Origin of the sequence: Pseudomonas multiresinivorans (assembly GCF_012971725.1) — a bacterium.
GTDB lineage: Bacteria > Pseudomonadota > Gammaproteobacteria > Pseudomonadales > Pseudomonadaceae > Pseudomonas > Pseudomonas multiresinivorans.
The window spans coordinates 5272269-5329939 of the sequence record NZ_CP048833.1; the positions used below are offsets into that span (position 1 = coordinate 5272269).

45 protein-coding genes (2 of these 45 cut by a window edge) are annotated in these 57671 nt (G+C 65.6%); 17 read left to right on the top strand and 28 right to left on the bottom strand.

The window, feature by feature from the left end:
* From ssuB to G4G71_RS24220, 9 genes are all read right to left on the bottom strand, one after another.
* Positions 1 to 114, bottom strand: the 5' portion of a protein-coding gene (gene ssuB, locus G4G71_RS24180; protein WP_054908222.1) for an aliphatic sulfonates ABC transporter ATP-binding protein. 699 nt of this gene lie to the left of the window's left edge; only the first 114 of its 813 coding nucleotides appear in the window; its start codon is at positions 112 to 114; its stop codon lies off the left edge, out of view.
* Entirely contained in the window at positions 111 to 899 is a 789-nt protein-coding gene (gene ssuC / locus G4G71_RS24185) for an aliphatic sulfonate ABC transporter permease SsuC (RefSeq protein WP_054908221.1), read from the bottom strand. The genes ssuB and ssuC overlap by 4 nt, the downstream gene beginning before the upstream one ends.
* Before the next feature lie 101 nt (positions 900 to 1000).
* On the bottom strand, positions 1001 to 2149 hold the full coding sequence (gene ssuD / locus G4G71_RS24190) for an FMNH2-dependent alkanesulfonate monooxygenase (RefSeq protein WP_169940772.1): 1149 nt from the start codon (positions 2147 to 2149) through the stop codon (positions 1001 to 1003).
* A 154-nt stretch (positions 2150 to 2303) separates the two neighbouring features.
* Positions 2304 to 3269 (bottom strand): sulfonate ABC transporter substrate-binding protein, encoded by a 966-nt coding sequence (locus G4G71_RS24195; protein WP_169940774.1) that lies wholly within the window; start codon positions 3267 to 3269, stop codon positions 2304 to 2306.
* Between the two features lie 135 nt (positions 3270 to 3404).
* Positions 3405 to 3998, bottom strand: a complete 594-nt coding sequence (ssuE, locus tag G4G71_RS24200) for an NADPH-dependent FMN reductase (protein ID WP_169940776.1) — start codon at positions 3996 to 3998, stop codon at positions 3405 to 3407.
* A 332-nt stretch (positions 3999 to 4330) separates the two neighbouring features.
* The gene (locus G4G71_RS24205) at positions 4331 to 5083 is read right to left on the bottom strand and encodes an ABC transporter ATP-binding protein (RefSeq protein ID WP_169940778.1); all 753 of its coding nucleotides are present in this window, start codon (positions 5081 to 5083) and stop codon (positions 4331 to 4333) included.
* Entirely contained in the window at positions 5083 to 5904 is an 822-nt protein-coding gene (locus tag G4G71_RS24210) for an ABC transporter permease (RefSeq protein ID WP_169942779.1), read from the bottom strand. The genes G4G71_RS24205 and G4G71_RS24210 overlap by 1 nt, the downstream gene beginning before the upstream one ends.
* 18 nt (positions 5905 to 5922) lie before the next feature.
* Positions 5923 to 6939: an aliphatic sulfonate ABC transporter substrate-binding protein gene (locus G4G71_RS24215; RefSeq protein ID WP_169940780.1), complete on the bottom strand. Its 1017-nt coding sequence runs from the start codon at positions 6937 to 6939 to the stop codon at positions 5923 to 5925.
* A 182-nt stretch (positions 6940 to 7121) separates the two neighbouring features.
* Positions 7122 to 7760, bottom strand: coding sequence for a peroxiredoxin (locus G4G71_RS24220; RefSeq protein WP_024764389.1), 639 nt, complete (start codon positions 7758 to 7760; stop codon positions 7122 to 7124).
* Between the two features lie 294 nt (positions 7761 to 8054).
* Between G4G71_RS24220 and G4G71_RS24225 the strand changes: the two genes are divergently transcribed.
* Entirely contained in the window at positions 8055 to 8264 is a 210-nt protein-coding gene (locus G4G71_RS24225) for a DUF6316 family protein (RefSeq protein WP_169940782.1), read from the top strand.
* An 86-nt stretch (positions 8265 to 8350) separates the two neighbouring features.
* Here G4G71_RS24225 and G4G71_RS24230 read toward each other — a convergent pair whose 3' ends face one another.
* On the bottom strand, positions 8351 to 9913 hold the full coding sequence (locus G4G71_RS24230) for a sigma-54-dependent phenylalanine hydroxylase transcriptional regulator PhhR (RefSeq protein WP_038803408.1): 1563 nt from the start codon (positions 9911 to 9913) through the stop codon (positions 8351 to 8353).
* Between the two features lie 271 nt (positions 9914 to 10184).
* Here G4G71_RS24230 and phhA point away from each other — a divergent pair, with 271 nt between their 5' ends.
* The 3 genes from phhA to G4G71_RS24245 all read left to right on the top strand — a co-directional run bounded on the left by phhA (position 10185) and on the right by G4G71_RS24245 (position 12628).
* On the top strand, positions 10185 to 10973 hold the full coding sequence (gene phhA, locus G4G71_RS24235) for a phenylalanine 4-monooxygenase (RefSeq protein WP_169940784.1): 789 nt from the start codon (positions 10185 to 10187) through the stop codon (positions 10971 to 10973).
* A gap of 105 nt (positions 10974 to 11078) precedes the next feature.
* A complete protein-coding gene (locus G4G71_RS24240; protein WP_024764391.1) occupies positions 11079 to 11435 on the top strand; it encodes a 4a-hydroxytetrahydrobiopterin dehydratase in 357 nt (118 codons plus the stop codon).
* Positions 11432 to 12628 (top strand): amino acid aminotransferase, encoded by a 1197-nt coding sequence (locus G4G71_RS24245; protein ID WP_169940786.1) that lies wholly within the window; start codon positions 11432 to 11434, stop codon positions 12626 to 12628. The genes G4G71_RS24240 and G4G71_RS24245 overlap by 4 nt, the downstream gene beginning before the upstream one ends.
* Positions 12629 to 12800: 172 nt before the next feature.
* Here the strand turns inward: G4G71_RS24245 and G4G71_RS24250 are convergent, their stop codons facing one another.
* The 7 genes from G4G71_RS24250 to G4G71_RS24280 form a co-directional block, all read right to left on the bottom strand.
* Complete coding sequence (locus G4G71_RS24250) at positions 12801 to 13823, bottom strand: transporter (RefSeq protein ID WP_169940788.1); 1023 nt, start codon at positions 13821 to 13823, stop codon at positions 12801 to 12803.
* 154 nt (positions 13824 to 13977) lie between these two features.
* The gene (locus G4G71_RS24255; protein WP_169940790.1) at positions 13978 to 15108 is read right to left on the bottom strand and encodes a TIGR03364 family FAD-dependent oxidoreductase; all 1131 of its coding nucleotides are present in this window, start codon (positions 15106 to 15108) and stop codon (positions 13978 to 13980) included.
* A gap of 254 nt (positions 15109 to 15362) precedes the next feature.
* The gene (locus G4G71_RS24260; RefSeq protein WP_169940792.1) at positions 15363 to 16388 is read right to left on the bottom strand and encodes a putative 2-aminoethylphosphonate ABC transporter substrate-binding protein; all 1026 of its coding nucleotides are present in this window, start codon (positions 16386 to 16388) and stop codon (positions 15363 to 15365) included.
* A 94-nt stretch (positions 16389 to 16482) separates the two neighbouring features.
* A complete protein-coding gene (locus tag G4G71_RS24265) occupies positions 16483 to 18198 on the bottom strand; it encodes a putative 2-aminoethylphosphonate ABC transporter permease subunit (RefSeq protein ID WP_169940794.1) in 1716 nt (571 codons plus the stop codon).
* Position 18199: 1 nt separating this feature from the next.
* Positions 18200 to 19255 (bottom strand): putative 2-aminoethylphosphonate ABC transporter ATP-binding protein, encoded by a 1056-nt coding sequence (locus G4G71_RS24270; RefSeq protein ID WP_169940796.1) that lies wholly within the window; start codon positions 19253 to 19255, stop codon positions 18200 to 18202.
* Positions 19256 to 19571: 316 nt separating this feature from the next.
* Positions 19572 to 20756: a thiolase family protein gene (locus tag G4G71_RS24275; protein WP_169940798.1), complete on the bottom strand. Its 1185-nt coding sequence runs from the start codon at positions 20754 to 20756 to the stop codon at positions 19572 to 19574.
* 178 nt (positions 20757 to 20934) lie between these two features.
* Positions 20935 to 29766 (bottom strand): retention module-containing protein, encoded by an 8832-nt coding sequence (locus G4G71_RS24280; protein ID WP_169940800.1) that lies wholly within the window; start codon positions 29764 to 29766, stop codon positions 20935 to 20937.
* A 548-nt stretch (positions 29767 to 30314) separates the two neighbouring features.
* Between G4G71_RS24280 and G4G71_RS24285 the strand changes: the two genes are divergently transcribed.
* The 3 genes from G4G71_RS24285 to G4G71_RS24295 all read left to right on the top strand — a co-directional run bounded on the left by G4G71_RS24285 (position 30315) and on the right by G4G71_RS24295 (position 35302).
* Positions 30315 to 31604: a TolC family outer membrane protein gene (locus tag G4G71_RS24285; RefSeq protein WP_401039087.1), complete on the top strand. Its 1290-nt coding sequence runs from the start codon at positions 30315 to 30317 to the stop codon at positions 31602 to 31604.
* A 177-nt stretch (positions 31605 to 31781) separates the two neighbouring features.
* Positions 31782 to 33944, top strand: a complete 2163-nt coding sequence (locus G4G71_RS24290; RefSeq protein WP_169942781.1) for a type I secretion system permease/ATPase — start codon at positions 31782 to 31784, stop codon at positions 33942 to 33944.
* On the top strand, positions 33944 to 35302 hold the full coding sequence (locus G4G71_RS24295; protein ID WP_401039084.1) for an HlyD family type I secretion periplasmic adaptor subunit: 1359 nt from the start codon (positions 33944 to 33946) through the stop codon (positions 35300 to 35302). The genes G4G71_RS24290 and G4G71_RS24295 overlap by 1 nt, the downstream gene beginning before the upstream one ends.
* Before the next feature lie 205 nt (positions 35303 to 35507).
* On the opposite strand, the gene soxR is transcribed toward G4G71_RS24295, so the two are convergent.
* Positions 35508 to 35972, bottom strand: a complete 465-nt coding sequence (gene soxR, locus G4G71_RS24300) for a redox-sensitive transcriptional activator SoxR (protein ID WP_169940806.1) — start codon at positions 35970 to 35972, stop codon at positions 35508 to 35510.
* 74 nt (positions 35973 to 36046) lie between these two features.
* Between soxR and G4G71_RS24305 the strand changes: the two genes are divergently transcribed.
* Entirely contained in the window at positions 36047 to 36403 is a 357-nt protein-coding gene (locus G4G71_RS24305; protein WP_054908203.1) for a hypothetical protein, read from the top strand.
* A 103-nt stretch (positions 36404 to 36506) separates the two neighbouring features.
* Here G4G71_RS24305 and G4G71_RS24310 read toward each other — a convergent pair whose 3' ends face one another.
* The 4 genes from G4G71_RS24310 to G4G71_RS24325 all read right to left on the bottom strand — a co-directional run bounded on the left by G4G71_RS24310 (position 36507) and on the right by G4G71_RS24325 (position 40524).
* A complete protein-coding gene (locus G4G71_RS24310; RefSeq protein WP_169940807.1) occupies positions 36507 to 36944 on the bottom strand; it encodes an acetyltransferase in 438 nt (145 codons plus the stop codon).
* Between the two features lie 178 nt (positions 36945 to 37122).
* Positions 37123 to 38733, bottom strand: coding sequence for an ABC-F family ATP-binding cassette domain-containing protein (locus G4G71_RS24315; protein WP_169940809.1), 1611 nt, complete (start codon positions 38731 to 38733; stop codon positions 37123 to 37125).
* 301 nt (positions 38734 to 39034) lie between these two features.
* Complete coding sequence (locus G4G71_RS24320; RefSeq protein WP_169940811.1) at positions 39035 to 39631, bottom strand: tRNA-uridine aminocarboxypropyltransferase; 597 nt, start codon at positions 39629 to 39631, stop codon at positions 39035 to 39037.
* On the bottom strand, positions 39628 to 40524 hold the full coding sequence (locus G4G71_RS24325) for a LysR family transcriptional regulator (protein WP_169940813.1): 897 nt from the start codon (positions 40522 to 40524) through the stop codon (positions 39628 to 39630). The genes G4G71_RS24320 and G4G71_RS24325 overlap by 4 nt, the downstream gene beginning before the upstream one ends.
* Positions 40525 to 40811: 287 nt before the next feature.
* On the opposite strand from G4G71_RS24325, the gene speB reads away from it, so the two are divergent.
* The 6 genes from speB to G4G71_RS24355 all read left to right on the top strand — a co-directional run bounded on the left by speB (position 40812) and on the right by G4G71_RS24355 (position 48118).
* Entirely contained in the window at positions 40812 to 41771 is a 960-nt protein-coding gene (gene speB / locus G4G71_RS24330) for an agmatinase (protein ID WP_169940816.1), read from the top strand.
* Positions 41772 to 41787: 16 nt separating this feature from the next.
* Entirely contained in the window at positions 41788 to 42198 is a 411-nt protein-coding gene (locus G4G71_RS24335; RefSeq protein WP_045212325.1) for a YybH family protein, read from the top strand.
* Positions 42199 to 42223: 25 nt separating this feature from the next.
* Positions 42224 to 43738 (top strand): purine-cytosine permease family protein, encoded by a 1515-nt coding sequence (locus G4G71_RS24340; protein WP_169940818.1) that lies wholly within the window; start codon positions 42224 to 42226, stop codon positions 43736 to 43738.
* Between the two features lie 131 nt (positions 43739 to 43869).
* Positions 43870 to 45249, top strand: a complete 1380-nt coding sequence (locus tag G4G71_RS24345) for a sodium:solute symporter family protein (protein WP_169940820.1) — start codon at positions 43870 to 43872, stop codon at positions 45247 to 45249.
* 101 nt (positions 45250 to 45350) lie between these two features.
* Positions 45351 to 46952 carry a 5-guanidino-2-oxopentanoate decarboxylase gene (locus tag G4G71_RS24350; RefSeq protein WP_169940822.1) on the top strand — a complete coding sequence of 534 codons (1602 nt, stop codon included), beginning with the start codon at positions 45351 to 45353 and terminating at the stop codon, positions 46950 to 46952.
* Between the two features lie 440 nt (positions 46953 to 47392).
* Positions 47393 to 48118: an MBL fold metallo-hydrolase gene (locus tag G4G71_RS24355; protein ID WP_169940824.1), complete on the top strand. Its 726-nt coding sequence runs from the start codon at positions 47393 to 47395 to the stop codon at positions 48116 to 48118.
* A gap of 57 nt (positions 48119 to 48175) precedes the next feature.
* On the opposite strand, the gene G4G71_RS30075 is transcribed toward G4G71_RS24355, so the two are convergent.
* The 4 genes from G4G71_RS30075 to G4G71_RS24370 form a co-directional block, all read right to left on the bottom strand.
* On the bottom strand, positions 48176 to 48310 hold the full coding sequence (locus tag G4G71_RS30075; protein WP_275892378.1) for a PA1414 family protein: 135 nt from the start codon (positions 48308 to 48310) through the stop codon (positions 48176 to 48178).
* 174 nt (positions 48311 to 48484) lie between these two features.
* A complete protein-coding gene (locus G4G71_RS24360) occupies positions 48485 to 49423 on the bottom strand; it encodes a DMT family transporter (protein ID WP_169940826.1) in 939 nt (312 codons plus the stop codon).
* Positions 49424 to 49607: 184 nt separating this feature from the next.
* Positions 49608 to 50705: an extracellular solute-binding protein gene (locus G4G71_RS24365; protein WP_169940828.1), complete on the bottom strand. Its 1098-nt coding sequence runs from the start codon at positions 50703 to 50705 to the stop codon at positions 49608 to 49610.
* Positions 50706 to 50808: 103 nt separating this feature from the next.
* The gene (locus tag G4G71_RS24370) at positions 50809 to 51849 is read right to left on the bottom strand and encodes a histone deacetylase family protein (RefSeq protein ID WP_169940830.1); all 1041 of its coding nucleotides are present in this window, start codon (positions 51847 to 51849) and stop codon (positions 50809 to 50811) included.
* A 253-nt stretch (positions 51850 to 52102) separates the two neighbouring features.
* On the opposite strand from G4G71_RS24370, the gene G4G71_RS24375 reads away from it, so the two are divergent.
* The 3 genes from G4G71_RS24375 to G4G71_RS24385 all read left to right on the top strand — a co-directional run bounded on the left by G4G71_RS24375 (position 52103) and on the right by G4G71_RS24385 (position 56541).
* Entirely contained in the window at positions 52103 to 54577 is a 2475-nt protein-coding gene (locus G4G71_RS24375; RefSeq protein WP_169940832.1) for a DUF3772 domain-containing protein, read from the top strand.
* Between the two features lie 217 nt (positions 54578 to 54794).
* On the top strand, positions 54795 to 55841 hold the full coding sequence (locus tag G4G71_RS24380) for a class I SAM-dependent methyltransferase (protein WP_169940834.1): 1047 nt from the start codon (positions 54795 to 54797) through the stop codon (positions 55839 to 55841).
* A 133-nt stretch (positions 55842 to 55974) separates the two neighbouring features.
* Entirely contained in the window at positions 55975 to 56541 is a 567-nt protein-coding gene (locus G4G71_RS24385) for a hypothetical protein (RefSeq protein WP_169940836.1), read from the top strand.
* 75 nt (positions 56542 to 56616) lie between these two features.
* On the opposite strand, the gene G4G71_RS24390 is transcribed toward G4G71_RS24385, so the two are convergent.
* Together G4G71_RS24390 and G4G71_RS24395 are read right to left on the bottom strand one after the other, a co-directional pair.
* Complete coding sequence (locus G4G71_RS24390; protein ID WP_169940837.1) at positions 56617 to 56832, bottom strand: DUF3079 domain-containing protein; 216 nt, start codon at positions 56830 to 56832, stop codon at positions 56617 to 56619.
* Positions 56833 to 56939: 107 nt separating this feature from the next.
* Positions 56940 to 57671, bottom strand: partial view of an AraC family transcriptional regulator gene (locus G4G71_RS24395; protein ID WP_054908189.1) — the 3' portion only. 288 nt of this gene lie beyond the right edge of the window; the window shows 732 of its 1020 coding nt (coding positions 289-1020); the start codon falls outside the window, past its right edge; it ends in the stop codon at positions 56940 to 56942.

Consider the following 57671-nt stretch of genomic DNA (forward strand, 5'->3'; position numbering starts at 1 on the left):
CCGCAGGTCGATGCCCTTGAGCACTTCGCGCTCGCCGAAGCGCTTGCGCACATTTTCCAGCGCCAGCGGGATGCCTTTCTTGAGTTGTTGCGGCAACTGATTCACTGCGTTCATGCCGCACCTCCCTTCACCTGATAAGCCGGGTGCCAGCGCAACCAGACGCGTTCCAGACCACGGGCAGCGAGGTCAGCCAGCTTGCCGAGCACGGCATAGAGCAGGATGGCCAGGACCACTACGTCGGTCTGCAGGAACTCGCGGGCGTTCATCGCCAGGTAGCCGATGCCGGAGTTGGCGGAAATGGTCTCGGCGACGATCAGGGTCAGCCACATGAAGCCCAGGGCGAAGCGCACACCGACCAGGATCGAGGGCAGCGCGCCGGGCAGGATCACCTGGCGGAACAGCGCGAAGCCGGACAGCCCGTAGCTGCGCGACATTTCCAGCAGGCCCGGGTCGATGTTGCGGATGCCGTGGTAGGTGTTGAGGTAGATCGGGAACAGCGTGCCGAGGGCGACCAGGAAGATCTTCGCCGACTCGTCGATGCCGAACCACAGGATTACCAGCGGGATCAGCGCCAGGTGCGGCACGTTGCGGATCATCTGGACCGAGCTGTCGAGGAAGCGCTCGCCCCATTTCGACAGGCCGGTGATCAGCCCCAGCACCAGGCCGATGCTGCCGCCGATGACGAAGCCGACGGCAGCGCGCCAGGTGCTGATCGCCAGGTGTTGCCACAGTTCGCCACTGACCACCAGGTGGTAGCCGGCCTCGGCCACCGCGCTGGGTGCCGGCAGGATGCGGCTGGACAGCCAGCCGAATTCCACCGCCAGTTGCCAGATCACCACCAGGCCTACCGGCAGGGCCCAGGGCGCGAGGCGCTGGGCAAGATTGTTGGAAACACTCATCTCTTCTCTCCGGATTCTTCGGTCGCTACGTAGGGCGCATAACGCACCAGCGTTATCCGCCACGGCGGATGAAGCGTTCCGCTTCATTCGCCCTACGGGTGTCAGCTCGCCGATGCCGCCTTGGGCAGGATGTCGTTGGCGACCATCTCGCCGAACGGGCTGACGTAGCCGCGCTCCTGCGATTGTTGCGGCCGGGCCAGGTCCAGGTGCGGGAAGAGCAGTTCGGCGACCCGGTACGACTCTTCCAGGTGCGGGTAGCCGGAGAAGATGAAGGTGTCGATCCCCAGGTCTGCATATTCCTTCACGCGGGCCGCCACGGTCGGGCCATCGCCAACCAGTGCGGTGCCGGCGCCACCGCGGACCAGGCCGACGCCGGCCCAGAGGTTGGGGCTGACTTCCAGCTTGTCCTTGTTGCCGCCGTGCAGGGCGGCCATGCGTTGCTGGCCGACGGAATCGAAGCGCGCCAGGGACGCCTGGGCACGGTCGATGGTGTCCTGATCCAGGTGGGAGATCAGGCGGTCGGCGGCCTGCCAGGCTTCCTCGTTAGTCTCGCGGACGATCACGTGCAGGCGGATGCCGAAGCGCACGCTGCGGCCCTGCTTGGCAGCCTTCTCGCGGACCTGGGCGATCTTCTCGGCGACGGCGGCCGGCGGCTCGCCCCAGGTCAGGTACAGCTCGACCTGCTCAGCGGCGAGGTCTTGCGCGGCGTCGGAGGAACCACCGAAGTACAGCGGCGGACGCGGTTGCTGGATCGGCGGGTAGAGCAGCTTGGCGCCCTTCACCTGCAGGTGCTTGCCGTCGTAGTCGACGGTTTCGCCTTCCAGCACGCGGCGCCAGATGCGGGTGAATTCAACCGAGGCTTCGTAGCGCTCGGCGTGGCTCAGGTGCAGGCCGTCGCCGGCCAGCTCGTCCGGGTCCCCGCCGGTCACCAGGTTGAACAGCGCGCGCCCACCGGAGAGCCGGTCGAGGGTTGCGGCCTGGCGGGCGGCCACGGTCGGGGAAATGATGCCCGGACGCAGGGCGACCAGGAACTTCAGGCGCTGGGTCACCGGGATCAGCGAGGCGGCAACCAGCCAGGAGTCCTCGCAGGAGCGGCCGGTGGGGATCAGCACGCCACCGAAACCAAGGCGGTCGGCGGCCTGGGCGACCTGTTGCAGATAACCATGGTCCACGGCACGGGCGCCTTCGGCGGTGCCCAGGTAGTGGCCGTCGCCGTGGGTCGGCAGGAACCAGAAGATGTTGAGACTCATCGCTGTAACTCCAGATAAGCGCGCCGGCGTGGCGTAGCCGCGCGATGATGGGATGGGTGTGCGTCGTGCAGTTGTCGTAGGAGCGGACTCCGTCCGCGATGGGTCAGCATCGCGCCGGAGGACATCGCGGACAAAGTCCGCTCCTACGCCAGGGTCATTGGGCGGTAGCGACCTTGGCAGGCGCCGTCCACACCACGTCCTTGATGCTCAGCTTCTTGGGGATCAGCTTCAGCTGGGTGAAGGTGTCGGCGATCTTCTGCTGCGCGGCGGTCACGTCCGGGGTGATCGGCTGGGCACCGTAGCCCTGGCGTTTCACCGCGGTGAAGGTGATGTCCGCCGGCAGGCCGAGCAGCGGCGCGACCTGGTCGGTCACCTGCTGCGGGTTCTGCTGCGACCACTCACCCACCGAACGCACCTCGTCGATCAGGGTGGTGATCACCTGCGGGTGGTTGTTCGCGTAGGGGCGGGTCGCCAGGTAGAACTGGTGGTTATCCACAAGGCCGGTGCCATCCACCAGGGTGCGGGCGGAGAGCTGTTTCTCGGCGGCGGCCTGGTACGGGTCCCAGATCACCCAGGCATCGACGCTGCCACGCTCGAAGGCGGCGCGGGCGTCGGCCGGCGGCAGGTAGACGGGCTGGATGTCGGTGTATTTCAGGCCGGCCTTTTCCAGGGCGCGCACCAGCAGGTAGTGCACGTTGGAGCCTTTGTTCAGGGCGACTTTCTTGCCCTTCAGCTCGGCGACGGATTTGATCGGCGAATCCTTGGGCAGCAGGATCGCTTCGCTGGTCGGCGCCGGCGGTTCGTGGGCCACGTAGACCAGATCGGCGCCAGCGGCCTGGGCGAATACCGGCGGGGTTTCGCCGGTGACGCCGAAGTCGATGCTGCCGACGTTCAGGCCTTCGAGCAGCTGCGGGCCGCCGGGGAATTCGGTCCATTGCACCTTAACGCCCTGCTCGGCCAGGCGCTTCTCCAGCGTGCCACGGGCCTTGAGCAGCACCAGGGTGCCGTATTTCTGATAGCCGATACGCAGGGTGCCGGGTTGTTCGTCCGCCTGGACGTTGTAGGACAGGGCCGCAATCAGCAGGGCCGCCAGTCCACTACGCAAAGTGAGAGTCCGCATGGGAGTGATCCTTCGTCGAGTGTGATTGCCGGACCTGCGGTCCCGTTGACGGGACGGTGAGGGCCTTTTCTTGTGGGTGACGCAGTTGCCGCCTGCCGGGTTGGGGCTTGGCGCTCTCCTGCGTGGAGTTGTCTGTCAGATGCTCCAACGGGCGTTGATCAGCCGTTCGTTGAGCAGGTTCGGGTCGATGGGTTTCGGCCGGCGCGCAAGGGCGCCATGGAACTGCTCCAGGGATTCCAGCAGTCGGTGTTCGAGGGTCGATTCCAGGCGCGCCGGGGTATTGCCCTCGGGGTATTGCACCTGGCTCTCTTCGGCGAACACGCCATGCAGGGTTTCCTGTGCCTTCAGCGCAGCGAGGACCGGCTTGAGCGCGTAGTCCACCGCCAGCATGTGGGCGTTGCTGCCGCCAGTAGCCAGGGGCAGCACCACCTTGTGCGCCAGCGCCCGCTCCGGCAGCAGGTCGAGAATGACCTTCAGCGCACCGGCGATGGATGCCTTGTACACCGGGGTGGAGATCACCAGGCCGTCGGCGCGCAGGACCTGCTCGATCAGCTCGACCACCCGCGGGCTGTCGAAGCGCGCATGCAGCAGGTCTTCCGCGGGAAAGTCGTGCACGGAGTAGGAGCGCACCTCGGCGCCGTGGGCGTGCAGCCAGTTCCGTGCGACGTCCAGGAGGACGCCGGAGCGGGAACGCTGGCTGGGGCTGCCGGCAAGGGTGACTACATACATCTGCACGCTTCCTTATAACGATCAGAGCGATACAAATGCCGCCCTGCTAACCAATGTGCATAGACCTTAACAGGCAACCTCATATTCCAATAAATGTTATTTTTTTATTTGGTTATGCGATTTTATTTTAAAAGTACGAACAACTGTCTTCTCCTGGATAGTTCTGCGTCTGCATTTCCCCCTCACCCCAACCCTCTCCCTTAGGGAGAGGGAGCAGGCCATGCCGGCTGATGCTGTGGTTTCATCCTGCACCGAACGGTCCCCTCTCCCTCTGGGAGAGGGCTAGGGTGAGGGCCGATCCGAGCACAGCAGCATTCCGTAGGGGCGGAACGTCAGATGACGTGGGACTGGTGCAGCTCGGTCAGCGCTTCGCCGCGCAGGAAGGCCAGTTCTACGGCGCGACGATCCCGAGGGCGCGGCAGCGGCACGGGAAATTCGCGGCGCAGGCGGCTGGGCGTGCCGCCCAGCAGCAGGACGCGGTCGCTGAGGTAGAAGGCTTCGTCGAGGTCGTGGGTGACCAGCAGGATGCTGATGTCGTACTCCAGCGCCAGTTGCTGGATCAGGTCCTGCAGGCGGATGCGGGTGAAGGCGTCCACCGCGCTGAAGGGTTCGTCCAGCAGCAACACCTGCGGGCGGCCATATAGGCCACGGGCGATGGCCGCACGCTGGGCCATGCCGCCGGAGAGTTGTTTGGGCAGCAGGTCGCCCTTGCCTTCCAGGCCCACGTCGCGCAGCAGGTGCGCGATACGGGTGTCGTCGGCCAGCCAGCCGTCGGCGAAACCGATGTTCTGCGCCACGCTCAGCCAGGGCAGCAGGCGCGGCTCCTGGAACACCACGCCGACGCCACCGCCGCCGCGACCGGTGTCGCCGTCCGGACCGAAACCCAGCAGCGGGTTGCGCTCCAGCGAGCCGGCGAACTCGTCGTCCAGTCCGGCGGCGATGCGCAGCAGGGTACTTTTTCCACAGCCGCTGGGGCCGAGCAGGCTGACCACTTCGCCCGGCGCCAGGCTCAGGCTGACGTCGTCCAGCACCCGCACGCCGGAGAAGCTCTTGCGGATATCACGCAGTTCCAGCAAGGCGCTCATCAGCTCTCTCCATTGCCCAGGAAGGTATCGCGCCAGGCCAGCGCACGCTGCTCCAGCGCCTTGAGCAGGCTGTCGCTGAGCTTACCGAGCACCGCCAGCACCAGGATGGCGGCGATGACGATGTCCGGCCGCGAGGTTTCCCGGCCGTCGCTGAGCAGGTAGCCAAGGCCACGGGTGGCGGCGATCAGCTCGGCGGCAACGAGGAACATCCAGCTCAGGCTCAGCGCGCCGCGCAGGCCGGTGAACAGGCTCGGCAGCGCCGCCGGCAGCAGAATCCGCCGCACCAGGGCAAACGGCGGCAGGTGATACAAGCGGCCCAGTTCGACCCACTTGCGGTCGACGTTACGCACGCCGGCTGCCAGCGAGAGATACACGGGGAAGAAGGCGCCGAGGGCGATCAAGACGATTTTCGGCGTCTCGTCGATGCCCAGCCAGAGCAGCAGGAGCGGCACCCAGGCGAGGCTGGGAATGGCCCGCAGCGCCTGGAAAGTCGGTTCGAGATAAGCCTCGGCACGCTGGCTGAGGCCGACCCAGGTGCCGATCAGGATGGCCAACGCCGCGCCGATGGAGAAGCCGGCAGCCACCCGCGCGAGGCTGGCCGCCATGTGTTTCCACAGCTCGCCCTGGGCCAGTTGCCAGAGCGTCAGCGCGACACTGCTGGGCGCGGGCATCTGGTGCTCGGGCAGCCAACCGACGCGTACCACCAGCTCCAGCACCGCGCACAGCAGCAGCGGCAGCAGCCAGGCGCGCCAGCTCAGGCGTGGCCAGCGCAGCTTTGGCAGGCGGCGCTGGCGAGCGAGGCGCAGGCTCTGGGTCGGCAGGCTCTGGGGTGGCATGGATTACTGCTCCGCCTTGGCGACAGCGCCAGCCTTGCCGATCACCTCGCCGGCCAGTTGCGGAGCAATCAGTTGATCCACCACGGCGGTGACATCAGTACCCGGACGAACCAGTTGCTCATCGACCAGAATCGGCGCGGCGGCTTTCAACGCGGCGACCTGCTCGGCACCCGGCAACGGCTTGCTGAAATCGGTACGCGAGAGCTGCAGCCTGGCCACTTCCAGCGGCAGCTTGGCCTCCTCGGCGAGCAGTTTCGCGGTCTCCTCCGGATGGGCGATCGCCCACTGACGCGCCTTTTCGTAGGCGGCGATAACCTGCTTGATCAGCTCCGGCTGCTCCTGCTCGAATTTCTCGGTGACGCTGAGCACGCCGTAGCTGTTGAAGTCGACATTGCGGTACAGCAGCCGCGAGCCGGCCTGCAGTTCGCTGGCGGCCATGTGCGGGTCCAGCCCCGCCCAGGCATCCACCCTGCCCTGCTCCAGCGCGGCGCGGCCGTCCGGGTGCTGCAGGTGGACGATTTCCACGTCGCTCTTGTCCAACCCGGCCTTTTGCAGGCTGCGCAGGAGGAACAGATAGGGATCGGTGCCCTTGGTCGCGGCGATCTTCTTGCCCTTGAGGTCAGCGACGGACTTGAGCGGCGAATCCTTGGGCACCACCAGCGCAGTCCACTCCGGGCGGCTGGCGATGTAGACGGTCTTCAGCGGCGCGCCGTTGGCGCGGCTGAGTACGGCGGCCAGCCCCGCGGTGGAGGCGAAGTCGGTACTGCCGGCGTTGAGGTATTCCAGGGAACGGTTGCTGCCCTGGCTGAATACCCAGCGCACTTCGGTGCCCTGCGGCTTGAGGGACTTCTCCAGCCAGCCGAAGTGCTTGAGCACCAGGCTGGTGGGCGCGTAGTAGGCGTAGTCCAGGCGCACCTCCTTCGGTGCGTCGGCGGCTTGGGCGGGGCTGTTGTAGGCGCCGATCGGCAGGCTCGCGAGAAGAGCGACGGCCAGGCTGCGGCGCCAGGTGGAATGACCCATGGTCGTTCTCCTTGGCGTGGGCTGGTGTCTTCTTCCCGTCTGGCGGGCAAGTCAGATCGTTGGTGGCGGAGCGAATAAAAAAGCGCGGCGTGGTCCGCGCGTGAAAGATAAAAAAGGGGCCGGCAGACCGGCCCGATTTCCCGCTCGAGGCGTGAGTGATTCCCCGGATGGGGAGCGGAGAATCACTTGTTCGGCTGAGGCGTCAGGCGCAGGTACGGTTTGATCGCACGGTAGCCCTTGGGGAAACGCTGCTTGATCTCTTCCTCGTCCTTGAGCGAGGGCACGATCACCACGTCGTCGCCGTCCTGCCAGTTGCCCGGCGTTGCGACCTTGTGGTTGTCAGTGAGCTGCAGCGAGTCGATGACGCGCAGGATCTCGTTGAAGTTGCGCCCTGTGCTCGCCGGGTAGGTGATGGTCAGGCGCACCTTCTTGTTCGGATCGATGACGAACAGCGAACGCACGGTCAGGGTGTCGTTGGCGTTCGGGTGGATCAGGTCGTACAGCTCGGAGACCTTGCGGTCCGCGTCGGCGATGATCGGGAAGTTGACCACGGTGTTCTGGGTCTCGTTGATGTCGTCGATCCACTTCACGTGGGAGTCCACCGGGTCGACGGACAGGGCGATCACCTTGACGCCCTTGGCGGCGAACTGGTCCTTGAGCTTGGCGGTCAGGCCCAGCTCGGTGGTGCACACCGGGGTGAAGTCGGCCGGGTGGGAGAACAGAATGCCCCAGCTGTTGCCCAGCCATTCATGGAAACGGATGCGGCCTTCGCTGGATTCCTGTTCGAAGTCGGGGGCGATGTCGCCGAGTCGCAAGCTCATGGGTCTCTCCTTGTTCGTGTTGGTAGCCACTATGCACAAGGTCTTTACGCATTAAAAAGAATATATTTTGATTTTCTTATAACCAAAATTAAATACTCGTATCGACCCTGCCCTGGCGCCCTGGGCGCGCTGGACACTGAGCATAGCCAAGGCTGCGGGAAGCTCTGCCGGCCAAGTGTTTCACCGCTGAGACGAAACCCAACCGTTCGTCGCCATCCACCTGCAGCCCCTGTACGGCGGGGCTTTGCGGCATACACTCGAATCTATTAATCCTTTTGTACGGGAGGTCAGCGTATGTTGGGGCAACGTGTCGGCGACAATCAGGCGGCCACCCATTACCGCAGTGATCGGATCAGCGCGGTCAATGGCCATTACTTCTTCTCCACCCGCGAAGGAACTCTCGAAGGGCCCTACTTCACCCGCTTCGATGCCGAACGCGAGGTGGCGCAATACATCACCCGCATGCGCCAGGCGGCAGGGCTGATGGCGCGCGTGGCGCAGTGACGGCGAGCTGACCGAACGCGAGTGCACAACCCCGGCCCGGTGCCGGGGTTTTGTTTTTCCAGCTGCGTTCAATCCCCGGGAGTCGCTCAGGACTCCTCGCTTTGCCCCAGCCCATGCAGGCGCAGCTTGTTGGCGATGGTGGTGTGCGACACCCCCAGGCGCTTGCCCAGTTGCCGGCTGCTCGGGTGCTCGCGGTAGAGCCGCTCCAGCACCGCTCTCTCGAACCGGCCGACGATGGCGTCCAACCCGCCTTCCAGGGAGAAGTCCCCCAACGGATGCGGCGCACCGTAATCCGGCAGGCGGATGTGTTCGGGGCGGATGGTGCCGCCTTCGCACAACGAGACCGCCTGGAACAACGCATTCTCCAGCTGCCGCACGTTGCCCGGCCAGTGGTAACGGCCGAGGCGGTCCAGCGCCTGGGGCGAGAGCTTGGGCAGCGCGCAACCGATCTGCCGGCTGGCCTGGTCGAGGAAGTGCTGCACCAGCGGTTCCAGGCCGTCCAGGCATTCGCGCAGCGGCGGGATATGCAGCGACAGCACGTTGAGGCGGTGGTAGAGGTCCTGGCGGAATTCGCCCTTGGTGCACAGCTCGGACAAGTCCACCTGGGTCGCGCAGATCACCCGCACATCCAGATACACCTCCTCGTCGCTGCCCACGCGGCGGAAGCAGCCGTCCTGCAGGAAGCGCAGCAGCTTGGCCTGCAGGCGCGGGCTCATCTCGCCGACGCCATCGAGGAACAAGGTGCCGCCAGCGGTCAGCTCCAGCAGGCCGAGCTTGCCTTCCGGGCGCGCGCCCTCGAAGGCGCCTGGGCCGTAACCGAACAGCTCGGTCTCGGCCATGGACTCGGGCAGGCCGGCGCAGTTCAACGCCATGAACGGCGACTGCCCGCGCGGGCTCGCCAGGTGGCAGGCGCGAGCCAGTAGTTCCTTGCCGGTGCCGGTCTCGCCCTCGATCAGCAGCGGCGCATCCAACGGCGCCATGCGCCGTGCTTCGCGCACCACGGCGGCCATCACCCGCGAGCTCTGGAAGATGCTGTCGAAGCCGCGCAACTCCAGGCGCCGCACGTTGTAGATACGCTCGCCGACGCGGTCGGCGCGGTGCAACGTCAGCACGGCGCCGGCCAGCGCCTCGCTCTCGTCGTGTTCGGATTGCAGCGGAGCAATGTCCGCGAGGAACACATCGCCCTTCACCTTCACCCGCAGGCCGTTGATGCGCGCCTTGTTCGCCCGCACCAGCTCCGGCAGGTCGAGGTCCTCGACGTAGCGCGACAGCGGAATGCCCGGCACTTCGTCGACCCGCGAGCCCAGCAACTGGGCAGCGGCCCGGTTGGCCGCGACGATCTGCCCGGCCATGTCGATGGACAGCACCGGGAACTCCAGCGCCGCCAGCAATGCGTTCAACTCCAGGTGACGCCGTTCGCTGGGCATCAGGCCGACACGCTTGACGCCGAACACGCCGGGCACCGCTTCGAGCTTGGGCTTGAGCGACTGGAACTGCAGGTTGATGAGGTTCGGGCAGAGCAGGTAGATGGCGTTGCCCTGCTCGCCGCCGACTTCGCCGCGGTTGACGTTGATGCCGTAGTCGACCAGCAGGTTGAGGATGTCGCGCAGGATGCCGACGCGGTTCTGGCAGTGCACTTTGATGCGCATGGCGGGCCCGTGGTTGTCGTTGTGGTGGGCGCTCCGGCGCGGATTTTCGCAAGGCGGCCGGAAATTACCGTCAAGAATATGTGACAGATGACCGCACCTTCAAGCCATGGCCGGATGCCCGTGCCGCTTTGCGTAATCTTTTCTTTACGGATTGCAGCTCTGGCAGCCTGAAAACACCGCGAACAGGGGGCTGTTCGGCGGCACGACTCGCGCTATCTGTTGGTCATCACAACAACAAGGCCTCGAAGCCACAGTACCTATGAGGGCACCCATGAAGACAACGCAGTACGTGGCCCGCCAACCTGATGAAGATGGCTTTATCCACTACCCGGAAGCCGAGCATCAGGTCTGGAACACCCTGATCACTCGCCAGCTGAAAGTGATCGAGGGCCGCGCGTGTCAGGAATACCTGGACGGCATCGAGCAGCTCGGCCTGCCGCACGACCGCATCCCGCAACTGGGCGAAATCAACCAGGTACTCCAGGCCGCCACCGGCTGGCGCGTAGCGCGGGTGCCGGCGCTGATTCCCTTCCAGACCTTCTTCGAGCTGCTGGCCAGCCAGCAATTCCCCGTCGCCACCTTCATCCGCACACCGGAAGAGCTGGACTACCTGCAGGAGCCGGACATCTTCCACGAGATCTTCGGCCACTGCCCGCTGCTGACCAACCCCTGGTTCGCCGAGTTCACCCACACCTACGGCAAGCTCGGCCTGGCCGCCAGCAAGGAAGAGCGCGTGTTCCTCGCCCGCCTCTACTGGATGACCATCGAGTTCGGCCTGCTCGACACCCCGCAAGGCCTGCGCATCTACGGCGGCGGCATCCTTTCGTCGCCCAGGGAGACCGTCTACTGCCTCTCCGACGCTCCCGAGCGCCAGGCCTTCGATCCGCGGGAATGCATGCGCACGCCGTACCGCATCGACATCCTGCAGCCCCTGTATTTCGTGCTCCCCGAGCTCAAGCGCCTGTTCGACCTGGCCCATGAAGACATCATGGCGCTGGTGCGCGAAGCCATGCACCTGGGCCTGCACGCGCCGAAGTTTCCGCCGAAACAGGCCGCCTGATCCGCTGCAATCGATCCCATCTGTGCCTAGGATGAGACGTGCTCGCGAGCCTAAGATGGTTCGCGAGCGCACTCCTATGCCACCCCACGACAAGGAGAACCTTTCATGACCGCACTTACCCAAGCCCATTGCGAAGCCTGCCGCGCCGATGCTCCGAAGGTGTCCGACGAAGAGCTGGCGGTGCTGATCAAGCAGATCCCGGACTGGAACATCGAGGTCCGCGACGATCACATGGAGCTGGAACGGGTCTTCCTGTTCAAGAACTTCCGCCATGCCCTGGCCTTCACCAACGCGGTGGGCGCTATCGCCGAGGAAGAAGGCCACCACCCCGACCTGCTGACCCAGTGGGGCAAGGTCACCGTCACCTGGTGGAGCCACGAGCTGAAGGGCCTGCACCGCAACGATTTCATCATGGCCGCGCGCACCGACGAGCTGGCCGCGAAAGCAGAGGGACGCAAATGAGCCATTTCGCCAAGGTCACCCGCGTACCGGGCGACCCGATCCTGGGCCTGCTCGAAGCCTATCGGGCGGACCCCAACCCCGCGCGGCTCGACCTTGGCGTGGGCGTCTACAAGGACGCCCAGGGCCTCACCCCGATCCCCCGCGCGGTGAAGCTCGCCGAACAGCGCCTGGTAGATAGCGAGACCACCAAGAGCTACGTCGGCAGCCATGGCGACGCGCTGTTCGCCGCTCGCCTGTGCGAGCAGGTGCTGGGCGTTACCTCACCGTTGCTAGCCGATTCGCGTGCCGATGCCACGCAGACGCCCGGCGGCACCGGCGCCCTGCGCCTGGCGGCGGAGTTCATCGCCCATTGCCTGCCGGGGAAAAATATCTGGCTGAGCGACCCGACCTGGCCGATCCACGAAACCCTGTTCGCCGCCGCCGGCGTGCCGATCAAGCACTACCCCTATGTCGGCGCGGACAACCGCCTCGACGCGGAGGCCATGTTCGCCATGCTGGAGAAAATCCCGCAGGGCGACGTGGTGCTGCTGCACGCCTGCTGCCACAACCCCACCGGCTTCGACCTGGATCACGCGCAGTGGCAGCGCGTGCTGGAGATCGTCCGGCGCCGCGAGCTGCTGCCGTTGCTGGACTTCGCCTACCAGGGCCTGGGCGATGGGCTGGAGGAGGACGCGTACTCCGTGCGCCTGCTGGCCGAGAGCCTGCCGGAAGTACTGATCACCAGCTCCTGCTCGAAGAACTTCGGCCTCTATCGCGACCGCGTCGGCGCGCTGATCGTCTGCGCCGAGACCGCCGAAAAGCTCACCGATATTCGCAGCCAACTGGCACTGTTCGCCCGCAACCTGTGGTCCACCCCACCGGCCCACGGCGCCGAAGTGGTCGCCACCATCCTCGGCGACCCGGAACTGAAGAACCTGTGGCTGGCAGAACTGGACGCCATGCGCGGGCGCATCGCCGACCTGCGTATCGGCCTTGTGGAAGCCCTGCGCCCCCACGGGCTGGCGGAGCGCTTTGCGCACATCGCCATCCAGCGCGGCATGTTCTCCTATACCGGCCTGCAGGCCGAGCAGGTGCGCATCCTGCGCGAGGAGCACAGCATCTACCTGGTCAGCAGCGGCCGCGCCAACATCGCCGGGCTCGACGGCGAGCACCTGGACCACCTGGCGGCAGCCATCGCCCGCGTCTGCCGCTGACGACGTTTTCTTCCCCCTCGACCGGCCTTTGAGCCGGTCTTTTTTTGCCCGAAAATCGGGCCTTGCCTCACCTGTAGGAGCGAGCTTGCTCGCGAACAATGTTTTCCGGCAGCTCGGAGCTATGCGGTTCGCGAGCAAGCTCGCTCCTACAAAGTGCCCATGCCGACGTTGGTCAGTAATCGTCGCGCTTGCGGAATGCCCAGCGCCCGGCCAGGCCGGTGAAGCTGGCCACCAGCACGACCAGAATCCAGAACCCTTCCGGGTCGCTGGAGAAGGGAATGCCGCCGACATTCATACCGAAGAAGCCGGCGATGATGTTGATCGGCAGCGCCAGCACCGTGACCACAGTGAGGGTGAACAGCGTGCGGTTGCTCTGCTCGTTGATCTTCGCGGCGATCTCTTCCTGCAGCAGCTTGATGCGTTCGCCCAGCGCGGTGAGGTCGTTGATCACCAGGGAGAATTCCTCGGTGGCCTCGCGCAGCACGCGCACGTCGTCCTCCTTCAGCCACACCGGCGGGCGGTTGAGCAGGCGCATCAGCGAGCCCGGCTCCAGCGCCAGCAGGCGTTGCAGACGCACCAACACCCGGCGCATGCCGCCCAGGTCGGCGCGACTGGCGGAGAGGCGCGAGGACAGCAACTGGTCCTCGATGCGGTCGACGCTGATGCTGGTTTCACGGACGATGCGGGTGAGGATGTCGCCCTGGTCACGCAACAGGTGCACCAGCAGCTCCAGCGGCGAGTTGAAGCTCTCGCCGTGCTTCACCGAGGAGCGCAGCGTATCCACCGAACGCAGCGGCTGCGCGCGGGCAGTCACCAGCAGGCGGCCGCGGGCGCAGACCCAGAGTGTCGCCACGTCGGAGGACACCCGGCTGCTGAAGTCGAACACCACGTCGTTGACCACCGCCAGCAGTGCGCCGTCCACATGCTCGATGCGGGTGGAGCGCGAGCCTTCGCGCAGGGTTTCGAAGAAGTAGTCGGGCAACTCCAGGTGCGACTTCATCCAGCGCTCGCAGGCCGCGTGCGCCAGGTTCAGGTGCAGCCAGAGGAACTCATCCGTCGCCCGCGGCTCCTGCAGCCGCCGGAGCGCGGTGGGCGAGTCGATTTCCAGGCCGGGCTGGCCGGGACGAAAGCTGAAGCCATAGAGCAGGCCGAACAGGTCGGAATCCTGATGGCTCTGAACGATGCTGTGGTTCATGTCTCTCCGCGCGCAGCCTGTAGGAGCGAGCTTGCTCGCGAACCGCCTGGCACCGTGCCGTGCAGATTCGCGAGCAAGCTCGCTCCTACAAAAAAGCGAATCCGTGTGTGCCGGTAGTACCAGAACCCGGTGAACGGCAGATGACAGCTTGGTGTCAGCCAAACAACCCGGCCACGGTGCGCTCGCCCAGCGCCGGACCAATGCTCATGCCGACGCCGGTGTGCATCAGCACGGCGGTGATGCCGTCGGCGGCCTGCAGCACGGAGAACGGCCCCGGCCCGCGCGAGCCGTAGACGCCCTGCCAGCGCTCGACCACCTCCACGCGCATGCCCAGGGTGTCCTCGGCCAGCTCCAGCATGAGTCTGTCCACAGACTCGGCATTGAACGGCGCGGCGTCAGTGCCGTAATGGTGCGAATCGCCAATGATCAGCTCGCCATGGGGCGTCGGGCTGACCAGCAGGTGGATGCCCTGCTCTTCCAGTTCCGGCGTCTCGCGGCGAATCTGCTCGCGCACCGCGTCGGCCTCGGGCAGGTCGGAGAAGGCACCGTAATGCACGCAACTCAGGCCGGTGAGGATCGAGTGGGCGAGGCCGAAATCGACCTGCGGGCGCGCGCGCAGCATCTGCAGGCGGCAAACCTGCGGCTCCAGCGGGGCGATGACCTCGGCCAGCAGCGTCTGGTAGTCATGGCCGGAGCAGACAATCACCTGCCCGGCGGTGAAGCTGCCCGCCGTGGTGCGCAGCACGCCGGTGTCGATGTCACGCACGAGGGTGGAGAAATGGAACTGCACGCCGAGCTCGCGGCGCAGGTAATCGATCAGGCTCGGCAGCGCTTCGCGGGAGTACAACTGCTGGTCGTCGAAGCCGAGCAGCGCGGCTCGGTGATGGCGGAAGTGTCCCTGGTAGAGGTCGTTCAGCTCGCTGCCGCGCAGCAGGCCCACGCGGTAGTCCAGCTCCTTCGCGCGGCCGGCGCAGAAGGCTTCCAGCAGATGCTCCTCGGCCTCGGTGCGGGCGAACAGCAACGAACCGTTGCGCCGCAGGGAGAACCCGGCGCCTTCCGCCCATTGCGCCCAGAGCGGCCGGCTGGCCCGTGCCAGGTCGGACATCACGCCTGGCGGCTGGCCGGTGACCAGCGCCTGGCCGAAGTTGCGTACCGAGGCGCCCAGCGGTGTGGCGGTGCGTTCGAAGACGCGAACAGAGAGGCCGCGACGGGCGGCGGCGTAGGCGTGGGAAAGGCCGAGGATACCGGCGCCGACGATGGCGACGTCGCAGTGGGTGTGGCTCATGGGGGTATTTCCTGCGTGGCGAAGAGCCCCTCTCCCCCGCCCTCTCCCTGAAGGGAGAGGGAGCTCTCCTCTGCCGAGAAAAGTTCCGAGTTCATCCTGGTGCTTCAGGTGCGACCTTCAGAGCGGATGCACCCTCGCCGTGCAGTTCTTCCCTCTAGGTTTCAAGGACTGCGCCAACGTCGAACCAACACACCGAACAGCCCCCTCTCCCTTCAGGGAGAGGGTTGGGGAGAGGGAGCCATCGGTGTCAAACCTTACTTCTGCGCAACCTTCTCCGACTTGCCGTCATAGCGCTTGCGCCACTCGGCGAGGATCTCGTCGCGGTTCTTCGAGGCCCAGGCGAAGTCGTTCTTGATCAGGCGCTGCTCGTAGTCGGCCGGCAGTTCGGTCTGCGGCTTGGCGATGCCCGGCTGGGCCAGCACGGCGAAGTTTTCCTTGTATAGCTCCATGGCCTTGGGGCTGGCGGAGAAGTCGGCGAGTTTCTTCGCCGCGGCTTCATGCTGGGTGCCCTTGACGATGCCGGTGGCTTCGATTTCCCAGCCCAGGCCTTCCTTCGGCAGGACGATGTCCAGCGGCGCGCCCTGGCGCTTGAGCTGCACGGCCGGGTACTCGAAGGAGATGCCGATCGGGAACTCGCCGGCGGCGGCCAGCTTGCACGGCTTGGAGCCGGAATGGACGTACTGGCCGATGTTCTCGTGCAGGGCGTCCATGTAGGCCCAGCCCTGCTTCTCGCCGAAGGTCTGCAGCCAGGCGGAGACGTCGAGGAAGCCGGTGCCGGAGGACGCCGGGTTCGGCATGACGATCTTGCCCTTGTATTCCGGCTTGGTCAGATCCTGCCAGCTGATGGGTTTTTCCAGGCCCAGCTTCTCGGCTTCGACGGTGTTGAAGCAGATGGTGGCAGCCCAGACGTCCATGCCGACCCAGGCCGGCGGGTTGGCCGGGTCGCGGTAGTTCTTGCCGATGGCGTCCAGGTGCTTGGGCGCGTACTTCTCCAGCATGCCCTGCTGATCGAGGATGGCCAGGCTGGAAGCGGCCAGGCCCCAGACGGCGTCGGCCTGCGGACGATCCTTCTCGGCCAGTAGCTTGGCGGTGACGATGCCGGTGGAATCACGCACCCACTTGATCTTGATGTCCGGGTTCTCGGCTTCGAAGGCCTGCTTGTAGGCGGTCAGCTGTTCCGGTTCCAGGGCGGTGTAGACGGTCAGTTCGGTGTCGGCGGCGTGGACCTGTGCGGTGAAACCGGCAACCACGGCGGCGGCGAGGGCAAGACGTTTGAACATGTGGAGCTCCTTGGCAGTGTTTTTTCCCCGCGCAGGGCGGGTGTTGTCAGGGGTTGAGCCCTCGCCGAAACGGGGGCGACAGCGTCCAGCGGTGTTACGGGTTCGCGCCCTTCCTCCAGGCCTGGGAGCGGCGCAGCAGGCCGCGCGAGGCGCCGGCCAGCATCAGCGACACAGCCGCGGAGGTGAGCAGGATCAGGGTGGACATGGCGGCGGCGCCGCCGACGTTGCCGGAGTCGTCCATGTTCAGCACGGCGACGGCGGCGAGGATGGTGTCCGGGTTGTAGAGGAAGATCGCCGCCGAGACCGTGGTCATCGCCGAGACGAACAGGTAGCGGGTAATGTCCAGCAGCGCCGGCAGGCAGATCGGCACGGTGACGCGCAAGTAGTGGCGCCACAGCGGCATCTTCAGCGACAGCGCGGCGGCCTCGAACTCACCGTCGAGCTGGCGCAGCGCGGCGGTGGCGGTCATCTGCGCGGTGGTCAGGTAGTGGGCGATGGTGCACACCACCAGCAGTGCCATGCTGCCGTAGAACACGTGCAGCGGGTTGCCCGGCAGGTTGAAGAAGAACACGTAGCCCAGGCCCAGCACGAGCCCCGGCACGGCCATCGGCACGAAGCACAGCATGCGCAGCAGTTGGCTCAGCCAGCGCTGCTCGCGGGTCTTCTCGATCAGGTAGGCGCCAGTGAAGATCAGCGCGCTGCCGATGATCGCGGTGCACACGGCCATGGTCAGGCTGTTGCGGTAGGCCAGCCAGCCACCGCCGGCGGTGGTGTTGAAGTCGTAGTGGTTCAGCGACAACGACAGGTTGTACGGCCAGAACTTCACCAGCGAGGAGTACACGGCCATGCCCAGCACGCCCAGCAATACCGTACTGATCAGCACGACGATGGCGAGGAAGGCGGCATCGCGGCGACGCGAGGGTTTCGGGTGATAGACCTGCGCGCGGCCGCTCATGGCGTCGCCCTGGCGACGGCGCAGCCAGGTATCCACCGCAAAGCTGAGCAGCGCCGGCAGCAGGAGGATCATGCCGATCTGCGCGCCACGGCCGAACTGCTGCTGGCCGACCACTGCCTTGTAGGCTTCCAGCGCCAGCACCTGGTAATCGCCGCCCACCACGACCGGCACGCCGAAGTCGGTGATGGTCAGGGTGAACACCAGGCAGAAGGCAGCGAACACACCTTGGCGCGAAGCCGGCCAGGTGATGCTGCGGAAGGCTTTCCACGGGCCGGCACCCATGCTGGAGGCAGCGTCGAACAGGCGCGCATCGGCCAGTGACAGCGCCGACAGCAGGATCATCAGCGCATGGGGGAAGGTGTAGATGGCCTCACCGAGGACGATGCCCCAGAAGCCGTAAATGTTGTCCGGCAGCAGGTGGCGCAGCAGGCCCTGGTTGCCGAACAGGTAGATCAGCGCGATACCCGGCAGCATCGACGGCGCCAGCAGCGGCAGAAGGGAAATCCCGCGCCACAGGCCCTTGGCCGGGATCAGCGTGCGTTGCAGCGCGTAGGCGAACAGGTAGGCCGCCGGCACGACGATGCACGCCACGCTCACCGAGACCTTCAGGCTGTTGCCCAGCAGCCAGTGGAAGTTGTCGCTGCGCAGCAGCTCGCCCATGGCCGCCAGGCCACCGCCCTGCCCCGCCTCGCCGCTGAAGCCGCGCCAGAAGATAGCCAGCAGCGGCATCAGCACCGCGAGGGTCAGCAGAACCAGCAGCAGGTATTTGCCGCCACGGACGAACAGGCGATCCCCCAGATCGCCGCGAATCTTGCCGACGGACAGCGTCGGGCTGTGCTTCACCACGGCTTCCATCTCAGGCGAACACCTGCAGGCTGCGCGGCGGCAGTGACACCCAGATATCCGGGGTGCCCAGGCGCGGCATGTCCTCCGGCGCCAGCTCGGCGAGCAACGCATGGCCCGGCAGTTGTTCCAGCTCGAAGCTCATGCGGCAGCGGTTGCCGAGGAAGGTGATCTCGCGGATCTGCGCGCGGAACAGGTTTTCCTGGTGTACGGCAGGGTTCACGCTGATCGCTTCCGGGCGGCAGAACAGCCGGCCCGAGGCGCTTTGCGCCTGGCTGTGCAGGCGCAGGTTGAGGCTGCCGACGCGGGCGTGACCATCACTGCCGCGCTCGAAGGGCAGCCAGTTGCCCTGGCCGACGAACTCGGCGACGAAGGGTGTGCTCGGGGTGCTGTAGATCTCCTGGGCAGTACCGTATTGCTCGATGCGCCCGTGGTTCATCACCGCGATGCGGTCGGCCATCAGCATGGCTTCGTCCTGGTTGTGGGTGACCATCACGGTGGTGATGCCCAGGCTCTTCTGCAGCTGGCGCAGCTCGCCGCACAGGTGTTCGCGGACACGGGCGTCGAGCGCCGACATCGGCTCGTCGAGCAACAGCAGCGACGGGCTCGGCGCCAGCGCGCGGGCCATGGCGACGCGCTGCTGCTGGCCGCCGGAGAGCTGGCCGGGGTACTTCTTCTCGCTGCCGGTCAGGCCGACCAGTTCGAGCATCTCGGCGACGCGGCGACGGGATTCGTCTTTGCTCGCGTTGGTCAGGCCGTAGGAGATGTTCTGTTCCACCGTGAGGTTGGGGAACAGCGCGTAGGACTGGAACAGGATGCCGTAGTCCCGCGCCTGCGGCGGCAGGTTCGACACGTCGCGCTCGCCCAGGTGCAGGCTGCCGTCGTCCTGTTGCTCCAGGCCGGCGATGCAGCGCAACAGCGTGGTCTTGCCGCAACCGGAGGGGCCGAGCAGGCAGACCAGCTCACCGGCCTTGACGTCCAGCGACACGCCGTCGAGAGCGACGAACTGGCCGAAACGCTTGCGGATGTGGCGCACGCTGAGCGGTGTGCCGGCGATGGTGGGATGCATGGCGGTACCTCGTTTTCTTGTGGTTCACGCTGCGTGTGCCGCGGCGTGAAGGAACGAGGTCCATGCTAGGGATGGATTGCGACGGCACTATTTCCAAAGGGCCAAGTGCGCCGATAGATCCATAGGCAGATTTTGGTATAGGGGCGAAAAAATTTTGGAAGTGGCGGCGTTGAGCGGCTCGCCCTTCGTCCTGCAGGAGCAGAGATGAAAAACCCCCGGCGTCGCCGCCGGGGGTTCTCCTGGGCCTCGTACCGCTTGCGTGGAGCGGTCGCTGCCGGTCAGCCAGCGGCGCAAGCCGCTGGCCGTGTTGCCTGGGTCAGCGCACCGCCTCGAACAGGCCGGTGGCACCCATGCCGCCGCCCACGCACATGGTGACGATGCCGTAGCGCAGGTTGCGGCGCTGCAGTTCGCGCACCAGGTGGCCGACCTGGCGCGAGCCGGTCATGCCGAAGGGGTGGCCGATGGAGATGGAGCCGCCGTTGACGTTGTACTTCTCGTTGTCGATGCCCAGGTGATCGCGGGCGTACAGGCACTGGGAAGCGAAGGCTTCGTTGAGCTCCCAGAGGTCGATGTCGGCGATCTGCAGGCCCTTGGCCTTGAGCAGCTTGGGCACCGAGAACACCGGGCCGATGCCCATCTCGTCCGGCTCGCAGCCGGCGACGGTGAAGCCGCGGAAGAAGGCCTTGGGCTTGAGGCCCAGTTCCAGGGCCTTGTCCAGGCTCATGATCAGGGTCATCGAGGCGCCGTCGGAGAGTTGCGAGGCGTTGCCGGCGGTGACCGAGCCATCCTCGGCAAACACCGGCTTGAGGGAGTTCAGGCCCTCGAGGGTGGTTTCCGGGCGGTTGCAGTCGTCGCGATCCACCACGCCGTCGAGCACCTTCTTCTCGCCGGTGGCCTTGTCTTCCACCAAGTACTTCACGCTCATGGGCACGATTTCGTCATCGAACAGGCCTTCGGCCTGGGCGCGCGCGGTGCGCTGCTGGCTCTGCAGCGAGTACAGGTCCTGCTGCTCGCGGGTGACGTTGTAACGGCGGGCGACGATCTCGGCGGTCTGGCCCATGGGGTAGTAGATACCGGGGAACTCGTCCTTCAGGCGCGGGTTCACGAAATTGTCGAGGTTCTGCTTGCCCATGGTCAGGGTGATGGACTCGACGCCGCCGGCCACCAGGATGTCGCTGCAGCCCGAAGCCACCTGGTTGGCGGCGATCGCGATGGCCTGCAGGCCCGAGGAGCAGTAGCGGTTGAGGGTCATGCCGGCGACGTGGGTGCCCAGGCGCGACAGTACCGCGGCATTGCGGCCGATGTTGTGGCCCTGGGCGCCTTCGTTGGAGCCGGCGCCGACCACGCAGTCGTCCACCAGCAGCGGATCAAGGTTGTTGCGCGCCAGCAGCGCGTCGATGCAATGGGCGACCATGTCGTCCGGACGGGTCATGTTGAATTTGCCACGGAAGGACTTGGCCAGGCCGGTACGGACGCTGTCGACGATCACCACTTCGCGCATGGGAAACCTCGTTGCTTGTTGTTCGTTGGGGAGGATGGTGTGGCGCCGAGCATAGGCGCCAGCGAGGACACAGGGCGACGATCATTCACCAGCCGTATAGCCGTGCCCCCACCCTCGTTGGGCAGGCACAAGCGAAACCGCCGCCCGGGGGCGGCGGTTTCGACCGGTATTGCGCCGGTCAGACGGTGTCGGTCTTGATCGCGTGGTCGCCCAGCAGGCCGTTGAGCACGGTGTGGGTATCCCCCGCCGAGAGCACGCCGCTGCCGGCGTGACCTGCGTACTTGGCGGAGAGATCGACGTTGGCCAGGTCGATGGTCTGGGTCGCGGCGCCGCCACCGGAGGGGCTGACGGCGATGCTGGTGGTGCCCGAGTTGACCGAGAAGGACAGGTAGTGGGACAGCGAATCCGCGGTGGGCAATGCGCCCTGCAGCAGGTCGGCGAGGTTCAGCGTGTCGCCTTCGGCGATGCTGAAGTCCTTGATCACGTCGTGCCCGGTATCGCCCGACTTCCAGATGAACTCGTCCGCACCGGTGCCGCCGTACATGATGTCGTCGCCGGGGCCACCGATCAGCTTGTCGTTGCCGCCCTGGCCGAACATCAGGTCATTGCCGGCGCCGCCCTCGAGGATGTCGTTGCCACCGCGGGTATCGCCGGCGACGTTGAACTGGTCCGCGTGCTGGACGATGTAGTTGGTGATCTGCGCGACCGTCGGCGCGCTGCCGTTGGTGGCGGTCAGGTAGTCCACCAGCGCCTGGTAGCCCTGCCCGTTGTGCGATCCGGCGGCATGCCCGGCCCAGGCCAGCGAGTCGGTGTTGATGACATCGCCGAAGATGATGTCATTGCCCGAGCCGCCGACCAGGTGGTCGTTGCCCACGGTGACCGGCGTGCTGGTGCTGAAGCCCTCCTGCAGCGCTGCCTGCAATTGCTCGGCGGTGTTGATGATCTGCGGCTGGCCGACGGTGTTGGTGAGCGTCTGGCCATCGACGTTGATCGAGGAGGTCCCGGTGGTATCGGTGTTGTCGAAGTACTTCAGGTAGTCGCTGTTGATCCCGCTACCGATACCGATGGCATTGACGTGCACCGCGTTATCACCGATGAGGGTACCGGCGTGATGCAGCATGTCGTTGCCCGACACCAGTGCGTTGTTCATGTCACCGTAATTGGTACTGTTGCCGCTGCCGGAGTCGGTGTTGGAGACAGTCGGGTTGCCGTCGGTGAGGAAGAACGCCAGGTTGATGTAGCCATGGGCCGCATCGGCATGGTTGGTAGTCACCTGGGTGTTGAACCACGCCGATGCCTTCTTCATGGCGTCGTCGTAGTTGGTCGCACCGTCGGCGCCGAGCGCATTGATCGCCGCGATCAGCGCAGCCACGTTAGCGGTGCTCAACCCGTTGAAGGTGACCGACTTGGCGGAGTCGGAGAACGACACCAGGCTGACGTTGATCACGCCGTCGTGGCCCTTGATGGTGTTCACCAGGTTGACCAGTGCGTTCTTCGCCAGGGCCATGCGCGACATGTTGCTGCCCGACGGGTCGGCCATGCTGCCGGAGGTATCGACGATCAGCGAGATGTTGTAGTTCTTGCCCGGCTGGGTGTAGACCGAGACCCCGCCGGCATCGCCGATCAGCACGTCGTTGCCACCGCTGCCATTGATCTGCCCGGCCTTGTCCGCATCCAGCGGGCTGGGAACGGTGTGCAGGATGGTCGAGCCATCCACGTCGCCGCTGTTGCTGCCCACCACCAGGATCGGCTGGCCGTACTTCAGGCAGATGTTCAGGTTGGCCGAGGCAGTGTCGCCGTCGCCATCGACGATGGTGTACTTGAACACCTCGCTGATCTGCCCGCTTTCCGGGAAGGCCACGCCGGCCTTGGAGGCATAGCTGTAGTCGCCGGCCTGGTGACCGGTCACGTCCTTGAGGTAGACGGTCAGCGTGCCGTTGACCGTCTGGATGGTCAGCAGGCCGCTGCTGGCGTTATAGCTGCCGGTTGCAGTGGTGGCGTTGGGGTTCTCGTTGGTGAGGTTGCCCGCGGCATCCACCGCGAACTTCTCGCCGCCGAACTCGACCTGGGTGATGCGCACGGTGCCGTCGGCGCTGACCGGCACGTCGTTGGCCAGCAGGTTGCCGCTCACCGAATCGATGGTCACCAGGTTCTGCAGGGTGGCCGTCAGGTCGCTGGGCTTGGTGACGATGATCGGGTCACCGGTATTGGTGACGCCCTTGAGGTCCGCATCGGTGATCGAGGCGCCGAGCCCCACGGCATAGGCATCCACATGGTTGGTGGCGTCATTGCCGTCACCGTCCGGGTTGGCCAGGAAGGCCTTCCACTGGGTGATTGCGGTGTTGGTGTTGCCAACAGTGGGCTCGCCATCGGAGATGAAGTACACCCGGTTGATCGCCGCCGGATCATGGCCGCTGACGGTGATGTCGGAGGTGACATTGGTCTTCGCGAGGTCCAGGGCGGCCTGGTAGTTGGTCTCGCCGTCGGCACTGAGGCCGTTGATCTTGTTGACCAGCGCCGTGTACTGCGCGTCGGAAGTGCCGGTGAAGTTGAAGTCGCCCAGGTCCTTGGCCGTGGCCGCGAAGCTCAGCAGCGACACATGGATGGCAATCCCCATGGCCGCATACTGCTGCACCAGGTTGACCAGGGCCGCCTTGGCGTTGCTCAGCTTGTCGCCGGCCATGCTGCCGGAAACGTCGACCACCAGGGTCAGGTTCACCGCCGGCGGCGCCTGCTGTACCAGGCAGCGCGGCGAATTATCTACTGCGGTGGGGCCATCGTCGAGGAAGCTGAGCTTGCTGCCCAGGTCGATGCTGGCAGTTTTCGTATCGTTATCACCGTCGGTCACCGTGGCGACCAGGCCGATCTTGCCGATGGCCAGGCTCAGCGGATCGTTCGGGTCGCTGGCGTTGGGGTGCTTGAGCGCCAGCTGCTGGTCGAGCTTGACCACGCCGGTGCCGCTGTCGAGCGTCAGGGTGAAGGCGGTTGCGCCACTGGCATTGCCGACGTGGCCTTCCACCACGGTGGCGCTGACCTTGACCAGCACGATGTTCTGCCCGTCGGTGGTCTGCAGGCCGCTCTGGGTGCCCGTGGTCGCGCTCAGGCTGTAGGTCGTGCTGCCGCCGTCCGCGCCGGCATTGGCGGTGAACGCCGTGCTGAAGTTGGCGGTGGCATCGACGTTCAGGTGCGTTTCATCGACGGTCAGAGTCGGTGCCGCAGCGGCATTGGCGGTGATGCTCGGGCCGTCGTCGTGGAAGCTGAGCTTGCTGCCCAGGTCCAGGCTGGCGGACTTCGAATCACCGTCGCCATCGGTGATGGTGGCGGTCAGGCTGATCTTGCCGCCGGCGATGCTCAGCGCATCATCCGGATCGGTGGCGTCGGTATGCTTGAGCGCCATCTGCTGGTCGAGGGTCACGCTGCCGTTGTTCAGCGTCAGCGTGAAGGCGACGGCGCCGTTGGCTCCGCCCACTCGACCGACGACACCATTGCCCTCGTTGTACAGGTAGATCTTGTCGCCGTTGGTGACACGCAGCCCGCTATCGCTGCCGTCCTGCGCCGCGACCACCTTGTACACCAGCGAGCCCGCACCGTCGGCGCCATAGCTGCTGGTGAACAGACTGGTGATGTTGGCGCTGGCGTCGAGACTCAGGTTGGTCTCGTCCACCACCAGGGCCGGTGCGCCTTGCGCACTGGCGGTGATGCTCGGGCCATCGTCATGGAAGCTCAGCTGGCTGCCCAGTTCGACACTGGCGCTGTGGGAGTCGCCATCGCCGTCGGTGATGGTGGCCGTCAGGCTGATCTTGCCGCTGGCGATGCTCAGCGCGTCATCCGGGTTGTTGCCATCGGGGTGCTTGAGCGCCAGTTGCTGGTCGAGAGTGACGGTGCCGTTGTTCACCGTCAGCGTGAAGGCGACCGCCCCACCCTGCCCGCCGACCCGGCCGACCACGCCATTACCTTCGTTGTACAGGTAGATCTTGTCGCCATTGGTGACGCGCAGGCCGCTGTCGCTGCCATCCTGCGCAGCGACCACCTTGTACACCAGCGAACCCGCGCCATCGGCGCCGTAGTGGCTGGTGAACAGGCTGCTGACGGTGGCGCTGGCATTGGCGCCCAGGTTGCTCTCGTCCACCACCAGGGCCGGGCCATTGGCCTGGTTGGCCACGATGCTCGGCCCGTCGTCGTGGAACACCAGCTTGCTGCCCAGATCGATGGAGGCGCTGTCGCTGTCGCCATCCTTGTCGGTGATGGTGGCGGTCAGGGTGATCTTGCCGCTGGCGATGCTCAGGGCTTCATCGTCGTTATGGGTATCGGAATGGATGAAGGCGACACGCTGGTCCAGCGTGAGTGCACCGCCATCGGGGCGCACCACGAAGGCGATGGCGCCAGTGCCCTCGACCTTGCCCACCACACCGTTGCCGTCGTTGAACAGCAGGATGCGCGCGCCGCCGGCGGTTTCGCGCAGACCGCTGTCGGTACCGTCCACGGTGCTGACCTTGTACGTGACCGAACCGGCGCCGTCAGCGCCGAAGCTGGCGGTGAACAGTTCCGACACCAGCGGCGCTTCGACCCGTGCATCGCTGGCGAGGTTGCTCTCGTCCACCACCAGGCGGATGTCGGCATCGGTGCACGGCTGGATGCTGGGCCCATCGTCGAGGAAGGTCAGTTTGCCGCCCAGGTCGATGCTGGCCGATGCATGGTCGCCGTCTCCGTCGGTGATGGTCGCGGTAAGGGTGATCTTGTCGGCGCCGATGCTCAGCGGGTCATTGGCATCGGTGGTCACCGGGTGTACCAGTGCCCGCTGCTGGTCGAGGGTGATCACCCCGTTTTGCTGGCTCACGCTGAAGGCCACCAGGTTGGTGCCCTCCACGCGCCCTTCGACGCCGTTGGCGGTGTTGTAGAGGAAGATTTTCCCACCCGTGGCGGTGTCTTTCAGGCCGCTGTCGGTACCGTCTGTGGTGGTGACCTTGTAGGTGATTCCGCCGGCGCCATCGGCGCCGAAGCGGCCGGTGAACAGTGCAGAGACATCACCCGCCGAAGCCTGCGCGTCGACACCCAGTTTGGTCTCGTCCACAGTCAGCTTGATATCGGCATCGGTGCACGGCTCGATGCGCGGACCGTCGTCGTAGAACACCATCTTGCTGCCCAGGTCGACATGGGCCGAAGCCTTGTCGCCGTCACCATCGGTGATGGTGGCGGTCAGGGTGATCTTGCCGCTTTCCAGGCGCAGCGGATCGTCGGAATCGCTCGTGTCCGGATGCTTGAGCGCCAGCCGCTGGTCGAGCATGAGCGCGCCTTGGTCTTCACTGACCACGAAGGCGATCGCGCCGCTGCCCTGGACCTTGCCGACCACGGTGCCGTCGACGTTGTACAGCAGGATGGACTCGCCCTGGGTGGTCTTGAGGCCACTGTCGGTGCCATCCACGGTGCTGACCTTATAGGTGATGCTGCCCGGACCGTCGGCGCCGAAGTGCGTCTCGAACAGCAGCGAGACCAGGCTGGACTCGACGCGGGCGTCGTTGGAGAGGTCGGACTCGTCCACTTCCAGGCTGATGTCGTAGATGCTCGACGGGGCAATGCTCGGGCCGTCATCGAGGAAGGTCAGCTTGCTGCCCAGGTCGACATGGGCACTGGCACTGTCGCCGTCCTTGTCGGTGATGGTCGCTGTCAGGGTGACCTGGCCGCTGAGGTTGAGCGCATCGTTGGCGTCACTGGTATTGGGGTGCGCCAGGGCGCGCAACTGCTCCAGGGTGACCTTGCCGTCGCCGTCGATGGACACACGGAAGGCCACGGTACCGGTGCCCTCCAGGCGCCCTTCGATGCCGCTGGCGGTGTTGTAGAGGAAGATCTTGCTGCCGGTTGCAGTGTCCTTCAGACCGGTATCGGTGTTGTCGGCCCCAGCCAGTTTGTAGGTGATCTCGCCGGCACCGTCCGCGCCGAAGTGGGCGGTGAACAGATCGGCGACCGAGGCGCTGCTGGTGTCCGGCACGCCCAGGTGGGTTTCGTCCACGGTGAGCTTGATGTCGGCATCTTCGCACGGCGCGATGCTCGGGCCGTCGTCGAGGAAGGTCAGTTTGCCGCTCAGGTCGATGTGGGCCTGCGCGCTGTCGCCGTCCTTGTCGGTGATGGTGGCGGTCAGGGTGACGGTGTTCGGGTCGAGGCTGACGCCATCATTGGCATTGCCAGTGTCCGGATGCACCACGGCGCGGACCTGATCGAGGGTGATCTTGCCGTCGCTGCCCAGGGTGACGCGGAAGGCCACGTCCGCCGAAGTACCGACCCGCCCTTCCACGCCGCTGGCGGTGTTGTAGAGGAAGATCTTCTCGCCGGTGGCAGTGTCTTTCAGGCCGCTGTCGGTGCCGTCGGTGGTGCCGACCTTGTAGGTGATCTGTCCCGGACCGTCGGCACCGAAGTGCGCGCTGAACAGATCGGCAACGCTGGAACTGCTGGTGGCATCGACGTTGAGGTGGGTCTCGTCCACGGTCAGCTTGATGTCGGCGTCCTGGCACGGCGTGATGCTCGGGCCGTCGTCGAGGAAGGTCAGCTTGCCACCCAGGTCGATCTGCGCGGTGGCGCTGTCGCCATCCTTGTCGGTGATGGTGGCGGTCAGGGCGATCTTGCCGGCCAGGGTCAGCGCATCGTTGGGATCGCTGGCATCGGGATGGGCCAGGGCCCGCAACTGCTCCAGGGTAACCTTGCCGTCACCGTCGATGGTGACACGGAAGGCCACCGTGCTGGTGCCTTCAAGGCGCCCTTCCACACCATTGGCGGTGTTGTAGAGGAAGATCCGCTCACCCGTGGCGGTGTCCTTCAGGCCGCTATCGGTGTTGTCCGCGGCTTCGAGCTTGTAGCTGATGGAGCCGGCGCCGTCCGCACCGTACTGGCCGTTGAACAGGTCGGCGACGGAGTTGCTGGTGGCGGCCTGGCCGAGTTGGCTCTCATCCACGGTGAGGTGGATATCGCCGCCTTCGACCGGCGAGATGCGCGGACCGTCGTCGAGGAAGGTGAGCTTGCTGCCCAGGTCCAGCCCGGCGCTCTGGTGGTCGCCGTCGGCGTCGGTCACGGTGGCGGTCAGGGTGATCTTGCCTTCGCCCACGCTCAGCGGGTCGTTGGCATCGGTGGCGTCCGGATGCACCAATGCTCGCACCTGGTCGAGGGTGATCTTGCCGTCCTGCCCGAGGGTCACTCGGAAGGCGACCGCGCCGTCGGCACCGCCCACACGTCCTTCGACGCCATTGGCGGTGTTGAACAGGAATATCTTGTCGCCAGTGGCGGTGTCCTTCAGCCCGCTGTCGGTATTGTCGGTCGTGCTGACCTTGTAGGTCACAGTGCCGGCGCCATCGGCGCCGAACTGGGCGTTGAACAGATCGCCCACCGCCACGCTGCTGGTGGCGTCCTGGCCGAGGTTGGTCTCGTCCACGGTCAGATGCAGGCCTTCGGTATTGCCCACGGCGATGGTCGGGCCGTCATCGGTGAAGCTCACCCGGCCACCGAGGTCGATGGAGCTGCTGGAGGAGACGCTGTCGCCGTCGCGGTCGGTGACCGTCAGGTTGCCCTGCAGTTGCACCAGGCCGGAATCGAGCACCGCAGTCTGGCTGGCATAGCCGCTTTCACTGCCCGGCAGGGCATGGTCGATGGCGCTGTACTGGGTCAGGGTAACCACGCCGCTGCCATTCACCGACAGCGAAAACACGGTGTTCTCGCCGGTAATGCCGGCGGCGCTGGCGGAGGTGGACGCGACGATGGCACCACCCACGCTGTACAGGTAAATAGTGGCGCCACCGCTGGTCAGGCCCGAGTTGGCGCCGTTGCCGCCGACCAGGTTCAGGCTGTAGGTCAGTTGGGTGCTGCCGGCGCCGTCGCCGCCGTAGTTGGCGGTGACCTGGAAGGCCGAACTGTAGTCGGCGGTGGAAGTATCGAAGGCCGCGCCAGCGGTGTTGGCGTCGTGGGTCTGCAGCAGCACGTCCACGCCATTGTCGGCGGACAGGCCGGCCTGCGGAGCATCGTCGACGATGCCCACGGTCAGGGTTCCGTTGGCCGGGGTGCCGTTGCCATCGGTGATGGTGTAGGGAATATCGAAGGTCAGGGTGTCTTCGCTGCCCTTGACCGGATGATCCACCGGCTGCAGCAAGGTCACTTCGAAGGCGCCGGTATTGATATCGGTGAGGGTCACGGTGAACACCGGCGCGCCGTTGGCGCTACCGGTCAATACATGGCCGTCGGGGCTGACGCTATAGGTGATGGCGACACCACCGGAGGTCAGGCTGGGCAGCCCGGCGGTTCCCCAGGCGAAGCTGCCAACACCATCGGAGCCGAAGTTGTAGCCGAGGCTGCCGGTGAAGGTCGCGCCTTCGCCTGCACCATCGGGAATCCCGCCGGGCAGGCCGGCCTCGAATACGTTGGCGGTGCCAGGACCGTTGGGGCCAGCGCTCGGCTGGCCATCCGGCGGCAGGACCTCCGGCGGCGTAACGGCCTCGGCGCGTGGTTGCGGAACACCGTCGAATTCACGCAGGGGCAGCGGCCCGGAACCAATCGGCCCGGTGGGGAAACCGATGTCAGGGTCTATATGCCCCCCCACCTCGGTCAGCAATACGAAGGAGTGCCCGCCACCGGGTTTGCCATTGGCGGCATTGCCCGCCTGGGGACCTGCGGCAGTGGCTTCGGCCTGCTGGGTCGGGTCGGCGCCCGCGGCGATGGCGGCCTGCAGGGCCTTGACGTCGGCAGTGTCTTTCGCGCTCGGCGGAGCTGGCTGCTGCGCTACCTGCTCGTCACCGTTCTGCGACTGATGCGCAGCGGCGAGCATCTGCGAGGTGAGCGGCAGGGCGCTGTCGCGGCCCAGGGTGATCTCACCACCGCCTGCGACCTTCAGCGCCACCGCGCCATTGGCGCCGGTGACCAGCTGCTCGCCTACGAAAACCTTGTCTCCCTGTTCCAAAGGACGACGCGATCCATCGGCGGCTACCGCAAACACTTCGCCGATTACCTTGCTGACGACACCCATCAAAGTAGCCATGAGTCCTTCCTCCACTGCACTGTCCGCGGCCGGTTCCACCGACACGCAAGTAACCTGAACAGGCCATGGCACGCTTGTATCCGGATGCCGCTACGAAAGCTGCGAAGGGTGCGAGAAGGACTGGTAGCGTTTGGGTATCAAAAAGCCAGCGACAATTTTCTGTCATGCTGGCCACGCGTTTTCTTGTCCTTCTGCGGTGGTCCCCGCCCTAACTGCTACAAACCGTACCTGGCTTCGTTTGCAAGCGCCTTTCCTGCCCATACCCAGGAAATACGAGGGCTTGCACGTTCAAACAATGTGCGGTTTTTCACATGACTCATAAGATTTTTTCCGAATAACCCATGTGAAAAATTCTTCTGAGGTTTTCGAAAAGTTGTTCTTAGCTCTGATGTTACAGGCGTGAAACGCTTGATAAGAGAAAAAAGCCAATAAATTGGCGATTCAAGAGCATCGAAGTACAGAACACCAGGAGCAAAGCCATGCGCAGTCGTAACGCGGCACTATGGAGCGGTGTATTTTTGGCGGTGTCAGGGGCCCATGGGCAGGCAATGACGCTGACTGAAGCTATACAAAGCACGCTGCAGTACCACCCGGAGATCAGTCAGAGCGTGAACAGTCGCCTGACCGCGGATGAAGAACTCAAGTTTGCCAGGGGAGGTTATCTGCCAACCGTCGATCTCGTGGCCGGATACGGCCGGGAGAACACCGACAGCCCGACCACTCGCGCGGCGGGCAATCACAACGATGAAACCCTGACCCGTGGTGATGCGGAAATCCGTCTGCGGCAAATGCTGTTCGACGGTTTCGGCACACCCAACGAGGTCAAGCGCAACGAATCCAACGTCAACTCCAAGGCCTTCCGCATCCTCGGCACCTCCGAGACCGCCGCCCTGCGCACCGTCGAGGTCTACCTCGAAGTGCTCAAGCGCCGCGAGATGGTGACCCTGGCGAAGAACAACCTGCAGGCCCACGAACGCATCGGTGATCAGATTCGCCTGCGCAGCGAGCGTGGCGTCGGCAGTACCGCGGACAACGACCAGGCCATCGCCCGTCTGGCCCTGGCGCAGAACAACCTCTACACCGAGGAAGTGAACCTGGCCGACGCCGAGGCGAATTTCTACAGCGCCACCGGCAAGATGCCCGACCAGCTGGAAATGCCTACCACGGTCAAGGCCGAAGTGCCGCCGGACCTGCTGAGCGCCCGCCAGGGCATGCTCAGCGACAACCCGCTGCTGAAATCGGCGCAGGCTGACGTGAATGCCGCCGAGTCCCAGTACGAGGCGGCCAAGGCGCCCTTCTATCCGCGCTTCGACGCGGAGCTGGCCAAGGCGGCCAACAACAACGTCGACGGCGACGAAGGCCACTACAACAGCTGGGAAGCCCAGGTAGTGATGCGCTACAACCTGTTCAACGGGATGCGCGACAAGGCTCACCTGAATGCCACCTCGCACCAGATCGGCGAGGCCCAGGACATCCGCAACAACGCGCTGCGGCTGCTCAACGAGAACCTCTCGCTGGCCTGGGACGCGATGGAAAACTCGCGCAAGCAAACCCAGCCGGCCCGTGAATACGCCGACTACACCCGCAAGGTGCGCGAGGCGTACCAGCAACAGTTCACCCTCGGCCAGCGCACCCTGCTCGACCTGCTGGACAGCGAGAACGAACTGTTCACCGCCAACCGCCGCTACACCGAAGTGCGCTACACCGAGGAATACTCGATGTACCGCGTGCTGGGCAGCATGGGTTCGCTGCTGCGCTCCCAGCATGTGGTAGCGCCCCACGAGTCGGTGGCGCTGTCGGACGTGAAGAACGAGGCACGCCTGCCTGACCTGAAATAAGAAAGTCGCACACATTCGCCGCCTGCCCCACGCTGCCCAGCCTTGGGGAGGCGACCGTGAAGCGATACGACGGGGCACGGAAAACCCGGCGTCCGGCGAGGGCCGGCGAGCACCTGCAAGTGCTCGCCGGCTGCTGCTGGCGTGGGCTGGCCCGGCCCGGGAGGAAGTAGCGTGACCATGATCATCCAGGAGCGCGGCGCACCCGCGCCGGGCGATCCGCGCCTGAGCCATGACGATCCCCTGCTCGACGGCCTGCTGATTCTCTGCCGCCTGCACGGTTGCGCGGTGAGTCGCAACAGCCTCGCCGCCGGACTGCCGCTGCCCAACCAGCGCCTGTCCGCCAGCCTGCTGCCGCGCGCTGCCGCACGTGCCGGGCTGCAGGGGCGACTGCTGCGCCGCGAGCTGAAGAGCATTTCCAGCCTGAACCTGCCGGTGCTGCTGCTGCTCAACGACGGCCGCAGCGCGGTGTTGCGCCAATGGCGCGACGACGGCCAGGCGTTGATCCTGCCCTGCGAAACCGAAGGCGGCGAGCAGGCCGTGAGCGCCGACGAACTGGCCGCCCAGTACAGCGGCCAGGCCCTATTCGCCCGCCCGCGCCACGAACTGGAGGCCGCCCGAAAACCGCTGGTGCCGCGGGTCGAAGCCTGGTTCCGCGACACCCTGCGGCTCTCGCGCTGGCTCTATACCGATGCCCTGGTCGCCAGCCTGCTGATCAACCTGCTGGGCATGCTGGTGCCGCTGTTCGTCATGCAGACCTACGACCGCGTGGTGCCCAACCAGGCGATCTCGACCCTCTGGGTACTGGCGGCCGGCCTGCTGCTGGGAACGATGTTCGAACTGCTGCTGCGCGTGCTGCGCTCCAACCTGCTGGACATGGCCGGCAAGAAGACCGACGTGGTGCTGTCCGCCACCCTGTTCGAACGCATCACCGGCATGTCGCTCAAGGCCAAGCCCGAGACCATCGGCGGCTTCGCCCAGAGCATCCATGACTTCCAGGGCCTGCGCGAATTTCTCACCGCGCTGACCCTGACCAGCCTGATCGACCTGCCCTTCTCGATCCTGATGATCCTGGTCATCGGCCTGCTCGGCGGCTGGCTGATTGCAATCCCGCTGCTGGCCTTCCCGCTCACCATCGTCTTCGCCCTGATCATCCAGAGCCGCCTGCGCGACACGGTGCAGAAGAGCCTGACCCTGGGCGCCGAACGCCAGGCGCTGCTGATCGAAACCCTCGGCGGCCTGGAAACCCTCAAGGCCTGCGGCGCCGAGAGCGAGCGCCAGTACCGCTGGGAAGCTACCCATGGCGCGCTGGCACGGCTGGACAACCACGCGCGCTTCCTCTCCGCCCTGGCCACCAACGGCACCCTGTTCCTCCAGCAGTTCGCCGGCATGGCCATGATCTGCGCCGGGGTCTACAGCATCCTCGACGGCAATCTCAGCGTCGGCGCGCTGGTCGCCAGCTACATGCTCAACAGCCGCGTGCTCGCTCCGCTGGGGCAGATCGCCGGGCTGATCACCCGTTACCAGCAGGCGCGCCTGACCATGAAGAGCACCGACGCGCTGATGGAACTGCCCCAGGAACGCCAGGCCCGCCAGCGCCCGCTGGAGCGCACCCAGTTGCACGGCGCACTGGAGGTCCGCCAACTGAGCTTCAGTTATCCGGAACAGACCAGCCCCGCGCTGAATCACGTCAGCCTGCGCCTGGCCCCCGGCGAGAAGATCGGCATCATCGGCAAGAGCGGCTCGGGCAAGAGCACCTTCGGCCGCCTGCTGATGGGCTTCTATCACCCGGACGAAGGGCAGATCCTGCTGGACGGCCTGGACCTGCGCCAGCTCGACGTCTCCGACCTGCGCCAGCAGATCGGCTACGTCGCCCATGACCTGCCGCTGCTGGCCGGCAGCCTGCGCGACAACCTGACCCTCGGCGCGCGCTACGTCAGCGATGCGCGGATGCTCGAAGTGGCCGAGCTGACCGGCGTCAGCGAACTTGCCCGGCAGCACCCGGCCGGCTTCGACCGGCCGGTGGGCGAGCGCGGCCAACTGCTCTCCGGCGGCCAGCGCCAGGCGGTGCTGATGGCCCGCGCGCTGCTGCTCGACCCACCGATCCTGCTGCTCGACGAGCCCACCAGCGCCATGGACAACAGCAGCGAGGAGATCCTCCGCAAGCGCCTGCACGAGGCCTGCCGCGACAAGACCCTGCTGCTGGTCACCCACCGCACCTCGATGCTCAGCCTGGTCGACCGCCTGCTGGTGCTCGACAACGGCCGCATCGTCGCCGACGGCCCGAAAGACGCGGTCATCGAAGCATTGCGCAAGGGCCACGTCGGCCCGGCAGCGGGGTAATGGCCATGCACTTTTCGCAATCGATCCGCGGCTACCTGGGCGGCAACGGCGCCCGCGACACCGAATTCATGCCCGAGGTGCAGGGCACCCTGCTGGAAGACTCGCCCAACGCCACGCGCATCACGCTCTGGGCAGCACTTGGGCTGCTGGTGGCGGCCATCACCTGGGCGTACTTCGCCGACATCGAGGAAGTCACCAAGGGCGAAGGCAAGGCCATCCCCTCGTCCAAGGTGCAGACCATCCAGAACCTGGAGGGCGGCATCGTCTCGGAAATCTTCGTCCGCGAAGGCCAGGTAGTGGAAAAGAACCAGCCACTGCTGCGCCTGGATGACACCCGCTTCTCCTCCAACAAGGGCGAATCCGAGGCCGACCGCAACTCGCTGGAGGCCCGCGTGGAGCGCCTGAAAGCGGAAGCGGACGGGCGTGCACCGGACTTCACCGACGACCTGAAGAAAGCCGCACCGCAGGTCGTGGAGGACCAGATGGCGCTCTACCAGACCCGCATTCAGCGGCAGAACAGCGAGCTGAACATTCTTCAGGAACAACTGCGGCAGAAGACCCAGGAGCTGCAGGAGTTCCGCGCCAAGACCCAGCAATACCGTTCCAGCCTTGGCCTGGTGCAGCAGGAGATCAACATGTCCGAGCCGCTGGTGAAGGCCGGTGCGGTGTCCCCGGTGGAACTGCTGCGCCTGCGCCGCAGCGCCGTGGAAATCAGCGGCGACCTCAACGCCACCAACCTCGCCATCCCACGCGCCGAGGCAGCGGTGAACGAGATCCAGCGCAAAGTCGAGGAATCGAAGCTGGGCTTTCGCAGCGATGCGCTGAAGGAGCTCAACGACGTCCGCACCGACCTCAACAAGCTCACGGCCACCAGCCGCGCCATCGACGACAAGGTCAACCGCACGCTGGTGGTCGCGCCCCTGCGCGGCATCGTCAAGCAGCTCAAGGTCAACACCATCGGCGGCGTGGTGCAGCCGGGCAACGACATGGTGGAAATCGTCCCGCTGGAGGACAACCTGCTGGTGGAAGCGCGGGTGCGCCCGCAGGACATCGCCTTCCTCCACCCCGGCCAGCCGGCCACGGTGAAGTTCACCGCCTACGACTACACCATCTACGGCGGGCTCAAGGCCAAGCTGGAAATGATCAGCGCCGACACCATCACCGACGACAAGGGCAACAGCTTCTACCTGATCCAGGTGCGCACCGACAAGAACCACCTGGGCACCGACGCCAAGCCCCTGCTGATCATCCCGGGCATGGTGGCGACGGTGGACATCATCACCGGCGAGAAGAGCGTGCTGGACTACATATTGAAGCCGGTGCTCAAGGCTCGGTGGGAGGCTTTGCGGGAGCGGTGAGTTTTTTGGTCGGGCTTCGCAGCAGGGGTTTGCCCTCTCCCCAGCCCTCTCCCTGAAGGGAGAGGGAGCTATACAAGCGAGCTTTTACACTGGCGCTTCATTCATACAACCGCGTCCGGCCAGCTCAAAAACTCCCCTCACTCGGGACAGTCCCCTCTCCCTTCAGGGAGAGGGTTAGGGAGAGGGGCTCTTCAGCTCTTCAGCCTCACTCCACCCCCTCCCGCCAATGCGCCCCCGGCCCCTCCTCCGCCAACTTGTCCCCCGGATTGCGCAGCGGGCAGGCCTCCATCGACAAACAGCCACAACCGATGCAGCCGTCGAGTTGATCGCGCAGCAGCAATAACTTCTCGATCCGCTCGTTCAGGTCCTCCCGCCAGCGCGCCGACAAGCGCGCCCAGTCCGCTGCCGACGGGTTGTGTCCGGTGGGCAGCGAGCCCAGTGCCTCGGCAATCTCCCCCAGGGGAATCCCGACTCGCTGCGCCACCTTGATCACCGCCACCCGACGCAACATGTCGCGCGAGTAGCGGCGCTGGTTGCCCGCGTTGCGTGTACTGCTGATCAGCCCCTTGGTCTCGTAGAAGTGCAGCGCCGAGACGGCCACGCCGGCGCGCTTGGCCAGTTCACCGACACTCAGGTCGCGGTGCAGGGAGCAAGAAGAAGATTCTTTCATGGGCTATTGACCTCAAGTTATGTTGAGGTTTTACCCTCGCCTGGCATTCGGTTCAAGACAGGGAGCCCAGGAACATGACTCAACCCAGCCCGATCACCGCCCAGGCGTGCGTAGACAATCCGCACTTCGTGCTGCAGATCGAGATCGACGTGACGCCCCAGCAACGCCCGCACATCGCCGCGCGCCTGTGCGATTACCTGGCGCATCTGCAGGAGCTGTTCTACCGGCGCCCCGGCTACCTCGCCAGCGAGCTGCATGCCGAAGGCCAACCACAGCGGCTGGTCGGCCGCCTGCACTGGCGCCGCAAGGAAGACTGGGAAGCCGCCTGGGACTGCCGCAGCACGGCCAGCGACCTGTTCGCCGACAGCCTGCTCAGGCTCGGCGCGCGAAGCATCCGCTTCGGCAGCGGTGAGACCGAGCACACAGCGTAACCCCCGGCTTTTTGTAGGAGCGAGCTTGCTCGCGAACCCGTCTGACGCAACGGCATCGCCGGGAAATCCATTCGCGAGCAAGCTCGCTCCTACACCGAACCGCTTATGCCGGCAGGCTCATATGCAGCAAGGGGAACGGCCGACCTTCGCCATCCAGCGGTGAGCGCCCGGTCTGGACGAAGCCGTAGTGCAGATAGAACCCCACCGCTTGAGGATTCTGTTCATTGACGTCGACACTCAGCGTACCGCGCGTTTCGCGCACGAAGTCCAGTAGCGCGCGGCCAAGGCCCCGCCCCCGGCAATCCGGGTCGATGAAAAGCATTTCCACATGGTTGTCGTTGAGGCCGATGAAGCCCTGAGGGCAGTCGTCGGCATCGACCGCCACCCAGACCTCGACGGCGGGCAGGTAGAGATCGCGAACCTGCGGCAGGAGCGCGTCGATGTCGGAGGGTTGCAGGAAGTCGTGGGTCGCGCGCACGGCGCCCAGCCAGATATCGAGCAGCCGCGGGTTGTCCGCAGCGATGCGTTGGCGAATGAGCATGAATTCATCCTGATTCAACAGATCACAAAGGGATAGCACGCCACGAGCGGTGACGGCCGTTGGAGCGTCGGCAGCATGAATGCCCGCTTCGCGAATCAACGCCTGGGCGGGGCACGGCAGAGGCAGCCGGAAAGAGAGGGACGCCGATCCTAACTGCCTCGCGCCGACCGGTAAAGGTTCAGCCTGCGCGCCAATGCCAGCCGTCCCGCCCGCACTCCAGGCGGCCCTCCAGCGCCAGCCGGGCGAGAAACGCTTCATCGTGGGATACCACCAGCAAGGCGCCCTGGTATTGCCGCAACAGCTCTTCCAGGGCCTCGCGGGATGGCAGGTCGAGGTGGTTTTCCGGCTCGTCCAGAAGCAGCAGCTGCGCCGGCTGCTCGGCGTAGATCTCGCACGCCAGCGCCGCCTTCAGGCGCTCGCCGCCGCTGAGCAGCACGCTGGGCAGATCGACTCGCCCGGCCGGCAGGTCGAGCTGCGCCAGGCGTGTGCGCAGCACGGACTTGTCCACAGCCCGGTTGCGCTCCAGCAACAGCTCCAGCACCGACCGTTCCGGCGACAGCGCCGCCAGATGCTGGTCCAGGTAGGCACTGCGCACTTTCACTTCGCAAAGCCCGGCGACGGGTTCGACGATGCCGGCCAGCACCTTGAGCAAGGTCGACTTGCCGCTGCCATTGCGCCCGGTCACCGCCAGGCGGCGCGGACCGTTCAGTTGCAGGTCCAGCGGAGCGGAATTGCCGAAAGGCAGGCGCAGCCCGGCCAGTTGCAGTACCGCACGCTGCTCGGGCAACTCACACGCCGGCGCATTCAATGCGACGGCGGCGTCATCACGCAGTTGGCCGAACGCTTCCCGCACGTCCTGCGCCAGTTGTTCGCGGCGTTCGCCATGCTGCGTGGCCAGGCGCGCAATGCTGGTCTGGCTGCGCTCCTTCTGCCGATCCACCAGGATCTTCGCCTGGTTGGCTTCCTGCGCATCCCTGCGTCCCTTCGCCTGCCGGTGCGCCTGGCGCTCGCGCTGCTCCTGCATCGCGCGCTGCTGGCGGTCCCTCTCCTGCTTGCGCCGCTGCAGTTCGCGCAGCGCATTGTCCTGCTCCTGCTGGCGCGCCTCCCGGTAAAAGGCATAGCCACCGGAGTAACTGCGCAGCCCGGCGGAAGACAGTTCGACGATGCGCTGCATGTCATCCAGCAGCAGGCGATCATGGCTGATCAGGATCAGGCCGCCGCGCCAGCGCTGAAGCTGCTCGCGCAGCGCCTCGCGGCCGGCGCGATCCAGGTGGTTGCTCGGTTCGTCGAGGAGCAGCCAGTCCGCCTCGCTCAGCCAGGCGCCGAGCAGCGCCACGCGCATGCACTCGCCGCCGCTCAGGCGTGCAGCAGGCGTATCGACGGTCAAATGCCCCAATCCTGCCGCCGACAGCATCACCTCCAACTGCGCGCGAATGTCCCAGCGCCCGTCCAGCAACTCGAAGTCGGCGGGGTCGACGGCGCCGGCCTCGACCCGCGCCAGCGCATCCAGCAACGGCTGCACGCCGGCAAGCTCCGCCACGCTGCGAAACGCCTGCGGCTCGATGTGTTGGGGCAGGTAATGCACGAGCCCGGAGGCCAGGCACCGCCCGGCGCTGGGCGCCTGGACTCCCGCCATGATCCGCGCCAGCACGGACTTGCCCGCGCCATTGCGCCCGACCAGCGCGGTACGGCGCTCGTCGAAGGTTTCGTTGAGGTCGCGAAACAGCGGTTCGCCCGTGGGCAATTGAAACGTGACGCCATGCAGCGCCAGGGAGACAGGGTTCGTCATACGCCAATCCATCGGATGCCGGGTAACCCCCAGGAACGGAACCTGGGACGGAAACGGGCCGTGAAACCACGGCGGCATCAATGGCGCATCGGACGAACACCTCGCGAAGGGGAATGAGCGGCGCAGTATAACGAGTCGACCGCGGCAAGCGAATCCGCCGGCCGGCCCGGCACATGCTTTTCGTAGGAGCGAGCTTGCTCGCGAACCCGCCTGACGCCGTCGTCGCCGGTACTCGTTCGCGAGCAAGCTCGCTCCTACAGGTGGAGACCGCGTCCGGACACCAGACAGGGTCCGCCACCCGTTAGGAAGAACGCGGCCCGTGGTTGCGCAGGAAGGTCTCCTCGCCCATCGCCGCGATCTGCCCTTCGATCAGCGCATCGAACGGACGCAGCAGGTCGGCATGGGATTGCGGTGCGTCCAGCGCATCGAGGGCATGCACCACTGCCTCGATGGTGGACAGAGCCCCTTCGGCCGGCGCCTTGCGCAGGCGGTAGCGTGAAGTGAGACCTTCCGGCAGCACAACGCGCGGCAACGCGGCCAGGTTCGGGTTGAGGTGCAGCAGCTTGCGCGCCTTGCGCCAGGTGCCATCGGGCACCACCAGCAGGCGCGGCTTATCCACAGGCCGCGCAGCCAGGTCGCTCAGTACCAGGGCGGACTCGCCGGGGAACAGCAGCCAGGCGTCCCAGGTGGACAGGTCCAGGCCGCTGAAATCGTCACCGACCATCAACTCGGCATTCGCCAAGCCAAGCGCTGCCAGCCGCGCAGTATTCAGCGCATGGCCGACCTCGCTCGGATGCTGCAGCAGCAGGACGCGGGTGCGGTTATCCACACGGGGAATCAGCGCACACAGGCAATGGTTCAGCGGGCGCTCGCAGCGCGGGCAACGGGCGCGGCTCATGACTGGCTCGGCTGGGTGCGCAGCAGGTCGCGGAAGTTCTGGATCAGCGGCTCGCGGGAACGGCCGCGGCGCAGGATCAGCGAGAACGGCGCCTGATAGCCAAAGGTCGCCGGCAGCAGAGCGCGCAAGCGGCCCTGCTCCACCCACGGATGCGCGTAGTGCTCGGGCAGGTAGCCGATGTAGCCGCCGGAGAGGATCAGGATCAACTGCGCTTCCATACTCTCCACGGTGCCGGCGCTGTGCTTGAAGCCGTGCCGCGCCAGTTCCGCCTGGCTCCAGTAGCCACGGCCGACCATGCGCTGCTGGGTGATCAGCTCCGCGGGGATGCGCCGTCCGTCGAACAGCGGGTGACGGTCGCTGCAGTACAGCCAGTGCTGCTCTCTATAAAGAGGCTGGTAGACCAGGCCGTTCATCCGGCTGAAGAAGGAGCCGATGGCTAGGTCCAGGCGGTTGTCCAGCACGGCCAGTTGCAGCTCATAGGGGCTCTGCACCTGCAGGTGCAGGTGCACGGCGGGGTGCAGGCCGCTGAAGGCGCCGATCACTTCGGCCAGCGGTAGTGCCGGATCGGTCACGGTGGAGTCCAGCACGCCGAGGTTCAGCGTGCCACGCAACTCGCCCTTGAGCGTCGCTGCATAGCGCTCGAAGCCTTCCAGCTCGCCGAGGATGCGTAGGGTTTCCTGGTGGAACAGTTCGCCCTTGCTGGTCAGGCCGAAGCCGCCGCGACCGCGATGGCAGAGCACGATGCCCAACTGATTCTCCAGTTGGCTCATGTAGGTGCTGATCGCCGAGGTCGACAGGTTCAGTTCCTGCTGCGCCGCAGCGAAGCCCTGGCTGCGCACCACGCAGGCGAAAATCCGCAGCAGTTTGACGTCGGGCAATGCGCTCGCGCTCATGAAGACTCCGCAAAACCGCGGCCGGGCCGCTCTAGTTCAGTAGTTTCTATACCTGAAAAACGGATGATAGCAAGCTACCTATCTATTCAGGAACCGCAGGCCACAAGCCCGGCGAGCCGTCTGCTGCGGCAAGGTGGCGCAGTCTAGCGACCGTTATTAGTTTAGAAAACTCTGAAGTGATTATTTGTAGCCAGCGATTTTTTCCACTACCCGGCGTGGAGAGAATCCGGCCCCAGTATCAACAAGCCTGTTTCCACGAAGACAGCGATCAGCCTGAGGCCCTCCCCATGGACAAGAAACTTCACCAGCCCCTGGGCGGTAACGAAATGCCGCGTTTCGGCGGCATCGCCACCATGATGCGCCTGCCGCATATCCAGTCCCCCGAAGAGCTCAACCAGCTCGACGCCGCCTTCGTCGGCGTGCCCCTGGACATCGGCACCTCCCTGCGCTCCGGCACTCGTTTCGGGCCGCGCGAAATCCGCGCCGAGTCGGTGATGATCCGTCCCTACAACATGGCCACCGGCGCTGCGCCGTTCGACTCGCTGAACATCGCCGACATCGGTGACGTGGCGATCAACACCTTCAACCTGATGGAAGCGGTGCGCATCATCGAGGAGTCCTACGACAAGATCCTCGACCACGGCATCCTCCCGCTGACCCTGGGCGGCGACCACACCATCACCCTGCCGATCCTGCGCGCCATCCACAAGAAGCACGGCAAGGTCGGCCTGGTGCACATCGACGCCCACGCGGACGTCAACGACCATATGTTCGGCGAGAAGATCGCCCACGGCACCACCTTCCGCCGCGCGGTGGAAGAAGGCCTGCTGGACTGCGACCGCGTGGTGCAGATCGGCCTGCGTGCGCAGGGCTACACCGCCGAAGACTTCAACTGGAGCCGCAAGCAGGGCTTCCGCGTGGTGCAGGCCGAAGAGTGCTGGCACAAGTCGCTGGAACCGCTGATGGCCGAAGTCCGCGAGAAAGTCGGCGGCGGCCCGGTGTACCTGTCCTTCGACATCGACGGCATCGACCCGGCCTGGGCGCCCGGTACCGGCACCCCGGAAATCGGCGGCCTGACCACCATCCAGGCCATCGAGATCGTCCGTGGCTGCCAGGGCCTGGACATCATCGGCTGCGACCTGGTCGAGGTCTCCCCGCCGTACGACACCACCGGCAACACCTCGTTGCTCGGCGCCAACCTGCTGTACGAAATGCTCTGCATCCTCCCGGGCGTAGAGCGCCGCTGAGCGCACGAGCACACAAATGAATAACGACGCCTGCGTAGCACAGGTGCTGGAGGCTGCCCGAGATCTCGTGGCAGCCTTCGCGCGCACCGACACCGAAGCCTACTTCGCCGCCTTCAGCGAAGACGCCTCCTTCATCTTCCACACCTGGCCGGTGCCGCTGCTGTCGCGCGCGGCTTATCGCGAAGTGTGGGAAGGCTGGCTGCGTGACGATGGTTTCGAGGTCCTTGACTGCCTTTCGAGCAACACCTTTGTGAGCCTGCAAGGCGAAGACGTGGCCGTGTTCTGCCACGACGTCGCCACGCGGCTGCGCATCCAGGGAGAGGAAAGCCTGAACCACGAACGGGAGACCATCGTCTTCCGCCGTGATCCGAAACAGGGCCGCTGGCTGGCCACACACGAGCACCTGTCACCGTCTCCGACGCCATAAAGACAGGGCTCCCCGGGAGGAAGTCATGGATAACAAGAACAACGCACACGCACTTACAACGATCGAGACATTCGGGGTCGAACAGATCCCGGACAACGAACGCACCGCCACGCCCACCGATCTGTTCCGCATGATCTTCGGTGGCGCCAACACCTTCGCCACCGCCGTGCTCGGCAGCTTCCCGGTACTGTTCGGGCTGTCGTTTCAGGCCGGCGTCTGGGCCATCGTGCTCGGCGTGCTGGTCGGTTCGATCATCCTCGCGCCGATGGGCCTGTTCGGCCCGCTCAACGGCACCAACAACGCGGTCTCCTCGGGCGCCCACTTCGGCGTGCACGGGCGGATCGTCGGTTCGTTCCTGTCGCTGCTCACTGCGGTCGCGTTCTTCTCCCTCTCCGTGTGGAGCTCGGGCGATGCGCTGATCGGCGGCGCCAAGCGCCTGTTCGACCTGCCGGAAACCGACCTGACCCTGGGCCTGGCCTACGGCCTGTTCGCCGTACTGGTGCTGATCGTCTGCATCTACGGCTTCCGCTTCATGCTGATGGTCAACAAGATCGCCGTCTGGGCCGCGAGCCTGCTGTTCCTGCTCGGCCTGTTCGCCTTCTCCGGCCCGTTCGACGCTGGCTACGCCGGCACCGTGCAGATGGGCAGCGAAGGATTCTGGGCCGCCTTCATCGGCGCCGCCCTGCTGGCCATGAGCAACCCGGTGTCCTTCGGCGCCTTCCTCGGTGACTGGGCGCGCTACATCCCGCGCCAGACCTCGCAGAAGCGCATCATGCTGGCCGTGATCTGCGCCCAGCTGGCGACCCTGATTCCGTTCCTGTTCGGCCTGGCCACCGCCACCATCGTGGCCGTCAACGCTCCGGACTACATCGCGCAGAACAACTACGTCGGCGGCCTGCTGGCCGTTTCGCCGAGCTGGTTCTTCCTGCCGGTGTGCCTGATCGCGGTAATCGGCGGCATGTCTACCGGCACCACCTCGCTGTACGGCACCGGCCTGGACATGTCCAGCGTGTTCCCGCGCCTGCTCAACCGAGTGCAAGCCACCCTGCTGATCGGCCTGTTGTCCATCGCCTTCATCTTCATCGGTCGCTTCGCCGCGAACCTGGTGCAGAGCGTGTCCACCTTCGCCGTGCTGATCATCACCTGCACCAGCCCGTGGATGGTCATCATGATCCTCGGCCTGATCATTCGCCGTGGCTTCTACCACGCCGATGACCTGCAGGTGTTCACCCGTGGTCAGGAAGGCGGCGCCTACTGGTTCCACAACGGCTGGAACTGGCGCGGTATGGGTGCCTGGATTCCGAGCGCGGCTCTGGGCCTGTGCTTCGTCAACCTGCCGGGCCAGTTCGTCGGCCCGCTGGGCAACCTGGCTGGCGGTATCGACATCAGCCTGCCGGTCACCCTCGGTGTGGCCGCACTGCTCTATATCACCCTGCTGCGGACCTTCCCGGAACCCGCTGGCGTGTACGGCCCCAAGGGCCCGCGCTGGGTTGGCAGCCATGACCGCCCGGTGCGCGGCATCAGCGAACCGGCGGCCTGATCCAGGCTTCGCGGCCTGACGCGAAGTCCATTACCCGAAAGTCCCATCGGGCCGGTTGCCGCCGGTCCGGTGCCCTACCGCACGCCACAAGCGCGCGGCAACAATGACAATGCAAGTGTGAGGAGCCGACCATGGCGTTAGATCTGATCGTCGTACTGATATATGCCGCTGGCATGTTGTGGCTGGGCTGGTACGGCATGCGCCGTGCCAAGACCCACGAAGACTACCTCGTGGCCGGCCGCAACCTCGGCCCGGCGTTCTACATGGGCACCATGGCCGCCACCGTCCTGGGCGGCGCCTCCACCGTGGGCACCGTGCGCCTGGGCTACGTCCACGGCATTTCCGGCTTCTGGCTGTGCGCCGCACTGGGCGCCGGCATCATCGCGCTGAACCTGTTCCTGGCCAAGCCGCTGCTCAAGCTGCGCATCTTCACCGTCACGCAAGTGCTGGAGCGTCGCTACAACCCCATGGCCCGCCAGGCTTCGGCGGTGATCATGTTCGCCTACGCGCTGATGATCGGCGTGGTTTCCACCCTGGCCATCGGCACCGTGATGCAGGTGCTGTTCGGCCTGCCGTTCTGGGTGTCCGTCCTGCTCGGCGGTGGCGTCGTGGTGATCTACTCCACCATCGGCGGCATGTGGTCGCTGACCCTGACCGACATCGTGCAGTTCATCATCAAGACCGTCGGCCTGATGTTCATCCTGCTGCCGATCTGCCTGCATCGTGTAGGCGGCTGGGACGAGCTGGTAGCCAAGCTGCCAAGCACCGCCTTCAGCTTCCACACCATCGGCTATGACACGATCATCACCTACTTCCTGATCTACTTCTTCGGCATCCTGATCGGCCAGGACATCTGGCAGCGCGTGTTCACCGCCCGCGACGAAAAGGTCACCAAGTACGCCGGCACCGCCGCAGGCGTGTACTGCGTGATCTACGGCCTGGTCGGCGCACTGATCGGCATGTGCGCCAAGGTGCTGCTGCCCGACCTGGACAACGTCAACAACGCCTTCGCCGCCATCGTCCAGTCCGCCCTGCCGGACGGCATCCGTGGCCTGGTGATCGCCGCTGCACTGGCCGCGATGATGTCTACCGCCAGCGCCGGCCTGCTCGCCGCTTCCACCACCATCACCGAAGACCTGCTGCCGATCTTCACCGGCCAGCGCTCCACCCGCCTGAGCCTGAACCGCATCTGCACCCTGCTGACCGGCATCCTGGTACTGGGCATCGCCCTGGTGGTGAACGACGTGATCAGCGCCCTGACCCTGGCGTACAACCTGCTGGTGGGCGGCATGCTGATTCCGCTGATCGGTGCCATCTACTGGAAGCGCGCCACCACTGCCGGCGCGATTACCAGCATGGCCCTGGGCTTCATCACCGCGCTGGTGTTCATGCTCAAGGATGGCTTCGACGCCAACACCCCGATCTACTACAGCCTGTCTGTCGGCCTGGTCAGCTTCATCGTCGTCAGCCTGCTGTCGCCCCGCCCGGCAGCTGTCGCCGATGCGGCCTGATTAAGACATTGCGCTAGGCAAAAGGGCGCGGCGAGCTGATCTCCGCGCCCTTTTGCATGATTAACGACCATGACCTCACCCACGAACTCCAAGGAACTGCCATGACCACCTGCGGCGAATTCCTCGTCAAGCAACTCGAAGCCTGGGGCGTCGATACCGTCTTCGGCATCCCCGGCGTACACACCGTCGAGCTGTACCGCGGCCTGCCCCACAGCGGCATCCGTCACATCACCCCGCGCCATGAACAGGGCGCCGGCTTCATGTCCGACGGCTACGCACGCGTCACCGGCAAGCCCGGCGTGTGCTTCATCATCACCGGCCCGGGCATGACCAACATCCTCACCGCCATGGGCCAGGCCTACGCCGACTCGATCCCCATGCTGGTGATCAGCAGCGTCAACGAGCGCTCGCGCCTGGCCCACGGCAATGGCTACCTGCACGAACTGCCGAACCAGCGCGCCATGGTCGCCGGCGTCAGCGCCTTCAGCCACACGCTGATGAGCGTCGAGGAGCTGCCGGCCGTGCTGGCCCGCGCCTTCGCCGTGTTCGACAGCGAACGCCCGCGCCCGGTGCACATCGAGCTGCCGCTGGACATCATCACCGCCCCGGCCGACCACATGCAGGTGCGCCCGCGCGTGCAGCTGGCCCGCCCGGCCCCGGCCCGCTCGCCGCTGCACGAGGCCGCTGCCAAGCTGGCCAAGGCGAAGAACCCGCTGCTGCTGCTCGGCGGCGGCTGCGTCGAGGCCCAGGCCGAAGCCCGTGCTCTGGCGATTGCCCTCGATGCGCCGACCGCGCAGACCATCAATGCCAAGGGCCTGCTGCAACCCGAACACCCGCTGCTGATCGGCAGCAACCAGTCGCTGATTCCGGTGCGTGAACTGGCCGAGCAGGCCGACGTGGTCCTGGCCATCGGCACCGAGCTGGGCGAAACCGACTACGACGTGGTGTTCGACGGCAACTTCAAGATCGGCGGCGAGCTGATCCGCATCGACATCGATCCGCAGCAGCTGATGCGCAACTACGCGCCGAGCATCGCCATCCACAGCGACGCCCGCACCGCCATGCGCGCCCTGCTCGAACTGCTGCCGGCCCGCCAGGCCGACGCCAACAGCCCAGGCGCCCAGCGCGCTGCCAAGGTACGCGCGCAACTGGCCGAGGACTTCAGTGGCTGGGCGCACTACCGCGAGCTGTTCGGCAAGATTCTCGAAGTACTGCCCGATGCCCGTTTCGTCGGCGACTCGACCCAGACCGTCTACAGCGGCAACCACCTGGTGGAACTGGATGGCGGCCGCCGCTGGTTCAACGCCTCCACCGGCTACGGCACCCTCGGCTACGGCCTGCCGGCCGCCATCGGCGCCAAGCTCGGCGAGCCGGGCCGCCCGGTGATCAGCCTGATGGGCGACGGCGGCCTGCAGTTCACCATGACCGAACTGGCCAGCGCCGTGGAAGCCAAGGTGGGCATCATCGTCCTGCTGTGGAACAACCACGGCTACGGCGAGATCAAGCGCTACATGGAACGCCGCGACATCACCCCGCTGGGCGTGGACATCTACACCCCGGACTTCCTCGCCATCGCCAAGGGCTTCGGCTGCGCCGCCGAGCGCGCCCGCGACCACGCGCATTTGCAGGAACTGCTGCGCAACGCGCCGAGCGATCGCCCGCTGATCGTGGAAGTGATGGAAGCGGCGCCTTTCGCGCCTTGAGGTACTGTCGGAACTCCGGAGCGGGGCCAATCCCCTCTCCCCCGCCCTCTCCCTGAAGGGAGAGGGAGTTGCCTGTGCCGGCTGACATCTTGGTTTCCTCCTGCACCGCACAGTCCCCTCTCCCTTCGGAGCGGGGCGCGTCGCCAGGGTTAGGGAGAGGGAGCGGACGTCCACGTAGCACAACGACAACCCTATCTCCCCCCTGCCCTCTCCCAGGGGGAGCGGGAATCCGCCAGAGCCGAGCCGCGGCGCAGCTACCGGCGACGCCGCTCCAATCCCCCAAGGCTCCGAACGGTTCCCTCTCCCCCTGGGAGAGGTTAGGGTGGTTCCACCCGGCATCCCATGCGCGTAGGAGCGGACTCCGTCCGCGATCGATCACCGCCGCATCGGGGCTTGCGCGGCTGCCCTCGCCCGTACGCACAACCACAAGGCGCGCAACCATGAAAATCGTCACCCGCGACCGCTGGTTCGAGGTCCGCCACTGCTACGACGGCGTCAGCCTGATCCACGAGCCCTACGTCCGCCCCTTCTACCGCTGCAACCTGTGGCATATCCAGGGCCGTGACCGCGACGTGCTGGTGGACAGCGGCTCCGGCCTCGTCAGCCTGCGCGAACAACTGCCCTGGCTCACCGACCGCCCGCTGCTGGCCGTGGCCAGCCACACCCACTTCGACCATATCGCCGGCCACCACGAGTTCGACGAACGCCTGGTGCACCCGGCCGAAGCCGACATCCTCGCCAGCCCCGACGGCGAGCGCACCCTGGCCACCGCCTTCGTCGACGACGAGATGTTCGACGCCCACCCGGACTGCCCGCTGTGCTACGCCGAATACCGGGTGAAAGCCGCGCCGGCCACCCGCACCATCGACGAAGGCGACGTGCTCGACCTGGGCGACCGCACCCTGCAGGTCCTGCACACCCCCGGTCACTCGCCGGGTGGCATCAGCCTTTGGGAAGAAAAGACGCAGACGCTGTTTTCCGGCGACATCATCTACGACGGCCCGCTGATCGAGGACGCCTACCACTCCAACCTTGATGACTACGCCGCGAGCCTTTCGCGCCTGCGCGAGCTGCCGGTGCGCACCGTACATGGCGGGCACTTCCCGAGTTTCTCCGGGGAAAGGCTGAAAGGGATGATCGACGACTGGTTCAAGGCCCACGAATGACGGGCAATAAAAAGCCCGCCGATACAGGCGGGCTTTTTTCAGCGAGGCGGGGCGCAATCAGTAGCGCCGGCGCTGCTCCATCAGGCGACGCTGCTCGTCGCTGCGGATGGGGATCGGTTGCAGACGTGGAGGCTCGATCAGGCCGAGCATGACACCGAGTTTCCACGCAATGCTTTGCAGCCAGACTTTCATGGATACCTCCTCGTGCGAATTCAGGTCGGGCGGCCCGTTACCACCATGGGCCGCCCTAGGAAGAATAGCCCGGCGTCCCACTCTCCGCCCGTGCCACTCACTCCTTGAAACAAAGACTATCGTCTTAACTCGCCGCAGCGCCTGACCTGAATCAAGAGCCGGACGATTCCCACATCAGCGCAGCAATACCCGGCGAATCCACTGCTCGCTGCTCACCAGCGTGATGCCCGCCAGCACCAGCACGGCACCCGCGACGAAGTTCAGGGTCAGCGGCTCGCCGAGGATCAGCACGCCGAAGGCGATGCCGAACATCGGCGTCATGAAGGAAAACACCGCCAGGTTCGACGCCAGGTAGCGGCGCAGCAGCCAGAACCAGGTGAAGTAGCTGAAGAACGACACCACCAGGCCCTGGAACAGCACACTGCCCACGCCAATGGGGGTGAAGCTCACATCCTGGGTCTTGCCCAGTGCCAGCGCGGCGAAAGGCAACAGCAACGCGGCAATGAGCAACTGGTAGAACAATGTGAGAATCGGCTTGGCCTCGGACAACCGCGTAGTACGCACCGCCACGGTGGTCATGCCCCACGAGAATCCCGCCAGCACGCCGAAGGCATCGCCCAGCAGCATGCGGCTGTCCATGCTCGCCAGGTCGAACCCGCCGCCGAAGCACATCGCGATCCCCGCGAAGCACACACCGATCCCCAGCCACTGCAGCGGCCGCAGCCGCTCGCTGGGCAGCAGGAAGTGCAGCGCCAGCGCCGAGAAGATCGGCGCCGTATAGATGAACACCGCCATGTGCGAGGCCGACGTATAAACCAGCCCCTGGGCGATGAAGAAGAACTCGGCAGCGAATAGCACGCCGGCCAGCAGCCCGCCCTTGACGGTGCCGTGGCGCAGGAAGCCTTCCCAGCCGCCGCGCCAGCACATCAGCAGGCCCACCACCACGGCGGCCACCAGGTTGCGGCCGAAGGCCTGCATGATCGGCGCGATGTCGTGAGCGGCCAGTTTCACCATCACCGCCTGGATACCCCAGATGATGCACAGGCCGGTCATGACCTGGATGGCGAAGGCGTCGGCGTTCTTGCGCTCGGCGATGACGGCTTCAGCGTTCATGAACGCCTCCCGGAGAAGGCAGGTGCGCAGTGGTGGCAGGTCATGGCAAGGCTCGGCAGTTAAGAGAAAGCGGGAAGCCACAATGAAAATCGGCGGACTTCCTCGAAGAAAGTCCACCGATCATGCCAGTTTGCGGCGGCAGGCCGCCAACGGAAATCCGCTGTTCAGAGCGCCGCGAGCGACATTATTTCCCGGATTTCACCTGGGTCCAGGTACGGGTACGGATGCGTTCGAGCTTGGGCGGCAGCATCTCCACCGAGAACAGCTTGGCCTGCACGTCCGCCGGCGGGTAGACGTTGGGGTTGTCGTGCAGCTCCTTGGAAATCAGCCCGTCCGCCGCTTGGTTGGGGTTGGCGTAGGCGACATAGTCGGAGATCGGCGCGACCACTTCCGGGCGCAGCAGGTAGTTGAGGAAAGCGTGGGCCTGCTCGACGTTCTTCGAGTCCTTCGGAATTGCCAGCACGTCGAACCAGGCTGCGGCGCCTTCCTTGGGAATGCGGTACTCGATGTGGATGCCGTTATTGGCTTCCTTGGCGCGGTTGGCCGCCTGCATCGCGCCGCCGGACCAAGCCAGGGCCACGCAGACATCGCCGTTGGCGAGGTCGGTGACGAACTTCGAGGAGCTGAAGTAGGTGATGTGCGGACGCAGTTGCGCCAGCAGCGCCTCGGCCTTCTTGTAGTCGTCCGGGTTGTGGCTGTTCGGCGACAGGCCGAGATAGTGCAGGACCTGCGGGATGACTTCGGTGGGCGAATCGAGGAAGGCCACGCCGCAGGATTTCAGCTTGGCCAGGTTCTCCGGCTTGAACACCAGGTCCCAGGAGTCCACCGGCGCGTTGTCGCCGAGCACGGCCTTGACCTTGTCGACGTTGTAGGCGATGCCGTTGGTGCCCCACATGTAGGGCATCACGTACTGGTTGCCCGGGTCCTTGCTCTCCAGCACCTTCAGCAGGGCGGGATTCAGATTCTTCCAGTTCGGCAGCTTGCTCTTGTCCAGCGGCTGGAACACGCCGGCCTTGAGGTAGTTGGGCAGGAAGCTGTCGCTGGGCACGACCACGTCATAGCCCGAGTGACCGGAAAGCAGCTTGGCTTCCAGTACTTCGTTGCTGTCGTAGACGTCGTATTGCGGCTTGATGCCGGTCTCGCTCTGGAAGCCCTTGAGGGTGTCCGGGCCAATGTAGTCGAACCAGTTGTAGATGCGCACTTCCGGCGCAGCGCTGGCGGCGCTGGCCGTGACGAGGGCGGCGGCGGCGAGCAGGCCGCGCAGCGCGGTATTCTTGTTCATGTCCTTCCCCAGTTGGATGCGCTCGCACTCTGACCACTACAAACATCGGGTCGCGAGCCAATAAATGCAGTGGGGCGGATCAATGTCCGCCCCACCTTGTCGATCAGCGTGCAGCGCCTTCGTAGCCCTGCAGCACGTTCACCGCGTTGACGCCGATGGCCTCGACCGCGTAGCCGCCTTCCATGATGAACAGGGTCGGGATACCCAGTGCGGCGATGCGCTCGCCCATCTTCAGGTAGTCCGGGCTGTCCAGCTTGAACTCGGAAATCGGGTCGTCCTTATACGTATCCACGCCCAGCGATACAACCACCGCGTCTGGCGCGTAGTCGGCGATCTTGCGGCACGCATCGTCCAGCGCGGCGAACCAGCCATCCCAGCCGGTGCCGTGCGGCAGCGGGTAGTTGTGGTTGTAGCCTTCGCCGGCGCCTTCGCCGTGCTCGTTGGCGTGGCCGAGGAAATACGGGTACTCCACCAACGGGTCGCCATGGATCGAGGCAAACAGCACGTCGTTACGGCGGTAGAAGATGTCCTGGGTGCCGTTGCCGTGGTGGTAGTCGACGTCGAGGATGGCCACGCGCTTGGCACCCTGGTCAAGGAACGCCTGGCTGACGATAGCGGCGTTGTTCAGGAAGCAGTAGCCGCCCATGAAGTCGCTACCGGCGTGGTGACCCGGCGGACGGCACAGAGCGAAAGCGGTGTTGGCACCCTGGCGCATGTGGTCCTGGGCGGTCAGCGCAACCTGGGCCGAGCTGTACACGGCCTGCCAGGTGCCGGCGGTGATCGGCGCCTCGGTGTCGAAGCTGTAGTGCCCTACTTCGCCCATCAGCGCGGTCGGGATCGGACCGTCACGGAGCAGGCGGCGCCCCGGGAAGGTGGTGGAGACCAGGTCGCCGGTGTGACCTTCTGCCGCCCAGCGCGCCCAGGCGCCCTTGAGGAATTCGACGTAACGGGTGTTGTGCGCGCGCAGGATCGGCTCCAGGCCGAAGTCCTTGGGCTCGATGATCTCGCCCAGGTTCTGCGATTTCACGCGGGCCAGCACGGTGTCCGCGCGGCTGGGCATCTCGAAGCAGGGCTGGAGTTTGCCGTCGACCAGTTCGGACTGGCCGAAATGCAGGCGGTGATCATCGCTGTACACGGTAAGCATGGGAGTACCCTCTGAAGGATTCTTGTTGTCCGGTGGCGGGAATTCTGCCCAGCGACCGCGCTACGCAAAACAGCGGGAGCGGCCAAAAGGGGATCGATATGGCCAGAATTTCTGACCCTTAACCATCTGTATACGTTGATTATCCGGATTCGCCCCGCAAAGGCCAGTCATTGCGGCGCTATGCTCCAGGGAATTGTCCCGGCTATTGGCCGGTCGAACACCGACAAGCGTTATGACCACAGGATGGGGGAAGATGCGGGAAACCTTCGTGCGTGCCTGCAGCCGCGTGCTGCTGATGCTCACCTTGTCGCTGGCCGGAGCAGGCGCCGTGCTGGCCGACGAGCCGACCGACGTCCAGGCCGGCGACACCATCGTACTGCCCGACCTGCCCGAGGACGCCAGCCTTGATCAGTTGAGCGATCGCCTCGAACTGATTCGCCAGCGCGTCTCCGCCGACAGCGACGACGGCCTGCTGTCGAACCTGCGCCAGGCGGCGCTGGGCGTGCAGGCCCGCGCGGAACAGAGCGCCGCGGACATCACCACGCAACTGGCGCGCACCGAAGACCAGCTCAAGGTCCTCGGCCCGGAGACGCCCAACGAAGCCAGCAGCCTGACCAGCCAGCGCAATGACCTGCTGGCCGACCAGAAGCTGCAGCAGAAGCGCCAGGACCGCGCCAACCAGCTGGACAAGAACGCCCAGGACCTCGCCGCGCAGATCGTCAACCTGCGGCGCAGCCAGTTCAACTCGCAGATCGCCACGCGCTACCCGCCGCCGCTGAGCCCGCGCTTCTGGTCCAGCCTGATCCGCCCCACCGACGACGACCTCTCCCGCCTGCAAGCGATTCGCGGGCAGATCGGCGATGCCTTCGCACTGACCTGGCAACCGGAACACCGCTGGCCCTTCATCGCCTGCCTGATCGTCGGCGCGCTGCTGTGGATCCCCGGCCGGCGCCTGCTGGAACAGTTGCTGACCAAGGCAATGATCCGCTGGATTCCCGTGGGCCGCCTGCGCCGCAGCGCCCTTGCCGTGGCGGTCAGCCTTGCCACCATCGTCACCCTGGGCGGCGCCGCCGCGCTGATCCGCGAAGGGCTGGACTGGCACGAACAGCTCAATGGCACCATGACCAACCTGGGCGATCAGTTGCTGACCCTGGTGATCTTCTGCACCTTCACCGCCGGCCTGGGCCGCGCCCTGCTCGCGGTGCAGCGACCGTCCTGGCGCCTGCCTGACCTCCCCGACCCGGTGGCCGACGCCCTCTCCCCCTTCCCCTGGCTGATGGCCTGGCTGCTGCTGGTGCTCGGCACCCAGGAGCGCCTGAACAGCGTCAGCGGCGCCAGCCTGGCATTGACCGTTGCGGTGAATGCCATCACTGCCATCGCTACCGCCGTGCTGTTCTCCATCGCGCTGTACCGTTACCGGCGCGCGCGGCGTGAAACCGAGGGCCACGAGACATCGGCGCTGGCCGGAATCATTGTGCTGGCGATGATGATCATCGTCCTGCTGATCGTCCTGGCACTGGTCAGCGGCTACCTCTCGCTGGCCTACTTCCTCGCCGGCAAGCTGCTCTGGGCCAGCGTCGTCTGTGCCACGGGCTACCTGCTCACGACCCTGTTCGTCGACCTCTGCGAAGCGCTGCTCTCGCCCAGGCAGAAGATCGGCGCGCGGTTGGCCGAGAACCTTGGCGTCGACCCGCGCCACCAGGCGCAGTTCGCCACCCTGCTGACCGGTGCCGGGCGCACGCTGCTGGTGTTATCGACGGTACTGATCGCCTTCTCCACCACCGGCACCAGCCCAGGCGAGCTGCTTCAGGGCCTGGTACGGCTGGTGGAAAGCGGCCAGTCCCTGGGCCGGCTGAACATCGTCCCGCAGGACATCCTGCTGGCGCTGGGCACCCTGGCTGCCGGGCTGTTCGGTCTGCGCCTGCTCAAGCGCTGGCTGGCCGAGGAACTGCTGCCGGAAACCAGCATGGACGTGGGCATGCGCGCCTCGCTGGTGACCCTGGTGGGCTACATCGGCATGGTCATCCTGGTGCTGCTGGTGCTCTCGGCGCTGCGCATCAACCTCACCAGCCTGACCTGGGTGGTCAGCGCCCTGTCGGTGGGTATCGGTTTCGGCCTGCAGGCCATCGTGCAGAACTTCATCTCCGGCCTGATCCTGCTCACCGAGCGCCCGGTGAAGGTGGGCGACTGGGTCAGCCTGACCGGCGGCGTCGAGGGCGACATCCGCCGCATCAACGTGCGCGCCACGGAAATCCAGATGTCCGACCAGTCCACCGTCATCGTCCCCAACTCCCAGTTCATCTCGCAGAACGTGCGCAACGTGACCATGGGCAGCGCCCTGGGCGTGGTCGGCATCAACCTGACCCTGCCGTTGGATACCGACGTGCAGAAGGTCCGCGAGCTGATGCTCAAGGCCTACACCGAGCACGAGAACATCGTCGAGACGCCAGCGCCCTCGGTGACCTTCAAGGACCTCAGCGCCACCGGCCTGACCTTGGCCGCCTCCGGCAACGTCAGCAGCCCACGGGCGGTGTACGGCACCAAGAGCGACCTGCTGTTCACCATTTTCAGCGGCCTGCGCGAAGCCGGCATCAACCTCACCGTGGCGCAGAACCTGATCCTCCAGCGCCCGCAGATGTCACGCATTGCGCAGGAGCCCGAGGGACCAGCGCAGGAGCCCGTCGCACCGCCAGTCGGTCCCGGTACCGGCCCCACCACGCCGTCGTAGACTCAAGGATCACACTCGCCGGGGCGTGCAGCCGACGCTGCCGCCCCTCGCCGATCCGAGCGCGACAGTCCCGCCCGGGAGCCACCGTTGCGCCCGCAGCGCTCCGTGCCCGCCGTTGGCCCGCGCCCGTTGCGGCACCCGGTCATTCCCCGTGCCGCCCTCTCCATCAGCCTCCACCGGGGACTCTCTCCGGCGGCCCCGCACGGGAGACAGCGCAATGGACGAAGCCAGACTCAACGAATTCATGGGCAAACTGGTCACCGACATGGGTGGCGCGGCCATGCTCGCCAACATCATTCTTGGCGAAGAACTTGGCCTGTACAAAGCCATGGCGGACGGCATGGCCGTGACTCCGGAGCAATTGGCCGAACGCACCGGCTGCAATGCCCGCCTGCTGCGCGAATGGCTGAGCGCCCACGCCGCCTCCGGCTACATGGAGCATCGGGACGGCAATTTCCGCCTGCCGGAAGAACAGGCCATGGCCCTGGCCATCGAGGACTCGCCGGTCTATGTCGCCGGCGGCGCCTCCGTGGTCGCTGCGCTGTACCACGACAAGGACAAGCTGGTCGCCGCCATGCGCGGCGATGGCGCCCTGGCCTGGGGCGATCACCATCCCTGCATGTTCTCCGGCACCGAGAAGTTCTTCCGCCCCGGCTATCGCGCGCACCTGGTCGCCGAGTGGCTGCCGGCGCTGGAAGACGTGGTCGGCAAGCTCGGCAATGGCGCGAAGGTTGCCGACGTCGGCTGCGGCCACGGCGCCTCGACCATCGTCATGGCCCAGGCCTACCCCTCCTCGAACTTCGTCGGCTTTGACTACCACCAGCCGTCCATCGAGGTGGCCAACCGGCGTGCCGAACAGGCGGCCGTCGCCGAGCGCGCCAGCTTCCAGCGGGCCAGCGCCAAGGACTACCCCGGCAACGACTACGACCTGATCTGCTTCTTCGACTGCCTGCACGACATGGGCGACCCGGTGGGCGCCGCGCAGCACGCGCGCCAGGCACTCAAGCCCGACGGCACCGTGCTGCTGGTGGAGCCGTTCGCCAATGACCAACTGGACGACAACCAGAACCCGGTTGGTCGGTTGTTCTATGCCGCCTCCACCTTCATCTGCACGCCCAACTCGCTGTCACAGGAAGTCGGCCTGGGGCTGGGTGCCCAGGCCGGCGAGGCACGTCTGCGCAAGGTGTTCGAGGAAGCCGGCTTCAGCCGCTTCCGCCGGGCGGCCGAAACGCCGTTCAACCTGATCCTCGAAGCGCGCCCCTGAATCGCCGGGAAATTGCCTGCAGCGCCCGTGATCCGGGCGCTGCAACTTCGAAACAATTCGTCATTTGCCCGTCATCAATCCGTTATGTGGCCCATTGAAACTCGCAGGCTTTCAACCCAGGGAAGCCCCCGAGATGTTCAACAACAAAGCCAACAAAGCTGCATCCCTCGCTCTGCTCGTCGCCGCCCTCGCTGGCTGCGCCGCCCAGGCTCCGGTAGTCAGCAAGGAAACCACGCCCAACAACGACGACTGGTACCTGGTGCGTACCGACGAGACCCTGTACTTGTTCGATGACGCCGCCGTCTACCGCGACTACATCGTGACCGGCAAGACCACCTACACCAAGGAAGTGGGCGAGAAGGACAAGTTCGGCCAGAACGTCGTCCTGGTCGTCCGCGCCGAAGACAAGGACAAGGACGCGAAGAAGGTCGCGTCCTACCAGTTCTACAAGCAGAGCCTACCGCCGGCCGCCGGCTTCTATGGCGAAATCCGCCAGGAAGGCGTGATCTACGTGGCCCAGCGCTACGGCGACATGGTCGACATGAACGGCCTGGGCGAACCGATCTTCCGCCACACCGAAATCGCCAGCGGCCCCAACGGCGAGCGCGTGGTGTACCTGATGCAGAAGGAAGAGAAGAAGCCGGTCGGTCTGATCGCGCGCTTCCAGAAGATCTACGGCATCACGCCCGCCAAGGGCTGATGACGAAAAAGCGCGCATTCCGGGGAGGGAATGCGCGCTTTTTCATGGCCGGCGCCGCAACGGCGCAGGTGTGCGCTAGCTGGAAGACTCCAACTGCACCACAGAAATCGTGTTCGGCGCCTCGATCCCCCAATCACCGAACAGATACCAGTCATCGCCGAGCATCTCGGCCGGATGCATGGTGCGGTCCGCGCCATTGCCGCAGGCCAGGTTGGTCGCCGGGCAATAACGGTCGCAGCCCCAGCAGATGCGCTCGGGGTGCGGCGGGTTGAGCGGGAATTTCTTGGCCATGGTCAGGCCCTCGGAGGTTTCCTTGTGGGATTCCTGAAGGCTATTCCTGTCGGACCGGCCTGCTCCTTGATCTGAGACAAGCGCGTCCGGATTTCACCCACGGCTGTTTATGCGCGGAAGTGGCTCGGCGGCTGGCCACTCCAGCGCTGGAAGGCATGGCGCAGGCTGGCGGTCTCGCTGAAGCCGAGCTCCTCGGCGATGCGGTAGATCGGCATGTCGCCGTCCTGCAGCAGTTCCTTGGCGCGGGCGAAGCGCAACTCGTCGAGCAATTGCTGGTAGCTGGTCTGCTGTTGCTGCAGGTGGCGGCGCAGGCTGCGCGAGGAGCAGTTCAGGCGACGCGCCAGTTCTTCCAGGCCCGGCGGCTCCTGCAGGCGTTCGCCGAGGATCGCGCGGACCTTGTCCAGCCAGGCGCGGCGGGCGGCCAGGTCGATGTTCTGGCGTCGGCACTGCTCCAGCATCTCGCGGTGCGTCACGGCATCAGCCAGTGGCAGGCGCATGTCCAGCCAACTGGCGGGGAAACCGATGGCGCTGCGCGAGCAGTTGAAACTCAACTGGCAGCCAAACAACGTGGCGTAGGCCGCGCGGCGATCGACCGGACCTTCGTAGTCGAACTCAGCACGCACTAGCGGCAACGGCTGACCGAGCAGGTCCGCGCAGGCCACTTTCAGCGAGCCCAGGCACAGCTCGGTGTTGAACGGGCGCATGTCCTCCTCCTCTCCGTAGCCGGTGGCGACCAGCCAGGCCATGTCGCCGTCCACTTCCAGCGCGAGGTGGAAGTAGGTGCCCAGCAACACCGGATAGCTCAGGCCGATTCGCAGCGCCTCGCCCAGGGTCGGCGC

What these genes read in the sequence shown, in the direction of transcription:
- ssuC (WP_054908221.1), bottom strand. Translation starts at nt 899, where the DNA reads ATGAGTGTTTCCAACAATCTTGCCCAGCGCCTCGCGCCCTGGGCCCTG.
- ssuD (WP_169940772.1), bottom strand. Translation starts at nt 2,149, where the DNA reads ATGAGTCTCAACATCTTCTGGTTCCTGCCGACCCACGGCGACGGCCAC.
- G4G71_RS24195 (WP_169940774.1), bottom strand. Translation starts at nt 3,269, where the DNA reads ATGCGGACTCTCACTTTGCGTAGTGGACTGGCGGCCCTGCTGATTGCG.
- ssuE (WP_169940776.1), bottom strand. Translation starts at nt 3,998, where the DNA reads ATGTATGTAGTCACCCTTGCCGGCAGCCCCAGCCAGCGTTCCCGCTCC.
- G4G71_RS24205 (WP_169940778.1), bottom strand. Translation starts at nt 5,083, where the DNA reads ATGAGCGCCTTGCTGGAACTGCGTGATATCCGCAAGAGCTTCTCCGGC.
- G4G71_RS24215 (WP_169940780.1), bottom strand. Translation starts at nt 6,939, where the DNA reads ATGGGTCATTCCACCTGGCGCCGCAGCCTGGCCGTCGCTCTTCTCGCG.
- G4G71_RS24220 (WP_024764389.1), bottom strand. Translation starts at nt 7,760, where the DNA reads ATGAGCTTGCGACTCGGCGACATCGCCCCCGACTTCGAACAGGAATCC.
- G4G71_RS24225 (WP_169940782.1), top strand. Translation starts at nt 8,055, where the DNA reads ATGTTGGGGCAACGTGTCGGCGACAATCAGGCGGCCACCCATTACCGC.
- G4G71_RS24230 (WP_038803408.1), bottom strand. Translation starts at nt 9,913, where the DNA reads ATGCGCATCAAAGTGCACTGCCAGAACCGCGTCGGCATCCTGCGCGAC.
- phhA (WP_169940784.1), top strand. Translation starts at nt 10,185, where the DNA reads ATGAAGACAACGCAGTACGTGGCCCGCCAACCTGATGAAGATGGCTTT.
- G4G71_RS24240 (WP_024764391.1), top strand. Translation starts at nt 11,079, where the DNA reads ATGACCGCACTTACCCAAGCCCATTGCGAAGCCTGCCGCGCCGATGCT.
- G4G71_RS24245 (WP_169940786.1), top strand. Translation starts at nt 11,432, where the DNA reads ATGAGCCATTTCGCCAAGGTCACCCGCGTACCGGGCGACCCGATCCTG.
- G4G71_RS24250 (WP_169940788.1), bottom strand. Translation starts at nt 13,823, where the DNA reads ATGAACCACAGCATCGTTCAGAGCCATCAGGATTCCGACCTGTTCGGC.
- G4G71_RS24255 (WP_169940790.1), bottom strand. Translation starts at nt 15,108, where the DNA reads ATGAGCCACACCCACTGCGACGTCGCCATCGTCGGCGCCGGTATCCTC.
- G4G71_RS24260 (WP_169940792.1), bottom strand. Translation starts at nt 16,388, where the DNA reads ATGTTCAAACGTCTTGCCCTCGCCGCCGCCGTGGTTGCCGGTTTCACC.
- G4G71_RS24265 (WP_169940794.1), bottom strand. Translation starts at nt 18,198, where the DNA reads ATGGAAGCCGTGGTGAAGCACAGCCCGACGCTGTCCGTCGGCAAGATT.
- G4G71_RS24270 (WP_169940796.1), bottom strand. Translation starts at nt 19,255, where the DNA reads ATGCATCCCACCATCGCCGGCACACCGCTCAGCGTGCGCCACATCCGC.
- G4G71_RS24275 (WP_169940798.1), bottom strand. Translation starts at nt 20,756, where the DNA reads ATGCGCGAAGTGGTGATCGTCGACAGCGTCCGTACCGGCCTGGCCAAG.
- G4G71_RS24280 (WP_169940800.1), bottom strand. Translation starts at nt 29,766, where the DNA reads ATGGCTACTTTGATGGGTGTCGTCAGCAAGGTAATCGGCGAAGTGTTT.
- G4G71_RS24285 (WP_401039087.1), top strand. Translation starts at nt 30,315, where the DNA reads ATGACGCTGACTGAAGCTATACAAAGCACGCTGCAGTACCACCCGGAG.
- G4G71_RS24290 (WP_169942781.1), top strand. Translation starts at nt 31,782, where the DNA reads ATGATCATCCAGGAGCGCGGCGCACCCGCGCCGGGCGATCCGCGCCTG.
- G4G71_RS24295 (WP_401039084.1), top strand. Translation starts at nt 33,944, where the DNA reads ATGGCCATGCACTTTTCGCAATCGATCCGCGGCTACCTGGGCGGCAAC.
- soxR (WP_169940806.1), bottom strand. Translation starts at nt 35,972, where the DNA reads ATGAAAGAATCTTCTTCTTGCTCCCTGCACCGCGACCTGAGTGTCGGT.
- G4G71_RS24305 (WP_054908203.1), top strand. Translation starts at nt 36,047, where the DNA reads ATGACTCAACCCAGCCCGATCACCGCCCAGGCGTGCGTAGACAATCCG.
- G4G71_RS24310 (WP_169940807.1), bottom strand. Translation starts at nt 36,944, where the DNA reads ATGCTCATTCGCCAACGCATCGCTGCGGACAACCCGCGGCTGCTCGAT.
- G4G71_RS24315 (WP_169940809.1), bottom strand. Translation starts at nt 38,733, where the DNA reads ATGACGAACCCTGTCTCCCTGGCGCTGCATGGCGTCACGTTTCAATTG.
- G4G71_RS24320 (WP_169940811.1), bottom strand. Translation starts at nt 39,631, where the DNA reads ATGAGCCGCGCCCGTTGCCCGCGCTGCGAGCGCCCGCTGAACCATTGC.
- G4G71_RS24325 (WP_169940813.1), bottom strand. Translation starts at nt 40,524, where the DNA reads ATGAGCGCGAGCGCATTGCCCGACGTCAAACTGCTGCGGATTTTCGCC.
- speB (WP_169940816.1), top strand. Translation starts at nt 40,812, where the DNA reads ATGGACAAGAAACTTCACCAGCCCCTGGGCGGTAACGAAATGCCGCGT.
- G4G71_RS24335 (WP_045212325.1), top strand. Translation starts at nt 41,788, where the DNA reads ATGAATAACGACGCCTGCGTAGCACAGGTGCTGGAGGCTGCCCGAGAT.
- G4G71_RS24340 (WP_169940818.1), top strand. Translation starts at nt 42,224, where the DNA reads ATGGATAACAAGAACAACGCACACGCACTTACAACGATCGAGACATTC.
- G4G71_RS24345 (WP_169940820.1), top strand. Translation starts at nt 43,870, where the DNA reads ATGGCGTTAGATCTGATCGTCGTACTGATATATGCCGCTGGCATGTTG.
- G4G71_RS24350 (WP_169940822.1), top strand. Translation starts at nt 45,351, where the DNA reads ATGACCACCTGCGGCGAATTCCTCGTCAAGCAACTCGAAGCCTGGGGC.
- G4G71_RS24355 (WP_169940824.1), top strand. Translation starts at nt 47,393, where the DNA reads ATGAAAATCGTCACCCGCGACCGCTGGTTCGAGGTCCGCCACTGCTAC.
- G4G71_RS30075 (WP_275892378.1), bottom strand. Translation starts at nt 48,310, where the DNA reads ATGAAAGTCTGGCTGCAAAGCATTGCGTGGAAACTCGGTGTCATGCTC.
- G4G71_RS24360 (WP_169940826.1), bottom strand. Translation starts at nt 49,423, where the DNA reads ATGAACGCTGAAGCCGTCATCGCCGAGCGCAAGAACGCCGACGCCTTC.
- G4G71_RS24365 (WP_169940828.1), bottom strand. Translation starts at nt 50,705, where the DNA reads ATGAACAAGAATACCGCGCTGCGCGGCCTGCTCGCCGCCGCCGCCCTC.
- G4G71_RS24370 (WP_169940830.1), bottom strand. Translation starts at nt 51,849, where the DNA reads ATGCTTACCGTGTACAGCGATGATCACCGCCTGCATTTCGGCCAGTCC.
- G4G71_RS24375 (WP_169940832.1), top strand. Translation starts at nt 52,103, where the DNA reads ATGCGGGAAACCTTCGTGCGTGCCTGCAGCCGCGTGCTGCTGATGCTC.
- G4G71_RS24380 (WP_169940834.1), top strand. Translation starts at nt 54,795, where the DNA reads ATGGACGAAGCCAGACTCAACGAATTCATGGGCAAACTGGTCACCGAC.
- G4G71_RS24385 (WP_169940836.1), top strand. Translation starts at nt 55,975, where the DNA reads ATGTTCAACAACAAAGCCAACAAAGCTGCATCCCTCGCTCTGCTCGTC.
- G4G71_RS24390 (WP_169940837.1), bottom strand. Translation starts at nt 56,832, where the DNA reads ATGGCCAAGAAATTCCCGCTCAACCCGCCGCACCCCGAGCGCATCTGC.